The following is a 41,648-nucleotide window of genomic DNA, read 5'->3' as shown; positions in this document are numbered from 1 at the left end:
ACGCGCCTACCGCATCCACCACGAACGCGCCATCAACACCACCCGCTACACCAACGACCCACCACCCTTCTGAAGTCTCCGAAGTAACCCACGCCACATTTGTTTCCGATGCGTTTCGGGGGTCCGCACGGCGATTCGACGCCTGTGTGAGCGGGTGTTGACGTTTCGGTCATCGACGTGCAACTGCGGCGGAATGGCCTGCGGTCATCGTCATGAACGTGAAGATCGCGAATCGCAGCCGAACCATCGAGAACTGGGACGCCGAAGACGTCGAGGCGTGGCAAGCAGGCGGTAAGGCCATCGCCCGGCGCAACCTGATCTGGTCGATCTTCGCCGAGCACGTCGGCTTCTCGGTGTGGTCGATCTGGTCGGTGATGGTGCTGTTCATGCCGCAGGACGTCTACGGCATCGACGCCGCCGGCAAGTTCTACCTGGTCGCGATGCCCACCCTGGTCGGTGCGTTCATGCGCATCCCGTACACCGTCGCCCCCGCGAAATTCGGCGGTCGCAACTGGACCATCGTCAGTGTCCTGCTGCTGCTCATCCCGACGGTGCTGACGCTGTGGGCGATGAAGAACCCCGGCACGTCCTACACGACGTTCATGGTGGTGGCGGCCGTCGCAGGTTTCGGCGGAGGAAACTTCGCCTCGTCGATGACGAACATCAACGCGTTCTACCCGCAGCGGCTGAAAGGCTTGGCGCTCGGCCTCAACGCCGGCGGCGGGAACATCGGCGTGCCCGTGATCCAGCTGGTGGGCCTGCTGGTGATCGCCGCAGTGAGCAACACCGCGCCCGAAATCGTCTGCGCCATCTACCTTGTCCTGATCGCGCTCGCCGCGTTGGCCGCGGCGCTGTTCATGGACAACCTTGGCAACCAGCGGTCCAACATCAGTGCGATGGCGGAGGCGTTGCGGTTCAAGCACTCCTGGGTGATGAGCTTTCTCTACATCGGTACGTTCGGATCGTTCATCGGTTTCTCGTTCGCCTTCGGGCAGGTGCTGCAGATCAACTTCCTCGCCGGAGGTGACACCGCGGCGCAGGCGTCGCTGCATGCCGCTCAGATCGCGTTCATCGGGCCACTTCTCGGCTCGCTCGCGCGGCCGCTCGGCGGCAAGCTGTCCGACCGGATCGGCGGCGGCAAGGTGACGCTCTACACGTTCGTCGCGATGATCTTCGCCGCCGGAATCCTCGTCAGTGCCGGCGTGCTCGACGACGGCACTGCGGGAGCAGCCACCGGCGGACAGATGGCCGCCTATGTCACCGGGTTCATCCTGCTGTTCATCCTGTCCGGGCTCGGCAACGGCTCGACCTACAAGATGATCCCGTCGATCTTCGAGGCCAAGGCGCAGGGCCGCGACGACTGGAGCCGTGAAGACAAGGCCGCCTGGTCGCGCAGCATGTCCGGTGCCCTGATCGGTTTCGCCGGAGCGATCGGCGCGCTCGGCGGCGTATTCATCAACGTCGTGCTGCGCGCGTCCTACGTCAGCGACGCGAAATCGGCGACCAGCGCCTTCTGGGTGTTCCTCGGTTTCTACGTGATCTGCGCGATCGTCACCTGGTTCGTGTTCCTGCGGGTGCAGACGCCGCGGGCCGCCGCGGGCGAGCAGCCCGTCACCGCCGCGTCTCCGGTGCCCGCCTGACGCCCATGGTGACCCGGACGGCGTGCTCGTACTGCGGCGTTGGCTGCGGTATCGAGGTGCACACGGCGACCGACCGCGAGACCGGCAGGCCGATCATCGCGAGGGTCGCCGGAGACAAACTGCACCCCGCCAACTTCGGCAGGCTGTGCACGAAGGGCACCACCCACACAGAGATGATGCGCGCCGACGGCGGACGCTTGTCATCGGCGTTCCTGCGCCCCGGGCGCGGTGAGGAACTGGTCCCCACACCCGTCGACGACGCGGTCGCCGAGGCGGGACGACGGCTACGGGCCATCGTCGACGAGCACGGCCCCGACGCCGTCGCGCTCTACGTATCGGGCCAGATGTCGATCGAGGCACAGTATCTGGCGACCAAGCTGGCCAAAGGCTTCGTGCGCACAATGCACATCGAGTCCAACTCACGGCTATGCATGGCAAGCGCCGGAACAGGTTTCAAGCAGTCACTCGGCGCGGACGGGCCGCCCGGCTCGTACACCGACTTCGATTGCACCGACCTGTTTTTCGTCATCGGCGCCAACATGGCGGACTGCCATCCGATCCTGCACCTGAGGATGGCCGATCGGCTCAAGGCCGGCGCCAAGCTGATCGTCGTCGACCCGCGACGCACCGCCACCGCCGAACGCGCCGACCTCTTCCTGCAGATCAAACCCGGCACCGACCTCGCGCTGCTCAACGGGCTGCTGCATCTGCTGGTCGAAAACGGCGACATCGACCGTGATTTCATCGCAGAGCACACCGACGGGTGGGAGGCCATGCCGGCGTTCCTCGCCGACTACACCCCCGAGCGGGTCGCGGGCATCACCGGCCTCGCCGAGGACGACATCCGGACCGCCGCACGGATGATCGCCGAGGCGGGGGAGTGGCTGAGCTGCTGGACGATGGGGCTCAACCAGAGCACGCACGGCACCTGGAACACCAACGCGATCTGCAACCTGCACCTGGCCACCGGTGCGATCTGCCGCCCCGGCAGCGGTCCGATGTCACTGACCGGCCAGCCCAACGCGATGGGCGGACGCGAAATGGGCTACATGGGACCGGGATTGCCAGGGCAGCGGTCGGTGACCTCACCGGAGGACCGAGCGTTCGTCGAGGCCCAGTGGAATCTGGAAAGCGGCACCATCCGGGCCGACGTCGGCCCCGGCACCATCGACATGTTCCGCGGCCTTGCCGCCGGCGACATCAAGGCCTGCTGGATCATCTGCACCAATCCCGTTGCCAGCGTTGCCAACCGGTCGACGGTCATCGCCGGGCTCGAGGCGGCCGATCTGGTCATCACGCAGGACACCTACCGCACCACGGCGACGAACGCCTATGCCGACATCGTGCTGCCCGCCGCACTGTGGGCCGAGACCGACGCGGTGATGGTCAACTCCGAACGCAACCTCACATTGCTGCAGCAGAGCATCCCGGCGATGGGCCAGGCCCGGCCGGACTGGCAGCTGATCTGCGACGTGGCCGCCCACATGGGCTTCGGCGAGCACTTCGCGTACACCTCCAGCGAGCAGATCTTCGACGAGATCCGGCGGTTCTGGAATCCGAAGACCGGATACGACCTGCGCGGCGTCAGCTATGCGCGGCTGCGACAGACACCCGTGCAGTGGCCGTGCCCGCCGGACGACGCCGCTGACCGCCACCCGATCCGGTACCTCAACGACGGCGTCAGCCAGGAGTACTTCGTCGACGACGCCGGACACGCGCCGCGACTGGCGTTCCCCACGCCGACGCGACGCGCCGTGTTCCACGCGCGTCCGCACATGGACCCGCGCGAACTGCCCGACGACGAATATCCGATGGTGCTCAACACCGGTCGGCTGCAACATCAATGGCACACGATGACCAAGACCGGGCTGGTCGACGCGCTCAACAACCTCGATGACGGACCGTTCGTGGAGATCCACCCCGACGACGCGCTGAGCCTGGGCATCGACGACCGCCAGCGTGTCGAGCTCACATCCCGGCGCGGTCGTGCGGTGCTGCCGGCCGTCGTCACCGACCGCGTCCGGCCCGGCAGTTGTTTCGCGCCGTTCCACTGGAACGATGACCATGGTGTCGATTTGACAGTAAATGCGTTGACCAACGACGCCGTCGACCCCGATTCCCTGCAGCCGGAACTCAAAGTGTGCGCGGTCAGCCTGCGCCCGGTCGCATCGCCGACGCTCACCGAACACGAATCGCTCTACGTGGCGGGCTTTTTCAGCGGGTTGGCCGAAAGCCAGGCCGCCGTTCCCGTGCTGCCGGATTCCGCACCGGTGTCCGGTGAGGCGCGGCAGTGGATCAACGAACTGCTCGCTCGCCGCCCCTCCACCACAGTTGCCGAACCGGAGGCCGACGGGCCGCTCGTGCTGTGGGCTTCCCAGACCGGCAACGCGCAGGACTTCGCGCTGCGGCTGGCCGACCGGCTGGACGGGGTCCGACTGGCGAACATGGACGAGGTGTCGCCTGCTGACCTCATCGGGGCACGCGACGTCGTGATCGTCACCAGCACGTTCGGTGACGGCGGGCCACCTGACAACGGCGCCGGCTTCTGGCGGCGGCTCGAGAGCGCCGACGCGCCCGCGCTGACGGGGCTGCGATACGCGGTGCTGGGGATCGGCGACCGGTCCTACGACGACTTCTGCGGGCACGCAAGGACGCTCGACACCAGGCTGGCAGCTCTCGGAGCCACCCGACTGCTCGACCGTGCGGAATGTGAAGTCCACGACGACGAGCCGATGCAGCGCTGGGCCGATGATGTCACCGCGCTGCTCAATCCCGGCATCACGCCTTCACCCACCGCCGGAAGCGTCTCCACACTCGCGCGGCCCGACACCGTCGTCGCCCAGCCGTTCACCCGCGCCAGGCCGATCGTGGTGCCGCTGTCACGCAACGCGGTCCTCACCGGTCCCGCGTCGCGAAAAGAGGTGCGACAGTTCGGGTTCGACATCTCGCAGCACGACATCAGCTACGTCGCGGGCGATTCGTTGGGAGTGTGCGCCACCAACGACCCGGCAACGGTGGATGCGTGGCTGGCCGCCACCGGCATGCCGGGCCACCATGTCATTGAGGTGGACGGTGTCGAACAGTCGCTACGCGATGCGCTGGTGTCCCACTACGACTTCTGCCGTGTCACGCCCGACCTGCTGCGCTTCATCACCGAACACTGCCGCAACGCCAAGGCGTTGCGCGCCCCCAAGGCCAAGCTGGACAAGTGGCTGCGCGGCCGGAACGGGCTCGACCTGGTCCAGGAGTTCGTTGTGCACGCCGATCCGGACGAATGGCGCGAAGTGCTGGTCCGGCTGACCCCGCGCAGCTACTCGATCTCGTCGAGCCCGCTGGTCAGCCCGCACGAGGTGCAGCTGACGGTGTCGGTGGTGCGCTACCGCGGCGCCGACGGGGGGAGCCGTGGCGGGGTCTGTTCGACGTTCCTCGCCGACCGCGCGTCCTCGGCTCCCGTGTTCCTGCAACGCTCGCCGCACTTCCGGCCGCCGGAGGACGGCTCGCTGCCGATGATCATGGTCGGCCCGGGTACCGGCGTCGCCCCGTTCCGCGGGTTCCTGCAGGAGCGGCGTGCGCTCGGCCACCACGGCCCGAACTGGCTGTTCTTCGGCGAGCAGCACCGTCGCCAGAACTACTACTACCGCGACGATTTCGAGGACATGGCCCGCGACGGCCATCTGAACCGGTTGGACCTCGCGTTCTCCCGCGACCAGGCGTCACGGGTGTACGTCCAGCACAAGATGATCGATCGCGGCGCCGAACTGTGGCGCTGGCTGGACGGCGGCGCACACTTCTACGTCTGCGGCGACGCGACCCGGATGGCCCGGGATGTCGACGCGGCGCTGACGTCGATCATCGAGACCCACGGCGGGATGTCACACGAACAGGCCCACGACTACAAGCGCGAACTGGTGGCGGCCAAGCGCTACGTGCGGGACGTGTACTGACGAACTGCTCGTCGAGGGTGCGCTGGTTGCGAAAAATCGGCCGGAAATTCGCAGTGAACGCACGCTCGGCGAACCAGGGGAGCATTCATATCGCTCGCCTCAGTCGTGTGTCCGAGGGGGGACTTGAACCCCCACGCCCGTTAATAGGGCACTAGCACCTCAAGCTAGCGCGTCTGCCATTCCGCCACTCGGACCTGCTGTGGGCAGCTAAGGCTATCGGATCACCGAGGCCGGACCCAAACCCGGCAGGCAGCTCAATGGTACGAATGGTGACTGTGAGTGGTCCTGCCAATGCCGAGGCCGAGGTCGTCGACCTCGTCAGCGCGCTCATCCGCTTCGACACGTCCAACACCGGCGAACCCGCCACCACCAAGGGCGAGGCGGAATGCGCGCGCTGGGTGGCCCAACAGCTCGAAGAGGTCGGCTATACGACCGAATATGTCGAGGCAGGCGCGCCGGGCCGGGGCAACGTGTTCGCCCGGCTCGAGGGCGCCGACCGCAGCCGGGGAGCGCTGCTGCTGCACGGCCATCTCGACGTCGTGCCCGCCGAGGCCTCCGACTGGAGCGTGCACCCGTTCTCCGGCGCGGTCACCGACGGCTACGTGTGGGGCCGCGGAGCCGTCGACATGAAGGACATGTGCGGCATGCTCATCGCGATCGCCCGGCACTTCAAGCGTTCCCGCATCATCCCGCCGCGCGACCTGATCTTCGCGTTCCTGTCCGACGAGGAGGCTGGCGGCAAGTTCGGTTCGCACTGGCTGGTCAAGCACCGCCCCGACCTGTTCGACGGCGTCACCGAGGCGGTCGGGGAGGTCGGCGGCTTCTCGCTGACCGTGCCGCGCAAGGACGGCGGCGAAAGACGGCTCTACCTCGTCGAGACCGCCGAGAAGTCGATGATGTGGATGAAGCTGACGGCCCGCAGCCACGCCGGCCACGGCTCGATGATCCACGACAGCAACTCCGTCACCGCGGTCGCCGAGGCGGTGGCCAAACTGGGCCGCCACGAGTTCCCGCTGGTGATGACCGACGCCGTCGGCCAGTTCCTGCAGGCGGTCACCGAGGAGACCGGCTACTCGTTCGACGTCGATTCGCCGGATCTGCCCGGCGCGATCGCCAAGCTGGGCCCGATCGCCCGCGTCGTAGGCGCCACCCTGCGCGACACGGCCAACCCGACGATGCTCAAGGCCGGGTACAAGGCCAACGTCATCCCGGCCTCCGCCGAAGCCGTGGTGGACTGCCGCATCCTGCCGGGCCGCCAGGCCGCCTTCGAGCGGGAGGTCGACGAGCTGATCGGTCCCAATGTCACCCGCGAGTGGATCACCGAGCTGCCGTCCTACGAGACCACCTTCGACGGCGACCTGGTCGACGCGATGAACGGTGCGATCCTGTCCGTGGATCCCGACGCGCGCATCGTGCCCTATATGCTTTCCGGCGGTACGGACGCAAAAGCGTTCGCGCAGTTGGCGATTCGCTGCTTCGGGTTCGCGCCGCTGCAGTTGCCGCCCGACTTGGACTTCACCGCGTTGTTCCACGGCGTCGACGAACGGGTACCCGTTGACGCGTTGAGGTTCGGTACCCAGGTTCTCGAGCACTTCCTGCTGCACTGCTGATCACCGAAGAAAGGAATGGCGTCCCGTGTCTTTCCCGTACAACCCTTACGAGTTTCTTCCGGAGCTGCCGTCATTCACGTTGACGTCTGACACGTTCGCCGATGGCGAGGCCCTGGGCAACGACCAGGTCAGCGGCATCATGGGCGCCGGAGGCAACGACGTCTCACCCCATCTCACGTGGTCGGGCTTCCCCGAAGAGACTCGCAGTTTCGCGGTCACCGTCTACGACCCGGACGCCCCGACCGCGTCGGGCTTCTGGCACTGGGCCGTGGCGAACCTGCCCGCCACCGCGACCGAGCTGCCCGAGGGCGTGGGGGACGGCAGCAACCTGCCGGGCGACGCGCTCACCCTGCGCAACGACGCCGGTCTCCCGCGCTTCATCGGTGCCGCCCCGCCGCCGGGGCACGGCCCACACCGGTACATCGTCGCGGTGCACGCCGTGGACGTCGAGAAGCTCGACCTGCCGGAGGACGCCACGCCGGCGTACCTCGGGTTCAACCTGTTCCAGCACGCGATCGCGCGGGCGCTGATTCACGCCACCTACGAACAGAAGTAGATCAGCGGCCGGCCGCCGAGCCGACCGCATCGGCCAGCGACCCGAACCCGCCCTCGTGCAGGCGCTGGGCGATTCCGGCGTGAATGTGCTTGGCCCACAGGCCTCCGCCGTACACGAAGCCGGTGTAGCCCTGCAGCAGCGAGGCGCCGGAAGTGATCCGGTCCCAGGCGTCGTCGGCGGTTTCGATACCGCCGACACTGATCAGCACCAGCCGGTCGCCGACGCGGCGGTAGAGCCGCCGCAGCACCTCCGCCGAGCGCCGCGCGACCGGCGGTCCGGAGATGCCGCCCGGGCCCAGCTCCTCGACGCCGGTGCTGGCCAGCCCCTCGCGTGACACCGTCGTGTTGGTGGCGACTATTCCGGCGAGGCCGAGTTCGACTGCCAGATCAGCGATTTGGTCGACGTCATGGTCGGACAAATCGGGTGCGATCTTCACCAGCACGGGCGTCGACGTCTCGGCCTGCACGGCAGCCAAGATCGGTCGCAACGACTCCACCGCCTGCAGGTCACGCAGCCCGGGAGTGTTCGGCGAGCTGACGTTGACGACCAGGAAGGACGCGAGCGGCCCAAGCAGACGGGCCGACGTGGCGTAGTCCGCCACGGCCTCCTGCGGCGGGGTGAGCTTGGTCTTGCCGATGTTCACGCCGATCGGCACGTCGGGGAGGTGACGCGTCAGCTTGACGGCCAGTTCGCCTGCGCCGTGGTTGTTGAAGCCCATCCGGTTCAGCAGCGCGCGATCGTCGGACAGCCGGAACATCCGCGGCTTGGGGTTGCCGGGCTGCGCCTGCGCGGTGACGGTTCCGATCTCGGCGTAGCCGAAACCGAGTGCCCCCCACGTGTTCAGCCCGCTGCCGTTCTTGTCGAAACCGGCGGCGAGGCCCAGCGGACCTGGGAACCGGACCCCGAACACAGTGCTGGCGAGGGCTGGGTCGTTCGGCGCCAACCACCGTTTGAGCACGCGCCGGGGCCACGGCAGGTAGGTGGCGGCGCGCAGCAGGGCGAACACCCAGGTGTGGATCCGTTCGGGCGCAACAAGGAACAGCACCCGCCGCAGCGCGTGGTACATCACCGGGTCACTGCGCGGGCTGCTCGGGGAAGCCTGCGCGGTCGATGGCGGTCTTCTTGCGCCGCAGCAACACCCGCCGTGAGCCGTCGGTGTACAGGCGCACCCGGGTCAGTTCCCATCCCCGGTACTCGGCTTCGATCGACAACCGGGTCGACGCGCTGACCCGGGTCACGTCCGGCGGCAACCGCAACGGGATCCACTCGTAGTCGTCGGAGAGGTCCTGATCCCATCCGGGTGGCATGCGGCCGCGGTTGATGGTGGTCACCGCCGGCCTTTCGCCGCGTCGGGGATCACCTGCACACCCGCTCCCGTTCCGGACACGACGTACAGCGTGCCAGAGGTTTCGTCGTAGGCCAGGGAATTCGGTTGCCGCACGGTTCGATATCGCACCTTCTCGACGGGAATGCCGGTGGCCAGATCGTAGCCAATGACGGAATTCGCCGCTGTCTGCGACACCCATGCCAGCGTCGACGACCCGGCCAGCCCATACGGGGCGTCACGCACCGGATAACGCTGCCGCAGGATCAGCGGGTCCGTGCCGAAGACCAGCAGTCCCTCGCCCCGGGTGTCGGCGACCAGCACGCGGCCGGCGGAGTCGGCGACCATCGTCGTCGCTCCCTCCCCGGCGCGCAACGACTGTTCGCGCTCGGCGCCGGTTTCGGACAAGCTCGTCACAGAGGTCTGCGCGCGATCCAGTACCACCACGGTATTGCCTTGTGTGGCAAGCTCATCGACGCGCGCGAAGATCTTCAGCTGCGCGGCCACGGTGCCGTCTGAGTTCAGCGTGAACACCGCGCCGTCCGCGCTGCCGAGCACCATCCTGCCGTCCGCGCGGCGGGCGATCGCGGTGAATTCGGTGTCGGGCTGTCCCTCGACCCGAATCTCGGTGGCCCCGCCGGTGGCGAGGTCGATGCGGTGATAGCCGCCGCGTGCTGCGGCGTAGACGTGGCCGTCGTCGTCGCCGGCCAACGCGGTTGCGGCGACGGGCAGCGGCACCGTCGCGGTGATGCCACCGGAACGCGAGAAGACCGTGACCTGCGAGCCGCCAGCCGGTCCCGGGGCCAGCACCGCCAACGAGCCGCTCGCCGCGTCGACGATCGCTGCCTGAGCACGGCCGGCCAACGGCCACACGACGCCGTCCGGCCGGTTGGTCACCGGCGGTGAATCCGCGGCCCGCGCGGGCGCGATGGTCGGCGGCGTCGCCGTGTCCGAAGGGTCCGACGAGCAGGCGGGAACGGCCAGGACAACTGCCAGCAGCACCACGATCCATGGGCTCAGCCGGTTCCCGGCGTTTAGTAATGGCAGCAACGGGTAGCTTCCGGTCGTGCGAACGGGATATCGGCTGAGTGGCCAGTCTAGGCAGATCGCTCGTATTGCGTTTCCAGCCGCTCGCCGTGCCCCCGCAGCCGGCGCGCGCGTCGGCGGTATGGTGCGATCATGACCCTGGCCGCAGACCGCGAACTGGGCGCGGAAGAGTTTGCTGTCGAAGACATCACCACTGGTGTACACGCTAGCGGGTTTGGCCAGCTCGGCCACGGCCGGAGTTTCTCGTTCCATGTCGAGCGCCAGACGCTGATCGTGGAGATCTACCGTCCCCGGCTGGCCGGCCCCGTCCCGCTCGAGGAGGACGTGGTGGCCGTGGCCACCCGCAAGCTGACCGACATCGACCTCACCGACCGCCGCAGCGTGGTGGCCGCGGTCCGCGATGCGGTGACCGACGCGCAGCCGGTGGCGCGGGCCAACCGCTGACTCCGCGGGCGGTACGGTCGTCGTCGTGACGGACGTGCCGGCGATGTCGTGGGTCCAGGTTGTCGTTCTCGCCCTCCTGCAGGGACTGACCGAATTCCTCCCCGTTTCCTCCTCTGGGCATCTCGCCATCGCATCGCGGGTCTTCTTCGCCGACGATGCGGGCGCGTCGTTCACCGCCGTCACCCAACTCGGCACGGAGTTCGCGGTGCTGCTGTACTTCGCCAGAGACATCGGCCGCATCATCAAGGCGTGGTTCAACGGGCTGTTCGTCAACGCGCACCGCACCGCCGACTACTGGCTGGGCTGGTACGTGATCATCGGCAGTATCCCGATCGGGGTGTTCGGCCTCTTGCTCAAAGACGAGATCCGTACCGCCGCACGCAATCTGTGGGCGATCGCGATCGCGTTGATCGTGTTCTCTGCCGTCATCGCCGCTGCCGAGTACGTCGGCCGGCAGACCCGCAACGTCGAGCAGCTGACGTGGAAGGACGCCGTCGTCGTCGGGTTCGCGCAGTGCCTTGCGCTGCTGCCGGGCGTGTCCCGCTCCGGCGCGACGATCAGCGCGGGGCTCTTCCTCGGCCAGAACCGCGAGCTGGCCGCGCGGTTCGGGTTCCTGCTCGCGATCCCGGCGGTGTTCGCCTCCGGGTTGTTCTCACTGCCCGACGCCTTTCACCCGGTCGGTGAGGGGCTGAGCGCCACCGGTCCACAGTTGCTGGTGGCGACGGTGATCGCGTTCGTGGTCGGTTTCGCGGCGGTGGCGTGGTTCCTGCGGTTCCTGGTCAGGCACAGCATGTACTGGTTCGTCGGGTACCGGGTGCTGCTCGGCACGGTGGTGCTGATCCTGCTGGGCACCGGGGTGGTGGCCGCGACGTGACCGTGATCCTGTTGCGGCACGGCCGCTCGACGTCGAACACCGCGCACACCCTCGCGGGCCGCTCCGCGGGCGTCGACCTGGACGACAAAGGCCGCGAGCAGGCTCAGTCGGTGGTGGCCACGCTCGGCTCGCTGCCGATCCGCGCGATCGTGCGCTCCCCGTTGCTGCGCTGCGAGCGGACCGTGGAACCGCTGGCCGCCGCGCTGGGCTTGACGCCGATCGTCGACGACCGCATCTCCGAGGTCGACTACGGCGCGTGGACCGGGCGCAAGCTCGGTGACCTCGTCAAGGAGCCGTTGTGGGCGGTGGTGCAGCAGCAGCCCAGCGCGGCCGTCTTTCCGGACGGTGAGGGCCTCGCGCACGTGCAGGCACGCGCGGTGGCCGCCGTGCGCGAGCATGACCGGCGGCTCGCACAGGATCACGACGGCGACGTGCTGTGGCTCGCCTGCACGCACGGCGACGTGATCAAAGCCGTCGTCGCCGATGCGCTCGGCACCCACCTCGACAGCTTCCAACGGATCACCGCAGACCCGGCGTCGATGAGCGTGATCCGCTACACGGCGGTGCGCCCGTTCGTGATCCACGTCAACCACACCGGCGACCAACTGGCGGCTGGCCTGCTCGCGAAACCGGCCAAGTCCGACGGCCAGGGCTCCGGAGACGACGAGGTGCCGCCGGAGGACGCCGTCGTGGGCGGATCGACCGGCTAGTCGGACGACGATCAAGCGGCGAGGCACGAGTCGCGTTGAGGAGTTCGACCATCGGGACTAGTCGGACGACGATCAAGCGGCGAGGCACGAGTCGCGTTGAGGAGTTCGACCATCGGGACTAGTCGCGATTACGGCTCAACAGTCGCAAGCGGTATTTTGGGAATTGCCATGGCCCGCGCAATTCACGTCTTCCGCACACCCGACCGCTTCGTGGCCGGGACCGTCGGCCAGCCCGGCAACCGCACGTTCTATCTGCAGGCCGTCCACGATAAGCGCGTGGTGTCGGTGGTGCTGGAGAAGCAGCAGGTTGCGGTGCTCGCCGAGCGGATCGCTGCGCTGCTGCTCGAGATCAACCGGCGATTCGGCACCCCGATCCCGCCCGAGACCGGCGAAATCGAGGACCTCAGCCCGCTGATCACCCCGGTGGACGCGGAGTTCCGGGTGGGCACGATGGGACTCGGCTGGGACTCGGAGGCGCAGACCGTCGTCGTCGAGCTGCTCGCGGTGTCCGAGACCGAATTCGACGCATCGGTGGTACTCGACGACGCGGAGGAGGGACCCGACGCGGTGCGCGTCTTCCTCAGCCCCGAATCCGCCCGCGAGTTCGCCACGCGCTCAAACCGCGTCATCTCGGCAGGCCGGCCGCCCTGCCCGTTGTGCGACGAGCCGCTGGACCCAGAGGGCCATATCTGCGTGCGCACCAACGGCTACCGGCGCGGCGCCTTCGGCGAGTCCGACGATGACGTCGACCTCTGACGGCGGGTCTGACGCCGTCGATGTGCTGCAGCGCGGCGAACTGACCGTCATCGGGCGGATCCGCTCGGCGAGCAACGCCACCTTCCTGTGCGAGGCGAATCTCGGTGAGCAGCAAGTGCATTGCGTCTACAAGCCGATCGCGGGCGAGGCGCCGCTGTGGGACTTCCCGGACGGCACACTGGCGGGCAGGGAGTGCGGCGCATTCCTCGTTTCGGCGGCGCTGGGCTGGAACATCGTGCCGCACACCATCATTCGTAACGGCCCCGCGGGTGAGGGCATGGTGCAGTTGTGGGTGGACCAGCCCGGCGATGAGGTGGACGACGTTCAGCCTTCGGGACCCGATCTGGTCGATCTGCTTCCGGCGGGCCGGATCCCGCCCGGTTTCCTGCCGATCTTGCAGGCCTATGACTATGCGGGCGGCGAAGTCATCCTGGTGCACGCCGACGACGACCGGCTACGCCGGATGGCGGTGTTCGACGTGCTGGTCAACAACGCCGACCGCAAGGGTGGCCACATCCTGTCCGGGGTGGACGGGCGGGTGTACGGCGTGGATCACGGCGTGACGCTGCACACCGACGACAAGTTGCGCACCGTGCTGTGGGGTTGGGCGGGCAAACCCGTCGACGACCAGACGCTCGAGTCGGTGGCCGCCCTGCGCGACCAGCTGCGCAACGGGTTGGCCGACCGGCTGTGCGTGCACATCACCGAACGTGAAGTTTCCGCATTGATCGCGAGAACTGTTGCCCTGCTTGATGATCCGGTGATGCCGACGCCCGACCGGCACCGTCCGATCCCGTGGCCGGCGTTCTGATCGATGACATACACGGATGCGGCGCTCGCCGCCGAGGTGGCCGCCGAGGCGGGCGAGATGCTGGTGAAGGTCCGCGACGAGTTCGGTTACTACGACCCGTACGATCTCGGCGACGCAGGCGACAGGCTCGCGAACAAGCTGATCCTGCAGCGCCTTCGCGAGCATCGGCCCGACGATGCGGTGCTCTCCGAGGAAGCTGTCGACGACGTGTCGCGGGTGCACGCCGACCGGGTGTGGATCGTCGACCCCGTCGACGGGACGTGGGAGTTCTCCCTGCCGGGCCGCACCGACTGGGCGGTGCACATCGCGCTATGGCAGCGCGACGGCAGCCCCAACGGCCGCATCACCGACGCGGCGGTCGCGCTCCCTGCGCGCAACGAGGTCTACCGATCCGACACCGTGACGCCGCCACCGCCGCGCGCCGACGGCCCGATCCTGATCACCGCCAGCGCCAACCGGCCGCCGCCGGTGCTGTGGTGGCTGCGTGAGCGGATGGACATCCAGCTCGTGCGGATCGGGTCAGCAGGTGCCAAGGCGATGGCGGTGGTGCGCGGCGACGTCGACGCATACCTGCATGCCGGCGGGCAATGGGAGTGGGATTCGGCGGCCCCGGCCGGCGTGGTGCAGGCGGCGGGGCTGCACGCGTCCCGGCTGGACGGCTCCGAACTGATCTACAACCGGCGCGATCCCTATCTGCCCGACCTGCTCATGTGTCGGCCGGAACTGAGCGAACCACTGCTCGACGAGATCCTGTCGGCATACCGGGCCCGGGAATGAATCAGGCGCTCGCGTCGTCGATGACGTCGATGCATAAAGTCGAGGCTATGAACTCGTGGCCGGCACCTGACGTTCCGGCGCTGCCGGGCCGCGGTCCGCAGCTGCGGCTCTACGACAGTGCCGACCGGCAGGTGCGTCCGGTCGGCGCGGGCGAGACGGCCACGATGTACGTCTGCGGCATCACCCCGTACGACGCGACGCATCTGGGTCACGCGGCCACCTACCTCGCGTTCGACCTCGTGCACCGCATCTGGCTGGACGCCGGACACCGCGTGCATTACGTGCAGAACATCACCGACGTCGACGACCCGCTGTTCGAGCGCGCGCAGCGCGACGGTGTCGACTGGCGCGAGCTCGCCGACCGGGAGACCGACCTGTTCCGCGAGGACATGACGGCGCTGCGGGTGCTGCCGCCGCACGACTACGTCGCGGCCACCGACGCGATCGCCGAGGTCATCGAGGTCGTGGAGAAGCTGCTGGCGTCGGGCGCGGCGTACGTGGTCGAGGATGCCGACCATCCCGACGTCTACTTCCGCGCCGACGCCACGGCGCACTTCGGATACGAGTCCGGCTACGACCGGGACACCATGCGGCGGTTGTTCGCCGAGCGCGGCGGTGACCCGGATCGCCCCGGCAAGGGTGACGAACTCGATGCGTTGCTGTGGCGGGCGCAACGGCCGGGGGAACCGAGTTGGCCGTCGCCGTTCGGGCCCGGCCGCCCAGGGTGGCACGTCGAATGCGCCGCGATCGCGCTGAGCCGCATCGGCACCGACCTCGACATCCAGGGCGGCGGCAGCGACCTCATCTTCCCGCACCACGAGTTCTCGGCTGCGCACGCCGAATGCGTAACTGGGGAGCGGAGATTCGCGCGGCACTACGTGCACGCGGGAATGATCGGCTGGGACGGCCACAAGATGAGCAAGAGCCGGGGCAACCTGGTGCTGGTGTCCCGGCTGCGCGCCGACGGCGTCGATCCTTCCGCGATCCGACTCGGGCTGTTCGCTGGGCACTACCGCTCCGACAGGTACTGGAGCGACGCGGTTCTCGCGCAGGCCGTCGAGCGGCTGGACCGCTGGCGCGCCGCGGTCAAGCTGGCTGCCGCACCCGACGCGACCGATGTGGTCGGGCGGGTGCGCCGTTATCTGGCCGACGATCTCGATACACCCAAAGCTCTTGCCGCACTAGATGGTTGGACCACCGACGCGTTGAGCTACGGCGGCCACGACGCCGAGGCGGGCCGGGTGGTGGCGGCCGCCGTCGACGCATTGCTGGGCATCCGACTGTAGAGCTGCCAAGACCTCACCCGTCACCGCCCGGGCCGGGGTACTTTGACCGCCATGGGTTCTGTGAAGGGTAAAGTCGCGCTGATCACCGGTGGTGCCAACGGCATCGGCGAAGAAGTGGCGCGCCGCCTGCATGACAAGGGCGCCAAGCTGGTGCTGACCGACGTCGACGGGGATCGGCTCGCGCAGGTCGCCGCCCGGCTCGGTAGCGAAAGTGTGGTGACAGTCGTCGCCGACGTGCGCGACCTGGCCGCGATGGAGTCAGCCGTCGCCAAAGGCGTCGAGCGCTTCGGCGGCATCGACATCGTGATGGCCAACGCGGGAATCGCGACGTACGGTTCGGTGCTGGGGGTCGACCCGCAGGCGTTCCAGACGCTCATCGACGTCAACGTCGTCGGCGTGTTCCACACAGTGCGGGCCGCGTTGCCGTCGGTGATCGAGCGGCGCGGATACGTGCTGATCGTGTCGTCGGCGGCGGCCTACGCGGCCTCTGCCGGCATGGCGCCGTACGACGCTTCCAAGGCGGCTGTCGAGCATTTCGCCAGCGCCCTGCGGCTGGAGGTCGCTCATCGCGGCGTGGACGTCGGGTCGGCGCACATGTTGTGGATCGACACCCCGCTGGTGCAGGAGAGCAAGTCGGACCTGTCGAGCGCCCGCGAGATGCTCGAGTCGCTGCCGGGCCCGCTCGGCAAGACCACCTCGGTGCAGAAGTGCGGCGAACTGTTCGTCAAGGGGATCGAGGACCGCAGGCGACGGATCAACTGTCCGCGCTTTGTCGGCCTGCTGCGCCTCCTCAAGCCGCTGCTGAATTCGCGGGTGGGGGAGCGCACGACGCTCAAGGCGGTACCCGAACTGCTGCCGAGGATGGATGCGGAGGTCGCCGCACTCGGCCGGTCGCTCAGCGCGCGTACCGAAGCACTGGAAAAGCGCTGAGTCAGCCGCGGAAGCCCGGACCCCGACGGCGCAGGTAGCGCTCGAACTCGGCGGCCAGCGCGTCCCCGTCGATCTTGCCGAGCGCCTCGGTCATGTCGACCTCCGCATCGCCGCGTTCCTCCAGCGAATGGACGTACTCGGCGATCTCGTCGTCCTCGGCCGTCATCTCCGAGACCGCCTGCTCCCACTCCTCGGCTGCGGTCGGCAGGTCGGCAAGCGGCACCTCGATGTCCAGCACGTCCTCGACGCGGCGCAGCAGCGCGACCGTCGCCTTCGGGTTCGGCGGCTGCGAGACGTAATGCGGAACCGCAGCCCAGAAGGTCACCGCCGGAATTCCCGCCTGCACGCAGGCATCCTGGAACACGCCGGCGATTCCCGTCGGGCCTTCGTATCGAGTCTCTTCCAGCCCGAACACCCTCGCCGAGTCCGGCGAGTAGGCCGCCCCGGACACCGGTACCGGACGCGTGTGCGGCGTGTCGGCCAGCAGGGCGCCGAGGATGACGACGGTCTGCACGTTGAGCTTGTCGGCGATCGCCAGCAACTCCGAGCAGAAGGTGCGCCAGCGCATGTTCGGCTCGACGCCGTGCATCAGCACGATGTCGCGGTCCGACCCGGGCGGCCGACAGTGCGAAATCCGCATCGACGGCCAAACCAGCTCCCGCGTCACCCCGTCGACCTGCCGGATCACGGGCCGATTCACCTGATAGTCGTAGTACGCCTCGTCGTCGATCTCGACGATGGTCTCGCCCTCCCAGATGGCGTCCAGGTGCTCCAGCGCGTCGCTGGCGGCGTCACCGGCGTCGTTCCAGCCCTCGAAAGCTGCCACGACGATGGTGTCGTTGAGTTCGGGCAGGTCGGGCGGTTTGAACCCGCTCGCATCCGACAAGGTCACAACGCCAGCGTAAGCCCTACGCGGTGGGTAGGAGCGCCATCGCCACACGGGGTGATTTGATCCGGCGACTACCCTGTATTCGTGGCTGATGTGCTCGAGATCCTCGACGAGACGCAGCTCCATGTGATCGCAACGGAACGTGTTCTGCTGCACTCTGCTTGACCCATGTGTGCACGACACTGCCGACAAGGTCGAGGTCGATCGCGGCGACGGGTCGGCGTCTCAGACTTCGATCGGGTGACGACGTAGACTTTCTGAGGTCGAGAGGCGTTGCAACGGCTACTCGGGGGGTCAGTCCCTGCGGTATCCGCCACGCTCGGCAGAGTCAAGGACGCCTTCCGCTACGGAAGGAGTGCACGTGAACGCCTCTGAGTCGAACATCCGCCCCGACTCCACGGCCGAGCTGACGGCTGCTCTGCGCGAGCGGATCATGGTGATCGACGGCGCGATGGGCACGGCGATCCAGCGCGACCGACCCGACGAGGCCGGCTACCGCGGCGAGCGGTTCTCCGACTGGCCGAGCGACCTTCAGGGCAACAACGACCTGCTCACCTTGACGCAGCCCCAGATCATCGAGGCGATCCACCGCGAGTACCTCGAGGCCGGCGCCGACATCATCGAGACCAACACGTTCAACGCGAACGCGATCTCGCTTTCGGACTACGGCATGGCAGAGCTCAGCTACGAGCTCAACTACGCAGGCGCCGCCCTTGCGCGGGCGGCCTGCGACGACGTCAGCACCCCGGAGAAGCCCCGCTACGTCGCCGGCGCGCTGGGGCCGACGACGCGCACAGCGTCGATCTCGCCGGACGTCAACGACCCGGGGGCCCGCAACGTCTCCTACGACCAGTTGGTCGCCGCCTACCTCGAATCCGCCAACGGCCTGGTCGACGGCGGCGCCGACATCCTCATCGTCGAGACGATCTTCGACACGCTGAACGCCAAGGCCGCCGTGTTCGCCCTCGAGACGCTGTTCGAGGACCGCGGACGTCGCTGGCCGGTGATCATCTCGGGCACCATCACCGATGCTTCGGGGCGGACGCTGTCCGGTCAGGTCACCGAAGCGTTCTGGAACTCGATCAGGCACGCCAAGCCGCTCGCGGTCGGCCTCAACTGTGCGCTGGGCGCACCGGAGATGCGGCCCTACATCGCCGAGATGTCGCGGATCGCCGACACCTTCGTGTCCTGTTATCCGAATGCCGGTCTGCCCAACGCGTTCGCCGAGTACGACGAGACCCCCGAGCGTCAGGCCGGCTACGTCGCCGACTTCGCCGAGGCGGGTTTCGTCAACCTCGTCGGCGGGTGCTGCGGAACGACGCCGGCGCACATCGCCGAGATCGCCAAGGCCGTCGAGGGCAAGCCGCCGCGTCAGGTGCCCGAGATCCCGGTGGCCACTCGGCTGGCGGGTCTGGAGCCGCTCAACATCGATGACAACTCGCTGTTCGTGAACATCGGTGAGCGCACCAACATCACCGGTTCGGCCCGGTTCCGCAACCTGATCAAGGCCGAGGACTACGACACCGCGCTGTCGGTGGCCCTGCAGCAGGTCGAGGTCGGTGCGCAGGTCATCGACATCAACATGGACGAGGGCATGATCGACGGCGTCGCCGCGATGGACCGCTTCACCAAGTTGATCGCCGCAGAGCCGGATATCAGCCGCGTCCCGGTGATGATCGACTCCTCCAAGTGGGAGGTCATCGAGGCGGGCCTGAAGAACGTGCAGGGCAAGCCGATCGTCAACTCGATCTCCATGAAGGAGGGCGAGGAGAAGTTCATCCGCGAGGCCCAGTTGTGCCGTAAGTACGGCGCCGCCGTCGTCGTGATGGCGTTCGACGAGCAGGGTCAGGCAGACAACCTGGAGCGCCGCAAAGAGATCTGCGGGCGCGCCTACCGGATCCTGACCGAGAAGGTCGGCTTCCCGCCCGAGGACATCATCTTCGACCCGAACTGCTTCGCGCTGGCGACCGGCATCGAGGAGCACGCGACGTACGGGATCGACTTCATCGAGGCCTGCGCCTGGATCAAGGAGAACCTTCCGGGCGTGCACCTGTCCGGCGGTATCTCGAACGTGTCGTTCTCGTTCCGCGGCAACAACCCGGTCCGCGAGGCGATCCACGCGGTGTTCTTGTTCCACGCCATCAAAGCCGGCCTCGACATGGGCATCGTCAACGCCGGTGCCCTGGTGCCCTACGACTCGATCGACCCCGAACTGCGGGACCGCATCGAGGACGTCGTGCTGAACCGCCGCGAGGATGCGGCCGAGCGGCTGCTGGAGATCGCCGAGCGCTTCAACAAGTCGGACAAGGGCGAGGACCCGCAGGCTGCCGAGTGGCGCTCGCTGTCGGTCCGGGAGCGGATCACCCACGCCCTGGTCAAGGGCATCGACGCCCATGTCGAGGAGGACACCGAGGAGTTGCGGGCCGAGATCGCCGCTGCGGGCGGCCGCCCGATCGAGGTGATCGAGGGTCCGTTGATGGACGGGATGAACGTCGTCGGGGACCTCTTCGGCTCGGGCAAGATGTTCCTGCCCCAGGTGGTGAAGTCGGCCCGCGTGATGAAGAAGGCCGTGGCCTACCTGCTGCCATACATCGAGGCCGAGAAGCAGCCCGGCGACTCCAAGGACACCAACGGCACGATCGTGATGGCGACGGTCAAGGGCGACGTCCACGACATCGGCAAGAACATCGTCGGAGTTGTCCTGCAGTGCAACAACTTCGAGGTGATCGACCTCGGCGTGATGGTGCCTGCCCAGAAGATCCTGGACGCGGCCAAGGAACACAACGCCGACATCATCGGCCTGTCGGGGCTGATCACCCCGTCGCTGGACGAGATGTCCAACTTCGCCGTGGAAATGGAGCGGGAAGGGCTGGAGATCCCGCTGCTGATCGGTGGCGCCACCACGTCGCGCGCCCACACGGCGGTGAAGATATCGCCGCGTCGCAGCGGTCCGGTGGTCTGGGTCAAGGACGCGTCGCGCTCGGTGCCGGTCGCCGCCGCTCTGCTCGACGACAAGCAGCGGCCGGCGCTGCTGGAGGCGACCGAGAAGGACTACGCGGCCCTTCGGGAACGGCACGCCCAGAAGAACGAGCGGCCGATGCTGACCCTGGAAAAGGCCCGTGCGAACCGTACGCCGATCGGGTGGGACGGCTACACGCCGCCCATTCCCGCACAGGGTCTCGGCGTGCGAGAGTTCGAGAACTACGACCTGGCCGAGTTGCGCGAATTCATCGACTGGCAGCCGTTCTTCAATGCCTGGGAGATGAAGGGCCGCTTCCCCGACATCCTCAACAACCCCGCCACGGGCGAGACCGCACGCAAGCTGTACGACGACGCCCAGGAGATGCTCGACACCCTGATCAAGGAGAAGTGGCTGACCGCCAACGGGGTGATCGGGTTCTTTCCGGCCAACGCCGTCGGTGACGACATCGAGGTCTACACCGACGAGACCCGCACGCAGGTGCTGACCACGCTGCACAACCTGCGGCAGCAAGGTGAGCACCGCGAGGGCATCCCGAACCGGTCGCTGGGCGACTTCATCGCCCCCAGAGAAACGGGTCTGGCGGACTACGTCGGTGCCTTCGCCGTCACCGCGGGACTCGGCGGCCAGGACAAGATCATGGAGTTCAAGGCGGCCCTCGACGACTACAGCGCGATCCTGCTCGAGTCGCTCGCCGACCGGCTGGCAGAGGCATTCGCCGAACGGCTGCACCAACGGGTCCGCACGGAGTTCTGGGGATACCAGCCCGAAGAGCAGTTGGACAACGAGGCGCTCATCGCCGAGAAGTACGTCGGCATCCGCCCGGCACCCGGCTACCCGGCCTGCCCGGAACACACCGAGAAGGCGACGCTCTGGGAGTTGATGGACGTTCAAGAGCGCACCGGTATCGAGCTGACCGAGTCGATGGCGATGTGGCCCGGCGCCGCCGTCAGCGGCTGGTACTTCTCGCACCCGCAGTCGCAGTACTTCGTGGTCGGCCGAGTGGCCCAGGATCAAGTGGCCGACTACGCGAAACGCAAGGGCTGGACCCTGAAGGAAGCCGAGCGTTGGCTGTCCTCAAACCTCAGTTACAACCCGGAGGACTGAATGGGGGAGGTGCTGTGCGCCGTCCTCTTCGACATGGACGGCACCCTCGTCGATTCCGAAAAGCTCTGGGACATCTCGTTGGCGGCGCTCTACACCGAACTCGGCGGTGTCCTGACGCCGCAGGTCCGCGCGTCGCTGATCGGCAGTTCGGCGGAGAACACGATGGCGACGGTGTATGCCGACCTGGGTCTCGACCCCGATCCAGCAGCGATGGCGGAGTCCAATCGCTGGCTGCACGACTACACCGCCGAGCTGTTCGACGGCGGCCTGCCGTGGTGCGACGGCGCCCGGGAGTTGTTGGAAGTCCTTGTGGCCGAAGGGACTCCGATCGCGTTGGTGACGAACACCCAGCGTGCGCTGACCGATCGGGCGCTCAACAGCATTGGGCGCCGGTATTTTTCGGTGACGGTCTGCGGTGACGAAGTGCCGCACGGGAAACCGGCACCCGACGTCTACGAGCGTGCGGCGGCGTTGCTGAAGGTGCGGCCGAACGCGTGCCTGGCGATCGAGGATTCGGTGACCGGCGCGGCGGCCGCCGAGAGCGCCGGATGCCCGGTGCTGGTGGTGCCCAACGACGTAGCGGTACCGGGCGGCCCGCGTCGTCATCACGTTTCCTCGCTGGCCGGCCTCGGTATCGACGAGCTGCGCAGCGTTCACCGCGAACTGACCGCACGCCGGGAAGAACGCACCGCCTGACAGCGCGTCTGTGATTGAATGTGACCTCCATCGCGCAATGCTGCGGAAGGGTGTCGCATGGCTCACGGACCCATCGGTGATCCCTCGTCAGGTTTGGAATACGAAGAATCCGAACACAGCGGTCGTGTCGTCCGGATCGCGGCTGTGGCAGCTCTCGGCGGCCTGCTTTTCGGCTACGACAGCGCGGTGATCAACGGCGCGGTCTCAGCGGTGGAGGACCACTTCGAGATCAGCAAGACCGTGACCGGAATCGCTGTCGCTTCGGCGCTGATCGGCGCGGCGCTCGGCGCGGTCGTCGCGGGCCGGCTGGCCGACAAGATCGGCCGGCTGTCGGTGATGAAGATCGCCGCGCTGCTTTTCCTCATCAGCGCATTCGGCACCGGCCTGGCGGTCAACATCTGGATGTTCGGGTTGTTCCGTGTCGTCGGCGGCATCGGCGTCGGCGTCGCATCGGTGATCGCGCCGGCCTACATCGCGGAGACGTCGCCACCCCGGATCCGGGGCAGGCTGGGCTCATTGCAACAGCTCGCCATCGTCTCGGGCATTTTCGTGGCGTTGGCGATCGACGCGCTGCTCGCCCATCTGGCGGGCGGATCGCGCGAGCAGCTGTGGCTGGGCATGCAGGCCTGGCGCTGGATGTTCCTCGTGATGGCGGTGCCCGCGGTCGTCTACGGCGCGCTGGCGTACACCATCCCGGAGTCTCCCCGTTATCTCGTTGCCACGTACCGGATTCCGGAGGCACGTCGGGTGCTCAGCAGGCTGCTGGGGGAGAAGAACCTCGAGTTGACGATCACCCGCATCAAGGAATCGCTCAAGTCCGAGAAGCCGCCGTCATGGCGCGATCTGCGCAAGCCGAGCGGCGGTCTGTACGGCATCGTCTGGGTCGGCGTGCTGCTGTCGATGTTCCAGCAGTTCGTCGGCATCAACGTGATCTTCTACTACTCCAACGTGCTCTGGGAGGCAGTCGGTTTCGGGGAGAGCCAGGCGTTCCTCATCACCGTGATCACCTCCGTGACCAACATCGTCACCACGCTCATCGCGATCGCTCTGATCGACAGGATCGGCCGAAAGCCGCTGCTGCTGATCGGGTCGACGGGCATGGCGGTCACGCTGGGCACGATGGCAATCGTCTTCGGCACCGCGCCGGTGGTCGACGGCCAGCCACATCTCACCGGCGCGGCGGGGCCCATCGCGCTGGTGGCCGCGAACCTGTTCGTGGTGTCGTTCGGCATGTCGTGGGGACCGGTGGTGTGGGTGCTGCTCGGCGAGATGTTCCCCAACCGCATCCGCGGCGCCGCGCTCGGCCTGGCGGCGGCCGCGCAGTGGCTGGCCAACTGCGCGATCACCGCGTCGTTCCCCGCGCTGGGTGACTTCTCGCTGGGCATCGCCTACGGGTTCTACGCCATCTGCGCGGTGTTGTCGTTCCTGTTCGTGTGGCGGTTCGTCGCCGAGACCAAAGGCAAACACCTCGAGGACATGGGCGCCGAGGCCGCGCGCTCGGGGGAGATCGTCTGAACGCCGCCGACGAGACCGTCGACGTCCTCGTCGCCGGCTCCGCAGGAGCTCTTGCGGGAGCGTATACCGCTGCCCGCGAAGGGCTTTCGGTGGCGATCGTGGAGGCCACCGATAAGTTCGGCGGCACCTTCGCCTACTCCGGGGGCGGGGGGATGTGGTATCCGTGCAACCCGGTGCTCGTGCGCGCCGGATGCGACGACACCATCGACGCCGCGCTGCGCTACTACCGCGAGGTCGTCGGCGACCGTACTCCCGCGGCGCTGCAGGAAACCTATGTCCGCGGCGGCGCCGACCTGATCGAATACCTCGAACGCGACGAGCATTTCGCGTTCAAGATCCTCCCTTGGCCCGACTACTACAGTTCGCTTCCCGGAGCGCGCAACGACGGCATGCGCCACATCGTCTCGAAGGCGGTACCCGACGATCGGCTCGGCCGATTCACCGGGCTGGTCCGCGGACCGCTGGACCACGAGCGGCTCGGCGCACCGCAACCTGACCTGCTGACCGGTGGGCGGGCACTGGTCGGACGGTTCCTCTGGGCCATGTCGGACAACTCCGCCGTGACGGCCCATCTGTCCACCAGCCTGGTGGAGCTGATCGTCGACGGCGGCCGCGTCGTCGGCGCCGTCGTCGAGCACGAAGGCCGGCGGCGCACGATCCTGGCGCGGCGGGGCGTTCTGCTGGCCACCGGTGGATTCGAGCAGAACGCCGGCATGCGCGCCGAATACGGTGTGCCAGGCAGCGCCCGCGACACGATGGGCGCGCCCGCCAACTCCGGGCTGGCGCATCGCGCGGCGATCGCGGCGGGCGCCAGCGTCGACCTGATGGACCAGGCTTGGTGGGCGCCGGGCCTGATCCACCCAGACGGTCGGGCGGCATTCGCGCTGTGCTTCACCGGCGGAATTTTCGTCGACCGGTCCGGTCGCCGCTTCGTCAACGAGTCGGCGCCCTACGACCGTCTCGGCCGCGCGATCCTGCAGGCGATGCGCGACGGCGCCGTGGGGTCGTCGTACTGGATGGTCTACGACAGCCGCACCGGCGAGCAGCCACCGGTGATGGCCACCAACGTGTCGTTCTCGCCGACCGAGGACTACCGGTCGCGAGGGCTCTGGGTGCAGGCCGACACGCTGGCGGCACTCGCCGACGAGATCGGCGTCCCCGCCGACCATCTCGAGGAGACCGTGCGACGGTTCAACGAACTCGCCATGCGCGACGCCGACGAAGACTTCGGCCGGGGCCGCGAATCGTTCGACCGGGCGTTCACCGGAGGGGCGTCGCCGCTGGTGCCGATCGAGGTGCCGCCCTACCGCGCCGCGGCATTCGGAGTCTCGGACCTGGGCACCAAAGGCGGATTGCGGACCGACGTCGACGGCCGTGTCCTCGACGCCTCGGACCGGCCCATCCCCGGTCTGTACGCCGCGGGCAACACGATGGCCGCCGTCTCCGGCGAGACCTATCCCGGCGGCGGCAACCCGATCGGTGCGTCGCTGTTGTTCAGCCACCGAGCGGCTCTGCACATGGCCGGCATCGACAAACCCGCGTGACCCGGCGAGTCCGAACGTGACACAATCGCGTGCCGTGAAGACCTTCGACGCCCTGTTCGCGGAGCTCAGCGAGCGCGCCCGCACTCGTCCCGCCGGCAGCGGCACCGTCGCCGCGCTGGACGGTGGCGTACACGGGCTCGGTAAGAAGATCCTCGAGGAAGCCGGTGAAGTGTGGCTGGCCGCCGAGCACGAAAGCGACGACGCGCTGGCCGAGGAGATCAGCCAGCTGCTGTACTGGACCCAGGTCATGATGATTTCGCGCGGTCTCACCCTCGACGACGTGTACAACAAACTGTGATGACTGCTCTTCGCGTCGCCGTCCCGAACAAGGGCACGCTGTCGGAACCCGCCAGCGAGATCCTCTCCGAAGCGGGATACCGGCGCCGCACCGACCCGAAGGACCTGACGGTCGTCGATCCGGCCAACAACGTGGAGTTCTTCTTTCTGCGTCCCAAAGACATTGCGATCTATGTCGGTTCCGGACAGCTGGATTTCGGCATCACCGGACGCGATCTCGCCGCGGAATCAGATGCGCCCGTGCGAGAACGGCTGGCACTCGGCTTCGGCTCGTCGACATTCCGGTACGCGGCGCCGGCCGGGCGTCAGTGGCGCGTGCAGGACCTCGCGGGCAAACGCATCGCCACCGCGTTCCCGAACCTGGTCCGAAAAGACTTGGCAGCGAACGGCATTGAGGCGACGGTGATCCGGCTCGACGGCGCGGTCGAGATCTCCGTGCAACTCGGCGTCGCCGACGCGATCGCCGACGTGGTCGGCTCCGGGCGCACGCTCGGGCTGCACAACCTGGTCGCGTTCGGCGATTCGCTGTGTGACTCGGAGGCCGTGTTGATCGAGCGGGACGGCGCTCCGGACAGTGCTCCCAACAGTGCCACCGGCGCCCAGCTGGTGGCACGCGTCCAAGGCGTCGTGTTCGGCCAGCAATACCTGATGCTCGATTACGACTGTCCGCGCAGCGTGCTCGACGACGCGACTGCGGTCACCCCTGGACTGGAGTCGCCGACGATCGCTCCGCTCGCCGACCCGGCGTGGGTCGCCGTGCGTGCGCTGGTGCCCCGGCGCGACGTCAACGGGATCATGGACCGCCTCGCCGCGATCGGAGCGAAAGCGATTCTGGCCTCCGACATCCGGTTCTGTCGCTTCTGATCAACCTGAAGCGGCCTCGCGGGCGTGTTAGCGTCCGGGCATGACGCTGACGTTGCTGCTCCTGCTCGCCCTGCTGATCGGTGTGATCGCGGGTCTGCGCGCGCTGACCGCGCCGGCCATCGTCGCCTGGGGCGCCGCGCTGGGGTGGATCGACGTCGACAACAAATGGTCGGAGTGGATGGCGCACCCGATCACCGTCACGGTGCTGACGATCTTTCTGCTCATCGAACTCGTCACCGATCAGCTGCCCAAGACCCCGAGCCGCAAGACCGCGCCGCAGTTCGTCACCCGGCTCGTCATGGGAGCGTTCGCCGGTGCCGTAATCGGCAGTTCGCACTTCCACACATTCAGCGCGCTGGGCGCAGGCATGATCGGCGCGGTGCTCGGCACACTTGCGGGCGCGGCGGCACGTCAGCGGTTCGCCGACGCGCGGGGCGGCCAGGACCGCCCGGGCGCGATCCTCGAAGACGTCATAGCGGTCGGCGGCGGGTTCCTCGTCGCGTTCCTGGTCAGCCTGGTGTGAACGGTATGCGGTGACAGAGCGATTCGACGCGATCATCGTCGGCGCCGGTCAAGCCGGGCCGCCGCTGGCCGGCCGGCTCACCGAGGCCGGACACCAGGTCGCGGTGATCGAGCGAAAACTCGTCGGCGGCACCTGCGTGAACTCCGGTTGTATACCGACCAAGACGCTGGTGGCCAGCGCGCATGCCGCTCACCTCGCGCGCCGCGGTGACGAATACGGTGTGCGCACAGGCGAAGTCAGCGTCGACATGGCGAAAGTCAAGGCGCGCAAGGACAAGATCGTGATCGGCGATCGCGACGGTGTCGAGTCCTGGCTGGACGGCATGGACGGCTGCACGTTGATCCGGGGCCACGCGCGTTTCGTCGATCCGCACACCATCTGTGTCGGAGACCGCGTACTGAGCGCCGACCGGATCTTCCTCAACGTCGGGGGTCGCGCCGTCGTTCCGGATATGCCCGGCTTGGCGGACGTCGACTACCTGACCAACGTCGGGATCCTCGAACTCGACACGGTCCCCGAGCATCTCGTGATCATCGGGGGAAGTTACATCGCCCTGGAGTTCGCGCAGATGTACCGGCGCTTCGGGGCGCGGGTCACCGTGCTCGAGCGAGGGCCGCGGCTGACCTCGCGTGAGGACGAGGACGTCTCCGCGGCGATCAAGGACATCCTGGAGGGCGAGGGCATCGATGTCGTCCTCGGCGCCGACGACATCCGATTCGCCAAGACCGACAACGGTTTCGAGGTGCGTGCCACGCAGAGCGCCGCGCCAATCGCCGGGAGCCACCTGCTCGTCGCGGTCGGGCGTATCCCGAACACCGACGATCTGGAACTCGACAAAGCCGGAGTCGAGACCGACGCCCGTGGTTACATCGTCGTCGACGACCAGTTACGCACGAACGTCGAGCACATCTGGGCGATGGGCGACTGCAACGGCAAGGGCGCGTTCACCCACACGTCGTACAACGACTTCGAGATCGTCGCGGCCAACCTCCTCGACAACGATCCCCGCCGCGTCAGTGACCGGATCACCACCTATGCGCTCTACATCGACCCGCCGCTCGGTCGCGCGGGGATGACCGTGGCCGAGGTGCGCAAGTCGGGGCGCAGAGCGTTGGTCGGCAAGCGACCGATGACGAAAGTCGGGCGCGCAGTGGAGAAAGGGGAGACAAAGGGCTTCATGCAGGTCGTCGTCGACGCGGAGACGGAGCAGATCCTCGGCGCGGCGATCCTCGGCGTGGGCGGCGACGAGGTGGTGCACGCCATCCTCGACATCATGACCGCCAAGAAGCCCTACACCGCGATCTCCCGCACGATGCACATCCACCCGACGGTCAGTGAGCTGGTGCCGACCCTGCTGCAGGAGATGACGCCGCTGCGGTGACCGACCGGCCGACGGTGAACTGGCGCGTCACCAGCGCGACCCGGTGGCCCAGATGACGACACGTCTGGGCATCGGAGGGGTGAACCCGATCGGAGTCCGCGTCCACATCGGTCTGCGCGCCGGAGCCCAGCCAGAAGCCGAGTCGGTTGAGGTCGTCCTCGCTCGCCTGCGAGTGGTTCCACCCTGGCGGCAGGCCGAGATTGACCCAGTGCATGTGGTGCTGGGCGGCGAACACGGCCAGCGAGACGAGGGTGTTCACCTTGTCGCCGCTCTTGGCTCCGGAATTGGTGAACCCGGCGGCGACCTTGTCGCGCCACGCGCCGGTCGCGCAGCGCCGACCCGTCGACTCGGCGAAGCCCTGGAAACCCGAGGACACGTTGCCCATGTAGGTCGCCGTGCCGAAGATGATGCCGTCGGCTGCGTCGAGCGCGTCCCAGTCCGCGTCGGTCATCCGGTCGACCGCGACCACTGAGACGACCGCACCCGCCTCGCGCGCCCCCGCGGCCACCGCGTCGGCGAGCGTCGCGGTGTGCCCGAACCCGGACTGGTATGCAACGGCCACTGTGGGCGCGGCGATATCAGATCCGTTGTGTATCACGTCAGTTCACCTCCGAACGGGCCTCGTCGATCTCTGTGCGTCTGCGGAGCCAGTCCGGCGGCGGCTCACCTTCCAGATAGGCCCGCAGCCGGTCGAGGTAGGCGTGCGTACCGCCGAGGAAGCCGCCCGCGGTGCGCACGCCGAGCCCGCGATGCGTGAACTTCAACAGCGTGCCGGCGCCGTCGGCGGTGAGTTCATAGCGCACGATGCTGTCCTCGATGATGGCCTGTCGCCATTCGTGTTCGAACACGTGCGGCGGATCCCAGACCAGGATGCGCCCGGTCATCCGCATCTTGTCGGGCGGCAGCGGCGGACCGGTGGGCACCATTTCGATCGATCCGCCCAGGTGTGGCTCGATCGTCGTCTGACCGAACCACTGCGCCCGTTCGCCGGGGTCGGTGATCGCCGACCACACCGTCTCGATCGGAAACGGCAGGTGCCGTTCGAAATTCAGCACCGCCCTGTCGCCTTCGACAGTGAGTCGGCCTTGACCGTCGTTCATCGTGACTCCTCGTGCTTGGCCTGCAGGTGGCGTTCCAGTGCGTCGAGATGATCGGTCCACATCCGCCGGTAACGCTCGATCCACTCGTCGATCACCACGAGGCCGTCGGCGCGTAACGCGTAGATACGACGCTGTGCGTCGGGCCGGACTTCCACGAGGCCAACCTCGCGCAGTATTCGCAGATGTCGCGACACGGTCGGCTGGGTCAGGTCCGGAAGGCTTGCGACCAGTTCACCCGCGGTGCGTTCGCCATCGATCAGCTCATCGAGCAGTGCGCGGCGGCTCGGCTCGGCGACGGCTTCGAAGACGTCCATGCCCGCAGTATTGCACTGCATCTATATAGATGCAAGTAGATATAAGCTACTTCTGGGCGACGCTTACGGGCGGCGCTGCACCAGCAACGTCTGCGCCGAGGTGCCGATGAAACCCTGCCGATCGAAGAGCTCCGCGGTCGTCAGCCCTATCCCGTCCGGTCCGATCGACCCCCGCGCGCGCACTGCGAAGTCGTTGCCCGTGGGCAGCCGGTGCAGGTGGACGGCGGTGTCGGTGTTCATGAACACGAACCGGGACGGGTCGAGCGCGGCACCGGCGCCGTTCGCGCTGTCGACCACCATCGCCAGCCGCTGCAGCGCCGTCGTCGGCTCCGAATCGACAAGCGGCACAAGGGGACTCATCCACGCCACGTTGCCGGATTCGCCGGTGTCGGGCTGGCGGCGCCAACTCACCGTCTCCAGATAGCCTTTCGCGCCCTCCCAGTCGTGCGGTACCGCCACCGATTCGCCCTCGACCAGCGGGGGATAGCGGTCGGTCACCGCATCGGCGGTGTCGCTGGTTGCCAGCAGCCAGGCCGTCACGCGTGCGACCGGCCGCCGGCCACCGTCCGGCCTTTCCGCCGACATCTCGGCGACGAGCAGCGAGATGCGCGCGCCCGGGCGGTCCACCCAGGCCCGGACCCACAACCGGGCGACCGGGATGGCGCCGAGGATGTCGAGGGTCAACCGCCCGATGCGCAGGCCCGAATCCCCGGCGAGTTGCTCGATCTGTTTCGTCATCAGGGCCAATGGCGGTGAGCCGTGCTGGATTTGGGGATCCCAGTTGCTTCGCGTGCCGTCGGTGGAGTCGAAGACCTCGAAGTCGCCTTCGGAGCCGGCGCGCCGGTACAGGCAGTCGATCATGCTGCCGGTTCCGCCCGCAGCACCGGTTCCTCGACCGCGTCGGATCCTTCGTCGGGCAACTCGGGCCAGCCCGGATAGGGCGGCGGGGTGCCGCCGAACACCGGACAGTGCACCCGATGGGCACACCAGTCGCACAGCGCCGACCGACGCGGACGGAAATCCCCTGTGGCGCCGGCGTTCCGGATGGCTCGCCAGATCGCCATCAGCGTCTTCTCGAACCGCAGCAACTCGTCGTGGTCCGGGGCGTAGTCGAGTATCTGGCCGTCGGCCAGATACAGCAGCCGCAGCCGCGTCGGCAGGATCCCGCGCGAGCGCAGCAGTGCCACGGCGTAGAACTTCATCTGGAACATCGCCTTGAATTCGGCCAGCGCGCGGGCCTCCGGCGGCGCCTTGCCGGTCTTGTAGTCGACCACCCGCAGTTCACCCGAGGAAGCGACGTCGATGCGATCGACGAACCCGCGCAGCAGTGTGCCGTCCTCGAGTTCGACCTCGACGCGCTGTTCGCAGCTCTGCGGATCGAAGCGGGTGGGATCCTCCAGTCGGTAGTAGCCGGACAGCAGGTCACGCGCCTCCGCCAGCAGCGCCGTGCGCACCTCGGGCTCGAACTCGTCGGCGAGCGCAGGCTGCTCGGCGACCACCCGGTCCCACGCCGGGCCGACGAGCGTCAGCGCGGTTTCGCGGCCGCGCTCGCCGGCGGGCAGGCCGTAGAGCTGTTCCAGCGCGGCGTGTACCACCGAACCGCGGACCTGCGCGGCCGACGAGGGCTCGGGTAACCGGTCGATCGCGCGGAAGCGGTAGAGCAGCGGGCACTGCTTGAAATCGGCGGCCCGCGACGGCGACAGCGCCGGACGCCGCGCCCCCGGCTCACCTCGCCCGTCGCTCCCTCGCGCTCCGCCTTCGGTCATAGGGGCAGCCTAGGCCGGGTGTCTGACAACCCCGGGCAGCCGCGGCGGCGCGTCAGCTGGCAGGCTGAGGGGCTGTGCGAAGAACCGGTCCGTTCGCCGTCGGCGATCGCGTGCAACTCACCGACGCCAAGGGCCGTCACTACACGATGGTGTTGACCCCGGGCGGGGAGTTCCACACCCATCGCGGCATCATCGCGCTCGACACGGTGATCGGACTGCCGGAAGGCAGCGTGGTCAAGTCCACCAGCGGGGACCAGTTCCTGGTGCTGCGGCCGCTGCTCGTCGACTACGTGATGTCGATGCCGCGCGGCGCGCAAGTCGTCTACCCCAAGGACGCCGCGCAGATCGTGCACGAGGGGGACATCTTCCCGGGGGCGCGGGTGCTGGAGGCCGGCGCCGGTTCCGGTGCGCTGACGTGTTCACTGCTGCGCGCGGTCGGGCCGCAGGGCCGGGTGGTCTCCTACGAGGTCCGCGAAGACCACGCTCAGCATGCCGAGCGAAACGTGGCGACGTTCTTCGGTGACCGCCCGGACAACTGGGAGCTGGTCATAGCCGACCTCGCCGACTACTCGGGCCCGGAGGTGGACCGTGTCGTCCTCGACATGCTTGCGCCGTGGGAGGTGTTGGGCACGGTGGCCGACGCGCTGGTCGCCGGCGGTGTGCTGATGATCTACGTCGCGACCGTCACCCAGTTGTCGCGAGCGGTCGAGGCGCTGCGCGAACAGCAATGCTGGACCGAGCCGCGAGCCTGGGAGAGCATGCAGCGCGGCTGGCACGTCGTCGGCCTGGCGGTGCGCCCGCTGCACACGATGCGAGGGCACACCGCATTCCTGATCAGCGTGCGCAAGCTGGCCCCGGGCGCGGTGGCGCCGATGCCGCTGCGCCGCAAACGTCAACTGGGCGGCGGCATTTAGCGCTAACTGGTTGATCCCACGCACCAGGTGAATGCGATCAACCAGTCAAGCCCTTCGCACCCAGTCGTGGCTCGACCGCGCCGCTGCTATCCTTGCCGAGTCCGTGCGACAACTCGAGGAGGTGATACCCGTGAACGATTCGACATGGGTGCTCCTTTCAGGGGACACGGTCGGGCGATAGGTCGTCCGGGAGCGCCGATCACCAGGCATTCCCGAAAGGCACGACCATGCACTTCACTTCTGAACTGCGTCACGCCGGCAGTCTCGTTGAGCGTCACTTCACCCTCGGCGAGATTCCCGGAATTCTCTGGACGCCGGAATCCGCTACCGCCGCACCGGTTCCACTGATCCTGCTGGGCCAGCAAGGCGGGCTGGAGCAGATGTATCCGCGGCTCCTACCGCGCGCAAAAGCTTCAGGCCGAGAAGGATTCGCAACCGCTACCGTCGAACTCCCGGGCAGTGGAGCGCGGCCGAAAATTGCGGAACTCGAACAGGCTCGCAACGACCTCCGTGAGGTCGCGATGGCCGGGGGAATGCCGGACGCCGAGCTGATCGAGCGGCTGATTCTGCCGCTCGTCAACCAAGCGGTTCCGGAATGGCAGGTAACGCTTGACGCGCTGCTCGAACTTCCGGAGCTGCGCGGACCGGTGGGGGTCTCTGGCGGCGTCATCGCGATCGCCGTACGGATGGCGCGAGTCGACAAGCGGATCGAAGCGGCCAACTTGTTCGCCGGCAGCTTCGTCCCCATGGAGATCATCGAAGAGGCCCGCGAGGTCACTATCCCGTTGCACGTCCTGCTTCAGTGGGACGACGCGGGCAACGACCGTCAGATGGCGCTCGACCTGTTCGACGCTTTCGGGTCGGCGGAGAAGACGTTGGCCGCCAACATGGGCGGCCACACCGGTGTCCCGCCCTGGGCAGGAGAGGAAGCGGGCAGGTTCTTCACCAGACACCTCAATCGTTCGGTAGGTGACGCGTCGACCAGCCAAGCCCTCGGAACCTAGTCGTCGGTGCTGCGGCGCAGACCCCGGCGGGCCGAAAGCAGTTCCATCTCCGGACGCGATGCCACGAGCCGCTCGGCGGCGTCGAGAACGTCGACGACGTGTTCGCGGTCAGCGGCAACCAGCGCGATGCCGACATTGGCGCGCCGATGCAGTTCCTGAGCGCCGGTCTCCGCTGCCGACACGGAGAATCGGCGATGCAACTCCGCGATCACCGGGCGGACCGCCGAGCGCTTTTCCTTGAGCGACCGGACATCGCCCAGTAGGAGGTCGAATTCGAGCCAGCCGATCCACATCGGCGGTCAGGGCGTCGGCGTAGGCGTGGGATTCTCGCCGATCTGCAGCAGGGCGTCCGTCGTCGTGCGGGTGAGCTGCCAGTGGTTGTCGGCGAAGCGGAACTCCATCGGGAACGTGAAGTCCCCCGATTCCGGCTTGGCGGTCTTGACGGTGACGGTCGCAAGTACGAGGCCCTTCTTGCTGCCCTGCTGGCCCTCGGCCCAGGTGAGGTCCTTGGCCTCGAAGGCGACCGGAGCGTAGCCCCCGTCGCGCAGGGCGGTCCCGACTTTGTCGATCGCGGCCGCATCGGCGGGCGTGGCGTTCTCGACGAGGTCGAGCTTCTGTCCACCCGGAACGTTCGCATCGGCGAGGCGAGCCAGTACGTCGGTGAGCGCATTGGGTGGCGGCAACGGTGCGACCGTCGGCGGCTCCGTCGCCCCGGCCGGCGGCGGCTTCGCGATCGGGGGCGCGCTGGACTCCGCTGGGGCCGGTGATTCATCGGCACCACATCCGCATAGCCCGAACGCCGTCGCGATAGCGACGGCGCCCAGGACTGCAGCAGTTGTGGTGCGGCGCACCGGGCTCCTAGCCGACGGACGACAGCAGCGCCATCAGCGACTGCTTGGACATCTGCCAGCCGGTGGGGCTCGGGCCGGGCACGAACTGGATGTTCTGGCTGGCGGTGCCGCCGGTCGCAGCCGTGGCGGTCACGTCGGCCGACACCACGGGGCCGTTCTGGTCGATGTTCGCGACCGAGAAGGTCAACGGGAATTTGCCGTCGGCGGCTGCCTCACGAAGCTTCGTGTCGGCGATCCGGCCCTCGATCCGCCCGATGCCACCCTGAACGTAGGGCGCCTTGCCTGCGGAGGAGCCGGCCGTGCCGAGCGCCTGCAGGGTCTGCAGCAGCGGCGCTTCCAGCTGCGGGGCCGGGGCCTGCGGCATCGGCACATCCCACACGACCGGGGCGACGGCCGGTGCGGAGGCCACGACAGAAGATGATGCAATCGAAGTCACACCTGCCGCGGCACCGCCGACGACAGCGACTGCTGCGACGCCGGTAACGAGGGATTTCAGGGTCACGATTTTCCTTTCGATCGGCCCAACTCATCAGAGAGGCTAACAGTGGTGCTGGTGTGTCGAATTGCTACACCGCACACAAAGCCTGAATCGCCGGTAGCGTTGAAGTTGTTACTGCACCAACTCTCGGTGCGGGGAGGGGCGACATGAGTGAATCAGAGCGTTCCGAAGCCTACTCAGAAGGCCTCGGAGCACCCCACGAATCAGGCATGTCCAGCGAGGATGCAGCCGAGCTCGAGGAGCTTCGGCGCGAGGCCGCGGTTCTGCGCGAGCAACTGGAGAACGCTGTCGGCCCGCAGAGCGGTTTGCGCAGCGCCCGCGATGTGCATCAGCTCGAGGCCCGGATCGACTCACTCGCCGCCCGCAACGCCAAACTGATGGAAACGCTCAAGGAGGCCCGTCAGCAGCTCCTCGCCCTGCGCGAAGAGGTCGACCGGCTCGGCCAACCGCCGAGCGGATACGGGGTGCTGCTCGGCGTCCAGGAGGACGACACCGTCGACGTGTTCACCTCCGGACGCAAGATGCGGCTGACGTGCTCGCCGAACATCGACGCGAAGGCGCTCAAGCAGGGCCAGACCGTCCGCCTCAACGAGGCGCTCACTGTCGTCGAGGCCGGCAACTTCGAAGCGGTGGGCGAGATCAGCACGCTGCGCGAGATCCTGTCCGACGGGCACCGGGCGCTGGTCGTCGGCCACGCCGACGAAGAGCGCATCGTCTGGCTCGCCGAACCGTTGGTCGCCGCCGAGCACCTGCCCGACGACTACGACGACGACCTCGACGACGGCCGCCCCCGCAAGCTGCGGCCGGGTGACTCGCTGCTGGTCGACACCAAAGCCGGTTACGCGTTCGAGCGCATCCCCAAGGCCGAGGTCGAGGATCTGGTGCTCGAAGAGGTGCCCGACGTCAGCTACAACGACATCGGCGGGCTCGGCCGGCAGATCGAGCAGATCCGCGACGCCGTCGAACTGCCGTTCCTGCACAAGGAGTTGTACCGGGAGTATTCGCTTCGTCCGCCCAAGGGCGTGCTGCTTTACGGCCCCCCCGGCTGCGGTAAGACGCTGATCGCAAAGGCGGTGGCGAACTCGCTGGCCAAGAAGATGGCCGAGGTGCGCGGTGACGACGCCCGTGAGGCGAAGAGCTACTTCCTCAACATCAAGGGCCCCGAGCTGTTGAACAAGTTCGTCGGCGAGACGGAGCGCCACATCCGGCTGATCTTCCAGCGCGCGCGTGAGAAGGCGTCGGAGGGCACGCCGGTCATCGTGTTCTTCGACGAGATGGACTCCATCTTCCGGACCCGCGGCACGGGTGTGAGTTCGGACGTCGAGACAACCGTTGTGCCGCAGCTGCTTTCGGAGATCGACGGCGTCGAGGGCCTGGAGAACGTCATCGTGATCGGCGCGTCGAACCGTGAGGACATGATCGATCCGGCGATCCTGCGGCCCGGCCGCCTGGACGTCAAGATCAAGATCGAGCGGCCGGATGCCGAAGCGGCACAAGACATCTTCAGCAAGTACCTCACCGAGGAACTGCCGGTCAACGAGGACGATCTGACGGAGTTCGGCGGCGACCGGTCGCTGACGATCAAGGCGATGATCGAGAAGGTCGTCGACCGGATGTACGCCGAGATCGACGACAACCGCTTCCTCGAGGTGACCTACGCCAACGGCGACAAAGAGGTCATGTACTTCAAGGACTTCAACTCCGGCGCGATGATTCAGAACGTCGTCGACCGGGCTAAGAAGTACGCGATCAAGTCGGTGCTGGAGACGGGTAAGAGGGGCCTGCGGATTCAGCACCTGCTGGACTCGATCGTCGACGAGTTCGCCGAGAACGAGGACCTGCCCAACACGACCAATCCCGATGACTGGGCGCGGATCTCGGGCAAGAAGGGCGAGCGGATCGTCTACATCCGGACGCTGGTCACCGGAAAGACTTCGTCGGCCAGCCGCGCGATCGACACCGAATCGAACCTGGGCCAGTACCTGTAGACCGCGCGCCCGGGTGTCAGCGGGTCGACTCCATCGCGAGGTAGGCGTCGCGGCCGGCCAGGCTCACCGCGACGTCGGCGATCAGCGGCTCGAAGAACCGCTCGCGGTACAACGGGTCCACGCTGGTGCTGACCGTGGAATACAACCCGGACAGCACCGCCACAAAGAGGGAAACGTGCACGACGGTCTGGGGGACCGGCACGCTCACCCCGAACCACGTTCCCGGACAGGGTGGTTGACCGACCGCGCAGCTCTGCTCCGATGACCACAGCACCGCGACCTCGTCGGGAATGGCGACGATACCCAGCGCGAGGAAGAAGGCGAAGAGCCCTGCCGTGAAGAACACCACCTGGATCGTCTGCGAAACCACCATCACTGCAACGACATTGATCTGCTCTGCCAGCGAGAGCGGGGTCCGCGCAAGACGGGTGTCGGGGTCGACGGCCAACGGTGTGCCGGCGAGCAGTTCGGCCGGATCATTGCGTTCGGCCCGGTCCTCCCGCAACGACCTGACCTCGTCGCGGATGGTGGTGACGACGAAGACCAGGGCGACGACGGCAAGGAATCCTATTGTCTGCCAGAGCCGTTGGCGCGGCATGCGGGCGGCCATCTGCCACAGTTCACCGGTGAAGTAAACGACCACGGTGATCATCAACAGCGGCAGCGCACGGCTCATCAGCGTACCGAGCGCCCCGAGCTGCACCCACGCGAACCGCAACGCCCACAACACGATCGACCCGATACCCAGATAGGTCAACCAGATCGCCACCAGCGCCACGACCGCGAAGGCTGCCGCCTCGGCGATCGCGATGCCCGAGAACCCGCTGTCGGCGAACGGGAGTCCGAGCACGAACAGCGCCATCACCAACAGCGCGGCGGAGCGTCGACCAGCCTCGCTCAGCCGGGTCCCGATCCGGTGCAGCAGATACAACGCGAACGGCGCCGCCACCAACAGCGCGGTCAGCACGCCGAGCCGGATGAGGAAGCCGATATTTGGATTGCCGCCGGTGAGATCGGTCAGCATCATCGTCAGCGAGATCACCGCGCCGACACCGCTGACCATCGGGGCGGAACGCTCGATGAGCGCGCCGGAGCGGACTCGCCGCGTCAGCACCAGCGGCAGACCGCGATGCAGGAACCAGTCATGCACGCCCCGCACGTCCGACACGCGCCATATTGTGCGCGAAACACGTGCCGGGCGCCGGTCACCGCGCCGGTACGGCCGCCCGGTACCGGTTGCGGGCGGTCAGTGTGAGTCGCAGGTCGTCAATCAACGGGTCGACGAAGCGGTCGCGGTAGGCGTCGTCGCCGACCGCTCGCGCGCTGACGTACATGAAAGTCAAGGCGCCGAGAAACAACGTCACCTGAATCAACGCCTCGGGCACGGGGATCGTCATGCCGAGGAAGTGCCCGTCGCTGGAGCCGTTGCGCGTCCAGGCGGCGAGCACGTCGGGGGACAGCAGGATCAGGCCCAGGACGAGGAACAGCAGCGCCGTCACCACCGCCACCACGAGGATGTGGGCCAGTTGCGACACCGCCAGCACGAAGTACACGTTCGTCCGCTCCGCGCGGCTCAGTGCCTTCACTTCCAAGGGATCGAGCATCGACGCGAACGGCGTGCCCTCCAGCTTCGCGATGTGCTGTGCGTCGGGTTCGGCCGCGTTGACCATCGGGCGCATCCGGTCGACGGTCACCGAAACCACGAAGGCGACTGCGATCGCGGCCAGGAACCACAGCGCCAACCACAGCCGGGCCCGCGAGATCGTCGCGGCCATCAGCCAGACCGGCGAGTTGAAGAAGACCAAGAAGGTCAGAAGCAGCACCGGTAGCGCGCGCAGCAGCAGGGATCCGGCCGCCGCGAGATGGGACAGCGTCACATGTGCGGCCCAGCCCAGGATCGAGCCCACCCCGCATGCGGTCAGCAGCAAGATGAGCGCCACGCAGACCGCCACCAGCACGAAATTTTTCAGCAGATACGGGCTCGGTCCGCCGAAAACGGCGCCGTAACAGGCCACGGCAACCGAGCCGGCCGCAGCGAGCAGACGACCGTGCTGTGACGCGATACGAGACACCCACCAGCCGACGGTCGCCGCGACGGGCAGCACCAGCACGAGCATCGCCAGCACGAACCACTCACCTCGAGTGGGCCGGCCGTCGATGTCCACGGCATGCTTTCCCGTCAGAGACACGACCGCCACCGTGTTGGCCATCAGCACGGCGAACGACGCCAATGCGGGCGCCGACCGTGACCACAGCCGGCGCACCAGGCGGCCCGGCCGCAGCACCGCAGGAAGGCCGTGCGCGAGGAACCATCGGTCAGCCGCCTGCCGTTGCGCCGCGCCGACCACAGGAGTGTTCGCCGGATCGGATGGCACGGTCGCAGGTTACTTCGTGCCGTCCCCTAGGCTTGGCGACATGCAACGGATCATCGGCACGGAGGTCGAGTACGGCATCTCGTCGCCGTCCGATCCGACCGCGAATCCGATTCTGACCTCCACGCAGGCGGTGCTGGCCTATGCCGCTGCGGCAGGGATCCAGCGCGCCAAGCGCACGCGCTGGGACTACGAGGTGGAATCACCGCTGCGCGACGCCCGCGGCTTCGACCTGAGCCGGTCGGCCGGCCCACCGCCGGTGGTCGATGCCGACGAGGTCGGTGCGGCGAACATGATCCTGACCAACGGCGCGCGACTCTACGTCGACCATGCGCACCCGGAGTACTCCGCGCCCGAGTGCACCGATCCGCTCGACGCCGTCATCTGGGACAAAGCCGGCGAACGCGTGATGGAGGCCGCCGCTCGCCACGTCGCCAGCGTGCCCGGCGCCGCGAAGCTGCAGCTCTACAAGAACAACGTCGACGGCAAGGGCGCTTCGTACGGCTCGCACGAGAACTACCTCATGAGCCGGCAGACCCCGTTCTCCGCGGTGATCGCGGGGCTGACGCCGTTCCTGGTCTCGCGGCAGGTGGTCACCGGCTCCGGGCGGGTCGGTGTAGGGCCCTCGGGCGACGAGCCGGGGTTCCAGCTGTCGCAGCGCTCGGACTACATCGAGGTCGAGGTCGGGCTGGAGACGACGCTCAAGCGCGGCATCATCAACACCCGCGACGAGCCGCACGCCGACGCCGACAAGTACCGCCGGCTGCACGTGATCATCGGCGATGCGAACCTCTCGGAGACCTCGACGTATCTGAAGCTGGGCACCACGGCACTGGTGCTGGACCTGATCGAGGACGGCGCCCAGATCGGGGTCGACCTCAGCGATCTCGCGCTCGCCCGCCCCGTGCACGCGGTGCATGTGATCAGCCGGGATCCCTCGCTGCGTGCGACGGTCGCGCTGGCGGACGGACGCGAGCTGACGGGCCTTGCGCTGCAACGCATCTACCTCGACCGTGTGGCCAAGCTCGTGGACAGCCGGGACCGGGACCCGCGTGCCAGCGACATCGTCGAGACGTGGGCCAACGTGCTGGACCTGTTGGAGCGCGACCCGATGGAATGCGCCGAGATCCTGGACTGGCCGGCGAAGCTGCGCCTGCTCGAGGGTTTCCGCAACCGGGAGAACCTCGGCTGGTCGGCACCGCGACTGCATCTGGTCGACCTGCAGTACTCCGATGTGCGACTGGACAAAGGTCTCTACAACCGGCTAGTGGCCCGCGGGTCGATGAAGCGGTTGGTCACCGAACAGCAGGTGCTCGACGCGGTCGACAACCCGCCGACCGACACCCGGGCCTACTTCCGCGGCGAGTGCCTGCGCCGGTTCGGAGCCGACATCGCGGCCGCCAGCTGGGACTCGGTGATCTTCGATCTCGGTGGTGATTCGCTCGTCCGGATCCCAACCCTCGAGCCGCTGCGTGGCAGCAAGGCCCACGTCGGTGCGCTGCTGGACTCGGTTGACAGCGCCGTCGAACTGGTCGAACAGCTCACCACCTGATCGCGCTATCGCACGAATCCGGCGCGGCGACCGGTAATGTGGGGTGACGGCGGGCAGCAGTGAGCCGCCGGCGACGACTTAAGGGATACGCAGGAGGCGGCGATGGCTCAAGAGCAGACCAAGCGTGGCGGCGGTGGCGGCGAGGACGACGACCTCACCGGCAACGCGGCCGCCGGGCAGGAGCGTCGCGAAAAGCTGGCCGAGGAAACCGACGACCTACTGGACGAGATCGACGACGTTCTCGAGGAGAACGCCGAGGACTTCGTCCGCGCATACGTGCAGAAGGGTGGACAGTGACCTGGCCGCACCGCGATCAGCTGTCTTTCCCCTCACCTCTTCCCGGAGCGCCGTCTGTCCCAGTGGACCTCTCATCTTTTTCTGAACTGTTGCGCCGACAGGCGCCCGAACTCCTTCCCGCACACAGAACCGCTGCAGAGCAGCCGGGCGACGTGCTGCCGCACGGGACCACGATCGTCGCTTTGAAGTACCCGGGCGGAGTGGTCATGGCCGGTGACCGCCGCGCCACCCAGGGTCACATGATCGCGAGCCGGGATGTGCAGAAGGTCTACATCACCGACGACTACACCGCCACCGGCATCGCCGGTACGGCGGCGATCGCGGTGGAATTCGCTCGGCTCTACGCCGTCGAACTCGAGCACTACGAGAAGCTCGAAGGTGTCGCTCTGACGTTCCCCGGCAAGGTGAACCGGCTCGCGACCATGGTGCGCGGCAATCTCGGCGCGGCGCTGCAGGGCTTCGTCGCGCTGCCCTTGCTCGCCGGCT

At 67.6% G+C, this 41,648-nt stretch carries 39 protein-coding genes, 1 tRNA gene and 1 pseudogene; 26 read left to right on the top strand and 15 right to left on the bottom strand.

Annotated elements, in window-relative coordinates; genetic code table 11:
- The first annotated feature begins 212 nt into the window (after nt 1-212).
- Nucleotides 213-1,640, top strand: a complete 1,428-nt coding sequence (locus tag A5663_RS08255) for a NarK/NasA family nitrate transporter (RefSeq protein ID WP_068146542.1) — start codon at nt 213-215, stop codon at nt 1,638-1,640.
- A gap of 5 nt (nt 1,641-1,645) precedes the next feature.
- Nucleotides 1,646-5,584, top strand: coding sequence for a bifunctional nitrate reductase/sulfite reductase flavoprotein subunit alpha (locus tag A5663_RS08250; protein WP_197503335.1), 3,939 nt, complete (start codon nt 1,646-1,648; stop codon nt 5,582-5,584).
- Nucleotides 5,585-5,692: 108 nt separating this feature from the next.
- Here the strand turns inward: A5663_RS08250 and A5663_RS08245 are convergent.
- A tRNA-Leu gene (locus tag A5663_RS08245) sits at nt 5,693-5,778 on the bottom strand.
- A gap of 72 nt (nt 5,779-5,850) precedes the next feature.
- On the opposite strand from A5663_RS08245, the gene A5663_RS08240 reads away from it, so the two are divergent.
- Nucleotides 5,851-7,194 (top strand): M20/M25/M40 family metallo-hydrolase, encoded by a 1,344-nt coding sequence (locus tag A5663_RS08240; protein ID WP_197503334.1) that lies wholly within the window; start codon nt 5,851-5,853, stop codon nt 7,192-7,194.
- Nucleotides 7,195-7,219: 25 nt separating this feature from the next.
- Nucleotides 7,220-7,750, top strand: coding sequence for a YbhB/YbcL family Raf kinase inhibitor-like protein (locus tag A5663_RS08235; RefSeq protein ID WP_068146538.1), 531 nt, complete (start codon nt 7,220-7,222; stop codon nt 7,748-7,750).
- Between the two features lies 1 nt (nt 7,751).
- Here A5663_RS08235 and A5663_RS08230 read toward each other — a convergent pair whose 3' ends face one another.
- Genes A5663_RS08230 through A5663_RS08220 form a run of 3 tightly spaced genes read right to left on the bottom strand, consistent with a single transcriptional unit; the run spans nt 7,752 to nt 10,079 of the window.
- The gene (locus A5663_RS08230; protein ID WP_068146562.1) at nt 7,752-8,816 is read right to left on the bottom strand and encodes a quinone-dependent dihydroorotate dehydrogenase; all 1,065 of its coding nucleotides are present in this window, start codon (nt 8,814-8,816) and stop codon (nt 7,752-7,754) included.
- Nucleotides 8,817-8,823: 7 nt separating this feature from the next.
- Nucleotides 8,824-9,081, bottom strand: a complete 258-nt coding sequence (locus A5663_RS08225) for a DUF5703 family protein (RefSeq protein WP_068146537.1) — start codon at nt 9,079-9,081, stop codon at nt 8,824-8,826.
- On the bottom strand, nt 9,078-10,079 hold the full coding sequence (locus A5663_RS08220; RefSeq protein ID WP_156744387.1) for a hypothetical protein: 1,002 nt from the start codon (nt 10,077-10,079) through the stop codon (nt 9,078-9,080). Before A5663_RS08220 ends, A5663_RS08225 begins: the two co-directional genes overlap by 4 nt.
- A gap of 174 nt (nt 10,080-10,253) precedes the next feature.
- On the opposite strand from A5663_RS08220, the gene A5663_RS08215 reads away from it, so the two are divergent.
- The 8 genes from A5663_RS08215 (at nt 10,254) to A5663_RS08180 (ending at nt 16,709) form a co-directional block, all read left to right on the top strand.
- Nucleotides 10,254-10,565, top strand: coding sequence for a hypothetical protein (locus tag A5663_RS08215; protein ID WP_068146534.1), 312 nt, complete (start codon nt 10,254-10,256; stop codon nt 10,563-10,565).
- A 43-nt stretch (nt 10,566-10,608) separates the two neighbouring features.
- Nucleotides 10,609-11,439, top strand: coding sequence for an undecaprenyl-diphosphate phosphatase (locus A5663_RS08210; RefSeq protein WP_068146556.1), 831 nt, complete (start codon nt 10,609-10,611; stop codon nt 11,437-11,439).
- On the top strand, nt 11,436-12,149 hold the full coding sequence (locus A5663_RS08205) for a histidine phosphatase family protein (RefSeq protein WP_068146531.1): 714 nt from the start codon (nt 11,436-11,438) through the stop codon (nt 12,147-12,149). Before A5663_RS08210 ends, A5663_RS08205 begins: the two co-directional genes overlap by 4 nt.
- 168 nt (nt 12,150-12,317) lie before the next feature.
- A complete protein-coding gene (locus A5663_RS08200) occupies nt 12,318-12,905 on the top strand; it encodes a DUF3090 domain-containing protein (protein ID WP_068146528.1) in 588 nt (195 codons plus the stop codon).
- A complete protein-coding gene (locus tag A5663_RS08195) occupies nt 12,889-13,716 on the top strand; it encodes an SCO1664 family protein (protein WP_068146526.1) in 828 nt (275 codons plus the stop codon). Before A5663_RS08200 ends, A5663_RS08195 begins: the two co-directional genes overlap by 17 nt.
- A 3-nt stretch (nt 13,717-13,719) precedes the next feature.
- Nucleotides 13,720-14,493, top strand: coding sequence for a 3'(2'),5'-bisphosphate nucleotidase CysQ (locus A5663_RS08190; protein ID WP_068146524.1), 774 nt, complete (start codon nt 13,720-13,722; stop codon nt 14,491-14,493).
- Nucleotides 14,494-14,540: 47 nt separating this feature from the next.
- Complete coding sequence (mshC, locus tag A5663_RS08185; protein WP_068146553.1) at nt 14,541-15,779, top strand: cysteine--1-D-myo-inosityl 2-amino-2-deoxy-alpha-D-glucopyranoside ligase; 1,239 nt, start codon at nt 14,541-14,543, stop codon at nt 15,777-15,779.
- Nucleotides 15,780-15,830: 51 nt separating this feature from the next.
- Nucleotides 15,831-16,709, top strand: a complete 879-nt coding sequence (locus A5663_RS08180) for an SDR family oxidoreductase (RefSeq protein WP_068146521.1) — start codon at nt 15,831-15,833, stop codon at nt 16,707-16,709.
- 1 nt (nt 16,710) lies between these two features.
- Here A5663_RS08180 and A5663_RS08175 read toward each other — a convergent pair whose 3' ends face one another.
- Complete coding sequence (locus tag A5663_RS08175; protein ID WP_068146518.1) at nt 16,711-17,601, bottom strand: PAC2 family protein; 891 nt, start codon at nt 17,599-17,601, stop codon at nt 16,711-16,713.
- Between the two features lie 352 nt (nt 17,602-17,953).
- Here A5663_RS08175 and metH point away from each other — a divergent pair, with 352 nt between their 5' ends.
- From metH to A5663_RS08135, 8 genes are read left to right on the top strand one after another with little or no spacing between them, the layout of a single operon-like run.
- Complete coding sequence (gene metH, locus A5663_RS08170) at nt 17,954-21,685, top strand: methionine synthase (protein WP_068146515.1); 3,732 nt, start codon at nt 17,954-17,956, stop codon at nt 21,683-21,685.
- Nucleotides 21,686-21,697: 12 nt separating this feature from the next.
- Nucleotides 21,698-22,381 carry an HAD family phosphatase gene (locus A5663_RS08165; RefSeq protein WP_068146550.1) on the top strand — a complete coding sequence of 228 codons (684 nt, stop codon included), beginning with the start codon at nt 21,698-21,700 and terminating at the stop codon, nt 22,379-22,381.
- A 57-nt stretch (nt 22,382-22,438) separates the two neighbouring features.
- Entirely contained in the window at nt 22,439-23,896 is a 1,458-nt protein-coding gene (locus A5663_RS08160) for a sugar porter family MFS transporter (protein WP_068146512.1), read from the top strand.
- The gene (locus A5663_RS08155; RefSeq protein ID WP_068146548.1) at nt 23,893-25,440 is read left to right on the top strand and encodes an FAD-binding protein; all 1,548 of its coding nucleotides are present in this window, start codon (nt 23,893-23,895) and stop codon (nt 25,438-25,440) included. Before A5663_RS08160 ends, A5663_RS08155 begins: the two co-directional genes overlap by 4 nt.
- 16 nt (nt 25,441-25,456) lie before the next feature.
- Nucleotides 25,457-25,738, top strand: a complete 282-nt coding sequence (locus tag A5663_RS08150; RefSeq protein WP_068146510.1) for a phosphoribosyl-ATP diphosphatase — start codon at nt 25,457-25,459, stop codon at nt 25,736-25,738.
- A complete protein-coding gene (hisG, locus tag A5663_RS08145) occupies nt 25,738-26,601 on the top strand; it encodes an ATP phosphoribosyltransferase (RefSeq protein WP_068146507.1) in 864 nt (287 codons plus the stop codon). The genes A5663_RS08150 and hisG overlap by 1 nt, the downstream gene beginning before the upstream one ends.
- A gap of 40 nt (nt 26,602-26,641) precedes the next feature.
- A complete protein-coding gene (locus A5663_RS08140) occupies nt 26,642-27,124 on the top strand; it encodes a DUF4126 family protein (RefSeq protein WP_068146504.1) in 483 nt (160 codons plus the stop codon).
- A 10-nt stretch (nt 27,125-27,134) separates the two neighbouring features.
- Complete coding sequence (locus A5663_RS08135) at nt 27,135-28,505, top strand: FAD-containing oxidoreductase (protein WP_068146501.1); 1,371 nt, start codon at nt 27,135-27,137, stop codon at nt 28,503-28,505.
- Here A5663_RS08135 and A5663_RS08130 read toward each other — a convergent pair.
- From A5663_RS08130 to A5663_RS08110, 5 genes are all read right to left on the bottom strand, one after another.
- Entirely contained in the window at nt 28,456-29,103 is a 648-nt protein-coding gene (locus tag A5663_RS08130) for a flavodoxin family protein (RefSeq protein WP_068146499.1), read from the bottom strand. The genes A5663_RS08135 and A5663_RS08130 overlap by 50 nt on opposite strands.
- Nucleotide 29,104: 1 nt before the next feature.
- Nucleotides 29,105-29,605: an SRPBCC family protein gene (locus A5663_RS08125; RefSeq protein ID WP_068146496.1), complete on the bottom strand. Its 501-nt coding sequence runs from the start codon at nt 29,603-29,605 to the stop codon at nt 29,105-29,107.
- On the bottom strand, nt 29,602-29,919 hold the full coding sequence (locus A5663_RS08120) for a helix-turn-helix transcriptional regulator (RefSeq protein ID WP_068146492.1): 318 nt from the start codon (nt 29,917-29,919) through the stop codon (nt 29,602-29,604). Before A5663_RS08120 ends, A5663_RS08125 begins: the two co-directional genes overlap by 4 nt.
- A 63-nt stretch (nt 29,920-29,982) precedes the next feature.
- Entirely contained in the window at nt 29,983-30,780 is a 798-nt protein-coding gene (locus A5663_RS08115) for a thioesterase family protein (RefSeq protein ID WP_068146488.1), read from the bottom strand.
- Entirely contained in the window at nt 30,777-31,685 is a 909-nt protein-coding gene (locus tag A5663_RS08110) for a RecB family exonuclease (RefSeq protein ID WP_068146485.1), read from the bottom strand. The genes A5663_RS08115 and A5663_RS08110 overlap by 4 nt, the downstream gene beginning before the upstream one ends.
- A gap of 74 nt (nt 31,686-31,759) precedes the next feature.
- On the opposite strand from A5663_RS08110, the gene A5663_RS08105 reads away from it, so the two are divergent.
- Both A5663_RS08105 and A5663_RS08100 read left to right on the top strand, forming a co-directional pair.
- Complete coding sequence (locus tag A5663_RS08105) at nt 31,760-32,599, top strand: tRNA (adenine-N1)-methyltransferase (RefSeq protein ID WP_068146482.1); 840 nt, start codon at nt 31,760-31,762, stop codon at nt 32,597-32,599.
- Nucleotides 32,600-32,826: 227 nt separating this feature from the next.
- Entirely contained in the window at nt 32,827-33,603 is a 777-nt protein-coding gene (locus tag A5663_RS08100) for a hypothetical protein (RefSeq protein WP_068146480.1), read from the top strand.
- On the opposite strand, the gene A5663_RS08095 is transcribed toward A5663_RS08100, so the two are convergent.
- The 3 genes from A5663_RS08095 to A5663_RS08085 are packed head-to-tail and all read right to left on the bottom strand — an operon-like array spanning nt 33,600 to nt 34,956.
- Entirely contained in the window at nt 33,600-33,896 is a 297-nt protein-coding gene (locus A5663_RS08095) for a DUF503 domain-containing protein (protein WP_068146477.1), read from the bottom strand. The genes A5663_RS08100 and A5663_RS08095 overlap by 4 nt on opposite strands.
- A gap of 6 nt (nt 33,897-33,902) precedes the next feature.
- The gene (locus A5663_RS08090; RefSeq protein WP_231976726.1) at nt 33,903-34,454 is read right to left on the bottom strand and encodes a hypothetical protein; all 552 of its coding nucleotides are present in this window, start codon (nt 34,452-34,454) and stop codon (nt 33,903-33,905) included.
- 7 nt (nt 34,455-34,461) lie between these two features.
- The gene (locus A5663_RS08085; RefSeq protein ID WP_068146474.1) at nt 34,462-34,956 is read right to left on the bottom strand and encodes a hypothetical protein; all 495 of its coding nucleotides are present in this window, start codon (nt 34,954-34,956) and stop codon (nt 34,462-34,464) included.
- 143 nt (nt 34,957-35,099) lie between these two features.
- On the opposite strand from A5663_RS08085, the gene arc reads away from it, so the two are divergent.
- Nucleotides 35,100-36,941 (top strand): proteasome ATPase, encoded by a 1,842-nt coding sequence (gene arc, locus A5663_RS08080; RefSeq protein ID WP_068146471.1) that lies wholly within the window; start codon nt 35,100-35,102, stop codon nt 36,939-36,941.
- A 16-nt stretch (nt 36,942-36,957) separates the two neighbouring features.
- On the opposite strand, the gene A5663_RS08075 is transcribed toward arc, so the two are convergent.
- Nucleotides 36,958-38,118, bottom strand: a complete 1,161-nt coding sequence (locus A5663_RS08075) for a hypothetical protein (RefSeq protein ID WP_068146470.1) — start codon at nt 38,116-38,118, stop codon at nt 36,958-36,960.
- 28 nt (nt 38,119-38,146) lie between these two features.
- Nucleotides 38,147-39,316 carry a hypothetical protein gene (locus A5663_RS08070; RefSeq protein WP_068146467.1) on the bottom strand — a complete coding sequence of 390 codons (1,170 nt, stop codon included), beginning with the start codon at nt 39,314-39,316 and terminating at the stop codon, nt 38,147-38,149.
- A 40-nt stretch (nt 39,317-39,356) separates the two neighbouring features.
- On the opposite strand from A5663_RS08070, the gene dop reads away from it, so the two are divergent.
- The 3 genes and pseudogenes from dop to A5663_RS08055 form a co-directional block, all read left to right on the top strand.
- Nucleotides 39,357-40,865, top strand: a complete 1,509-nt coding sequence (dop, locus tag A5663_RS08065; protein WP_068146465.1) for a pup deamidase/depupylase — start codon at nt 39,357-39,359, stop codon at nt 40,863-40,865.
- A 102-nt stretch (nt 40,866-40,967) separates the two neighbouring features.
- On the top strand, nt 40,968-41,162 hold the full coding sequence (locus A5663_RS08060) for a ubiquitin-like protein Pup (RefSeq protein ID WP_068146463.1): 195 nt from the start codon (nt 40,968-40,970) through the stop codon (nt 41,160-41,162).
- A pseudogene (locus tag A5663_RS08055) lies at nt 41,159-41,648 on the top strand (proteasome subunit beta); the annotation flags it as partial. The gene A5663_RS08060 and the pseudogene A5663_RS08055, both read left to right, overlap by 4 nt.

The sequence above is a fragment of the Mycobacterium sp. E740 genome, from assembly GCF_001672895.1.
Taxonomy (GTDB): domain Bacteria; phylum Actinomycetota; class Actinomycetes; order Mycobacteriales; family Mycobacteriaceae; genus Mycobacterium.
The sequence above is the reverse complement of the archived record's forward strand: the minus strand, read 5'-3'. Positions and strand labels throughout refer to the sequence as shown.

Bases quoted from the DNA above. Each gene is read 5' to 3' on its own strand.
- mshC (WP_068146553.1), top strand. From the start codon at position 14,541: ATGAACTCGTGGCCGGCACCTGACGTTCCGGCGCTGCCGGGCCGCGGT.
- A5663_RS08215 (WP_068146534.1), top strand. From the start codon at position 10,254: ATGACCCTGGCCGCAGACCGCGAACTGGGCGCGGAAGAGTTTGCTGTC.
- A5663_RS08115 (WP_068146488.1), bottom strand. From the start codon at position 30,780: ATGATCGACTGCCTGTACCGGCGCGCCGGCTCCGAAGGCGACTTCGAG.
- A5663_RS08100 (WP_068146480.1), top strand. From the start codon at position 32,827: ATGCACTTCACTTCTGAACTGCGTCACGCCGGCAGTCTCGTTGAGCGT.
- A5663_RS08140 (WP_068146504.1), top strand. From the start codon at position 26,642: ATGACGCTGACGTTGCTGCTCCTGCTCGCCCTGCTGATCGGTGTGATC.
- A5663_RS08200 (WP_068146528.1), top strand. From the start codon at position 12,318: ATGGCCCGCGCAATTCACGTCTTCCGCACACCCGACCGCTTCGTGGCC.
- A5663_RS08060 (WP_068146463.1), top strand. From the start codon at position 40,968: ATGGCTCAAGAGCAGACCAAGCGTGGCGGCGGTGGCGGCGAGGACGAC.
- A5663_RS08160 (WP_068146512.1), top strand. From the start codon at position 22,439: ATGGCTCACGGACCCATCGGTGATCCCTCGTCAGGTTTGGAATACGAA.
- A5663_RS08180 (WP_068146521.1), top strand. From the start codon at position 15,831: ATGGGTTCTGTGAAGGGTAAAGTCGCGCTGATCACCGGTGGTGCCAAC.
- A5663_RS08250 (WP_197503335.1), top strand. From the start codon at position 1,646: ATGGTGACCCGGACGGCGTGCTCGTACTGCGGCGTTGGCTGCGGTATC.
- A5663_RS08255 (WP_068146542.1), top strand. From the start codon at position 213: ATGAACGTGAAGATCGCGAATCGCAGCCGAACCATCGAGAACTGGGAC.
- A5663_RS08230 (WP_068146562.1), bottom strand. From the start codon at position 8,816: ATGTACCACGCGCTGCGGCGGGTGCTGTTCCTTGTTGCGCCCGAACGG.
- A5663_RS08125 (WP_068146496.1), bottom strand. From the start codon at position 29,605: ATGAACGACGGTCAAGGCCGACTCACTGTCGAAGGCGACAGGGCGGTG.
- A5663_RS08210 (WP_068146556.1), top strand. From the start codon at position 10,609: ATGTCGTGGGTCCAGGTTGTCGTTCTCGCCCTCCTGCAGGGACTGACC.
- A5663_RS08190 (WP_068146524.1), top strand. From the start codon at position 13,720: ATGACATACACGGATGCGGCGCTCGCCGCCGAGGTGGCCGCCGAGGCG.
- A5663_RS08120 (WP_068146492.1), bottom strand. From the start codon at position 29,919: ATGGACGTCTTCGAAGCCGTCGCCGAGCCGAGCCGCCGCGCACTGCTC.
- dop (WP_068146465.1), top strand. From the start codon at position 39,357: ATGCAACGGATCATCGGCACGGAGGTCGAGTACGGCATCTCGTCGCCG.
- A5663_RS08195 (WP_068146526.1), top strand. From the start codon at position 12,889: ATGACGTCGACCTCTGACGGCGGGTCTGACGCCGTCGATGTGCTGCAG.
- arc (WP_068146471.1), top strand. From the start codon at position 35,100: ATGAGTGAATCAGAGCGTTCCGAAGCCTACTCAGAAGGCCTCGGAGCA.
- A5663_RS08095 (WP_068146477.1), bottom strand. From the start codon at position 33,896: ATGTGGATCGGCTGGCTCGAATTCGACCTCCTACTGGGCGATGTCCGG.
- hisG (WP_068146507.1), top strand. From the start codon at position 25,738: ATGACTGCTCTTCGCGTCGCCGTCCCGAACAAGGGCACGCTGTCGGAA.
- A5663_RS08110 (WP_068146485.1), bottom strand. From the start codon at position 31,685: ATGACCGAAGGCGGAGCGCGAGGGAGCGACGGGCGAGGTGAGCCGGGG.
- A5663_RS08240 (WP_197503334.1), top strand. From the start codon at position 5,851: ATGGTGACTGTGAGTGGTCCTGCCAATGCCGAGGCCGAGGTCGTCGAC.